We start from the raw sequence: 56,453 nt of genomic DNA on the forward strand, positions 1-56,453 counted from the left end.
CTGTCGAGCGATCCTTCAACCGCTTCAAGCACTGGCGAGGAATCGCCACCCGATACGACAAGTACGCCCTGAGCTACCTCGGAGGGGTAACCCTAGCCGCGATCATCATCAACCACCGCGTCCGCAATTGACAGACACCACCTAGCCGGATCGCCGGTCAGCCTGCGCCGCGGCCATGGCCCGCACCGAATCCGGCACCGGGACGGCCGGATCGCAGTCGGGGGCGGTCCGCGGCGGCCCGAACACGGTCGACATCGGCACCACACCCGCCCACACCCCGGCCACGACGTCCTCCTCCGGGTCCTCGGGCCAGCCGTCACTGACCTTCAGTGACCAGTTGTCCTCGCCGATGCGCAGCCGCAGCACCTGGGTGGCGGCCAACTCCCTACGGGTGCTCGCCCGCAGCTCGGCCACCCGGCCGGGGATGAAGGCGTCGGTCAGCGCGTCGAGGTAGTCGACCTTGCGGTCCGGTTCGACGGCGGCGAAGCCACCGAACAGCACGGCGCTGCGGTAGTGGAAGGAGGACTCGAACCCGCTGCGCGCCACCACCACACCGTCGAGGGTGGTGACGGCCACGGCCGCGGCGGCCCCGGACGCCAGCGCCCGTAGCCACGGTGAGCCGGTGGAACCGTGGATCACCACCTCGTCGCCGACACGCGCGAAGCCGGTCGGGAACAGCACGGGGTGGCCGTCGCGGATCAGCGCGATCGTGGCCAGCGGTGTGCTGTCGAGCAGCGCGTCCAGTTCGGCGCGCGCGGTGCGTTGTTTCTCGTGGAGGCGGGAGACCCGCGTCGAGGGCGGCGGCGTGGCGGTCGACATGGCGTTACTGTCGCATGTTTGCCCCGGCCCGGCGCATCAGCGTCCCGATTCGACCAGCCATGCCGCGGCGTCACTGGGCAGGTGCCGCTGCACGCCCGGCACCGACGCCAGCACCACCCGCATTCCCGCGGGCAGTTCGATCGCCTCGGGACCGGTGTTGACCCAGCACTGCGCGGTACCGCGGGAGAACGCCAGCACATCGGCCGGGGTGGCGAGCCACCGGACGTCGGTCGTGGTCGCCCACATCGCGGGCCGCAGCGCCAGCGCGCGCCGGTACACGTTCAGAATCGAGTCCGGTTCGCCGTCCTGAGCCTCGACGCTGTGCTCGCCCCAGTGCTCGGGCTGCGGCAGCCACGGAGATTTCACGGCCCCGGGTGGCGAGAATCCATAGGGCACCGGACCTTTGGTCCAGGGCAGGGGAACCCGACAGCCGTCGCGGCCCACATCGGTGTACCCGGACTGCGCCCAGGTGGGATCCTGACGGACATCGCCGGGCAGTTCCTCGACCTCCTCCAGACCGAGCTCCTCACCCTGATAGATGTAGGCCGTCCCCGGCAGCGCCAACTGCAGCAGCGCACCGGCGGCGGCCCGCAGCCGCCCGCGGGCGTGGTCGGCCTCCTCGTCGGCCCATCGGGAGCGCTCCCACTCGGATTCGACCAGCGAATCCGGCTGCGAACGCGAGTACCGGGTGACCGTGCGCGGAACGTCGTGGTTGGACAGCACCCAGGTCGGCGGCGCGCCGACCGTCGCCGCCGCCGTCATCGCGTCGTCGATGACGGCCCGCAGGCTGGCCGCCCGCCACGGCGCGCGCAGGAAGTCGAACTGGAAGGCGGTGTGCAGTTCGTCGGGGCGCAGGTAGCGGGCCAGGCGCTCGTTGGAGGACACCCACGCCTCGGCGATGAAGATCCGTCCCGGACGGTAGCGGTCGGCGACCGCCCGCCAGCCGCGGTAGATCTCGTGCACCTCGTCGCGGTCCCACGCCGGGTGGGGGCCCATGTACGGGGGACCGCCGGACGGCGCACCGCGGTCCGGCAGCCCCGGGGCCTTCATCAACCCGTGCGCGACGTCGATGCGGAAGCCGTCGACCCCGCGGTCGAACCAGAAGGCCAGCACCTTCTCGAACTCGGCACGGACCTCGGGGTTCTCCCAGTTCAGATCGGGCTGGCCCAGCGCGAACAGGTGCAGGTACCACGATCCGTCCGGCAGCCGGGTCCAGGCCGGGCCGCCGAACACGCTCTGCCAGTCGTTGGGCGGCTCCGACCCGTCGGGCCCCCGGCCGGCACGGAAGTGGTAGCGCTCACGGGCGCCGGGCTCGTCGCGCAGCGCGGCCTGAAACCACCGGTGCGCCTCGGAGGTGTGGTTCGGCACGATGTCGAGAACCACCTTGATACCCCGCTGATGCGCCTCGGCGACGAACTCCGCGGCGTCCTCGAGGGTGCCGTAGGTCGGCTCGATGTCGCAGTAGTCGGCGACGTCGTACCCGGCGTCGGCCATCGGCGAGGGATACCACGGGTTGATCCACACCGCGTCGATCCCGAGGCCGGACAGATAGGGCAGCCGGGCCCGCAGTCCGGCGATATCGCCGATGCCGTCGCCGTTTCCGTCGGCGAAGCTGCGGATGTACACCTGGTACACCACGGCGGTCTTCCACCACGTGGCCGAGTCCGTGGCTGAATCCAGGCCCGAATCGGCGCCCGGCTCGGCGCGGTCGGCCGGTTTGCCGGTCATCGCGTTCCTTCGGTTCGGTCGGGACGACGCCCGGAGTGGACGCCCACGCACAACAGCGTGCGGGCGAGTGCGGCGGATGTCAACCAGAAAGACGGGGCCCAAGCCCCAGGGTGCGACATCAGATATATTGTGCCACAGCCGCTTTCGAGCTACCCGAGTTCCCCGCACCCGCACCCGCGCCTCACCCCGCCCCCGGGTGGGTGTCCGGGGGGCAGGCCTCGCGAGCGAGCCGGGCAACCCCATCGTCGCGCGCCAGTTTGCCAGCCGGACACCGCGAGGCGGTGGCCACGGAGCCTGTGAACTATGACACACTTATCGCGACGCACAACAGTGGATCACAGTGATTCAGGAGCCTGACAACGGCGTGGGAGTTCTGATGAGGCGTATTCATCCCGGGCGCTCGGCGGCACGCAGACTCGCCGGCGCCGTCCTGTCGGCGGCCCTCGCCGCCACAGCGCTCTCCGGCTGCGGCGGCGCCGGCGGCGCCCCCGTACTCACCTGGTACGTCTTCCCCGACAACGGCGGCGCCGCCAGCCGGGCCCAGCAGTGCGCCGAGGCTTCCGGCGGCGCCTACCAGGTCAAGGTCGAGGTGTTGCCGTCGAGCGCGACCCAGCAGCGCGAGCAGCTGGTGCGGCGGCTGGCCGCCCACGATTCCTCGATCGACATCCTCAGCGTCGACGTCGTCTTCACCGCCGAGTTCGCCAACGCGGGCTTCCTGCGGCCCTACACCGACGCCGAGAAGGCCCGGCTCACCGCCGGCATGCTGCCCGCCCCGATCGAGACCGGAATGTGGGACGACACCCTGTACGCGGCCCCGTTCAAGTCCAACGCGCAGCTGCTCTGGTACCGCAAGTCGCTGGCCGCCGCGGCCGGCGTCGACCCCACCAGCCCGGCCTTCACCTGGGACGAGATGATCAAAGCCGCCCTCTCACAAGGCAAGAAGGTCGCCGAGCAGGGCTCCCGGTACGAGGGCTACATGGTGTGGATCAACGCACTGGTGCGTTCGGCCGGCGGCCAGGTCCTCACCGACGCCAGCGCGGGCAAGAACGCCACGCCGAGCCTGGCCAGCCCGGCCGGTGAGAAGGCCGCCGAGATCATCGGCAACCTGGCGCGTTCGGCCGCCGCCCCGGCCGACCTGTCCACCGCTACCGAGGAGCAGGCCCGCGCGAACTTCCAGTCCGACCAGGGCATGTTCATGCTGAACTGGCCCTACGTGCTGGCCGCGGCCCGCGGCGCCGCCGAGGACGGCACCCTGAGCCAGTCGGTCGTCGACGACATCGGCTGGGCCCGCTACCCCCGCGTCTACCCCGACCAGCCCAGCGCGCCGCCGCTGGGCGGTGCCAACCTGGGCGTCGGCGCCTACTCGAAGCATCCCGACCTGGCGGTGGCAGCCGTCGAGTGCATCAACGCCCTGCCCAAGGCCACCCAGTACATGCTCGACGAGGGCGAGCCGTCGCCCTACGCGGCGTCCTACAACGATCCCGAGGTCCGCGAGAACTACCCCAACGCCGACCTGATCCGCGAGTCGATCGCCGAGGCCGGCCCCCGGCCCCTGACACCGTTCTACGTCGACGTGGCGGGTTCGGTGATCCAGACCTGGCATCCACCGGACTCGGTCACCAGCGAAACACCGCGCAAGACAGATGAGTTCATGGCCGATGTACTGGCCGGAAGGCGGCTCCTGTGACCACACTCGAATCGCCGGTCCAGGCCGGCACCACCAGCGAGCGCACCCGCGGCGAACGGCGGCTGGGGCTGTATCTCACCCTGCCCTCCTATCTGGTGATGATCCTCGTCACCGCCTATCCGCTGGGCTACGCGCTGGTGTTGTCGCTGTACAACTATCGGCTCACCGACCCGGCGGGCCGCAGCTTCGTCGGCCTGGGCAACTACGGTGTGATCCTCACCGACCCGGTGTGGTGGAACGACTTCGTCACCACGCTGGCGATCACCGTCGTGACCGTGGCCGTCGAGCTCGTCGTCGGCTTCGCCTTCGCCTTCGTCATGCTGCGGATCGTGCGGGGCCGCGGACCGCTGCGCACCGCGATCCTGATCCCCTACGGCATCGTCACCGTCGTCTCGGCGTTCATCTGGCGCTACGCCTTCGCCATCGACTCCGGGTTCGTCAACAAGTGGCTGGCCCTGGGCGACTTCAACTGGTTCGGGGACCGGTGGTCGGCGATCTTCGTCATCTGCCTGTCCGAGATCTGGAAGACGACACCATTCATCTCCCTGCTGCTGCTGGCCGGCCTGGTTCAGGTCCCCGAGGACATGCAGGAGGCCGCCAAGGTCGACGGTGCCACCGCCTGGCAGCGGTTGTGGAAGGTGACGCTGCCGAACATGAAGGCCGCGATCATGGTGGCGTTGCTGTTCCGCACGCTCGACGCGTGGCGCATCTTCGACAACCCGTTCGTGATGACCGGGGGCGCCAACAACACCGAACCCATCTCGTTCTTGGCCTACAGACAGAACGTGACACTGGTCAATCTCGGTATGGGCTCGGCGGTCTCGGTTCTGCTGTTCCTGACGGTCGTGGTGATCGCCTGGATCTTCGTCAAGGGGTTCAGAACCGACCTGTCCCAGGTGAGGGGTGATCAGTGATGAGCGCCGCCAGGACCGGACGGTGGTGGACCGTCGCCGGCGTCGTCATCGTCCTCTACAGCTTCTTCCCGCTGCTGTGGATGATCAGCCTGGCGTTCAAACCCCCCTCGGACATCGTCTCGGGCAGTCCCCAGTTCTGGCCCACCAGTTGGACGTTGGACAACTTCGCGCAGATCTTCAGCCAGCCGCTGTTCACCCGGGCGCTGATCAACTCGGTGGGCATCGCCCTGATCGCCACCGCGCTGTCGGTCGTCATCGCGATGTTCGCCGCCTACGCCATCGCCCGGCTGGAGTTCCCGGGCAAGAAGGTGCTGCTGTCCCTGGCGCTGGCGATCGCGATGTTCCCGCAGGCCGCTCTGGTCGGGCCGCTGTTCGACATGTGGCGCGGCCTGGCGATCTACGACACCTGGATCGGGCTGATCATCCCCTACCTGACCTTCGCCCTGCCACTGTCGATCTGGACGCTCTCGGCGTTCTTCCGCCAGATCCCCTGGGAGATGGAACACGCCGCCCAGGTCGACGGCGCGACACCCTGGCAGGCGTTCCGCAAGGTGGTCGTGCCGCTGGCCGCGCCGGGGGTCTTCACCACCGCGATCCTGACATTCTTCTTCTGCTGGAACGACTTCCTGTTCGCCATCTCGCTGACCTCCACCAACAGCGCGCGCACCGTGCCCGCCGCCCTGGCCTTCTTCCAGGGTGCGTCGTACTTCGAGTCGCCGGTCCCCTACATCATGGCCGCGTCGGTGGTCGTCACCATTCCCGTCGTCATCTTGGTTCTCATCTTCCAGCGGCGCATCGTCGCCGGCCTGACCTCCGGAGCAGTGAAGGGATAACCCCATGGCTGAAATCACCATGCGCCACATCGTCAAGAAGTACGGCGACGGCTATCCCGCCGTCAACGACGTGAGCCTGGACATCGCCGACGGCGAGTTCATGATCCTCGTCGGGCCCTCGGGCTGCGGGAAGTCGACGCTGCTGCGCATGATCGTGGGCCTGGAGGACATCACCTCCGGCGACATGATCATCGGCGGCAAACGGGTCAACGACCTGGCCCCGCGCGACCGCAACCTGGCGATGGTGTTCCAGAACTACGCGCTGTACCCGCACCTGACGGTCTTCGAGAACATCGCCTTCCCGCTGCGGCTGTCCGGGAAGTTCAGCGACGACGAGATCCGCTCGCGGGTCGCCGAGGCCGCCAAGACACTGGAACTGGAGGAGCACCTGGACCGCAAGCCGGCCAACCTCTCCGGCGGCCAGCGCCAGCGGGTCGCGATGGGGCGCGCCATCGTCCGGCAGGCCGACGCCTTCCTGTTCGACGAGCCGCTGTCCAACCTCGACGCCAAGCTGCGCGGACAGATGCGCACCGAGATCCTGCGCCTGCAGCGGCGCCTCGGCGTGACCACCGTCTACGTCACCCACGACCAGACCGAGGCGATGACCCTCGGCGACCGGGTCGCGGTTCTCAAGAAGGGCGTGCTGCAGCAGGTGGCCAGCCCCCGCGAACTCTACGAGCAGCCGGTGAACCTGTTCGTGGCCGGGTTCATCGGCTCGCCGCCGATGAACTTCGTGCCCGCCTCGGTGCGCGGAGACCGTCTCGAACTTCCCTTCGTGTCGGTGCCGATGCGCGACGAATGGAAGGCGGTGACCACCGACGGCGGGGTGTACATCGCGGGCATCCGCCCCGGCAACTTCGAGGACGCGACGCTGGTCGACGACGAGAAGCGTTCCCGCGGAGCGGTCTTCGACGTCACCGTGGACGTGACCGAATGGCTGGGCAACGAGCAGTACGCCTTCGTCCCGTTCGAGGCGCCCGCCGAGATCGCCGGGCAGCTGGCCCAGCTGGCCAGCGAGCTGGACAGCGAGCAGTCCCGCACCCAGCTGTGCGTGTCGCTGGACCCCACCAGCCGGGTCCGCCACGGCGACAAGGCCACCCTGTGGCTCGACACCGCCAAGATCCACCTCTTCGACCCGGCCGGCGGCGACAACCTGACCAGGGTGGGCACCGCCAACACCTCGGCGAGCACCGCGGCGAGCACCTCGATGGGCTGAGCACATGCGCGCGCCGGAGCTGCGACTGCGGGCGCCGACACCGGGGCTGTTGGCACTCCCGTGGCAGCTTCCGTTGTCCCGGTGGACGGTTCCCGAGGTGGAGCTGCGGGACATCGCCGTCGGCCCGAGCCGGCACCTGGTGAAATTCGCCGAGTGCGACGGTCTGCTGTGGGCGCTCAAGGAGCTGCCGCCGCGCATCGCGACCAAGGAGTACGACGTCCTCAGCAGGCTCGAGGAGATGGCACTGCCCGCGGTTCGGCCCGCGGGACTGGTGGCACAGCCCGAGTTCGACACCGCCATCCTGGTCACCCGATATCTGCAGGGGTCCTGGCAGTATCGGCGGCTGTTCATGCGACTGCCACCCGACGAACCCAAGCACCGCGCCCGGCTGTTCGACGCGATGGCCACCCTGATGGTGGAGCTGCACCGCCACGGTGTGTTCTGGGGTGACTGTTCGCTGGCGAACACCCTGTTCAGCCGGGACGGCCAGGTGTTGCAGGCCTGGCTGGTCGACGCCGAGACCAGCGAGGTCCATCCGCGCCTGTCGAACGGCCAGCGCGAACTCGACATCGAGATCCTCGTGGAGAACGTGGCCGCCGGCCTCGACGACCTGGCCGCCCGCCTCGACCAGCCCCCCGAGCTGCGCGACACCCTCATGCGGGAGGCGATCGGGGTCCGCGACCGCTACACCGCGCTGTGGGAAACCCTCAATGCCGAACCGGTTTTCGGCTTCAACGACCGCTACCGCGTGGAGAGCGCCATCCGCAGGCTCAACGAGCTCGGCTTCGCCGTCGACGAGGTGACCCTGCACCCCACCGGGCAGCCCACCGACAGCGGGCCCGAACATCTGCGGTTGCACGTCGCCGTCGGCGATCGCCGCTACCACGCCGCACACCTGCAGCGGCTGACCGGGCTGGAGACCGGGGAGGGTCAGGCCCGCATCCTGCTCGGTGACCTGCACGCCTACCAGGTTCAACTGGCCCGCGAGGCGGGCCACGACGTCGACGAGACCACCGCGGCGCGGCTGTGGATGATGGAGGTGGCAACCCCGATGATGTACCGGGCCCACGCCGCCGTCCGGCACCAGGGCACCCCGACGCAGGCCTACTGCGATCTGCTGGAGACCCGCTGGCTGCTGTCCGAACGCGCGGGCCGCGACGTCGGCACCGAGCAGGCCCTGGCGGCGTTGCGCCGCAACACCGTTCCGGCTGACTCGGCAGCCAAGCTCGTCGTCGTGGAGACCCCGACCGAGCCGTTCTCGGTGCTCGACGACGAGCCGTGAGCCCTCAGCCCACCCGACGCAGCGCCTCGGGGGTCAGGTCGGCCAGCGTCGGGTAGCCGTCGACGGCCATGATGAGGTCGGCCTCGGCCAGCATCGACCGCAGCACGTGCACGATGCCGTCCACTCCGCCCAGCGCCAGACCGTAGGCGTAGGGCCGGCCGATCCCCACCGCGCTGGCGCCCAGCGCGAGGGCCTTGATCACGTCGGCGCCCGATCGCACCCCGGAGTCGAACAGCACGGGCAGGTCGCCGGCGGCCTCCACCACCGCCGGCAGGCAGTCGATGGCGGGCAGTCCGCCGTTGGCCTGGCGGCCGCCGTGGTTGCTGCAGTAGATGCCGTCGACGCCGTAATCCCTTGCCCGCCGGGCATCGTCGGGGTGGCAGATCCCCTTGAGGATCAGCGGAAGGCTGGTGAGCGACCGCAGCCAGGTCAGGTCGTCCCAGGTCAGTGATTTCCCGAAGATCCCCGCCCAGTGCATCACCGCCTCACGCGGATCGGCGCCCTCGGCCAGGCCCGCCGCGGCCCGGAAGACCGGGTCGCTGGTGTAGTTGGCCAGGCACTTGCCCCGCAGCTGAGGAAAGTTGGACATCGCCAGGTCGCGGGGACGCCAGCCCGGGATCCAGGTGTCCAGGGTGACGACGATCCCGGCGTAGCCGGCGGCCTCGGCGCGGTGCACCAGGCTCTCGGCCAGCTCCCGGTCGGTGGGACAGTACAGCTGGAAAAGCCCCGGCGTGTCACCGAATTCGGCGGCCACCCGCTCCATCGGATCCTCCATGAGCGTGGACCCGCACATCGGCACCCCGGTGCGGGCGGCCGCCCGGGCGGTGGCGAGATCACCGTGGCCGTCCTGGGCACACAGTGCGATCACGCCGATGGGCGCCATGAACACCGGCGCCGGCCAGCGCCGGCCCCACAGCTCCACCGACAGGTCACGCTCGGTGGCCCCGACCAGCATCCGGGGAATCAGCCCCCAGCCGCCGAACGCGGTGACGTTGCCGTCCTGGGTGCGCTCGTCGCCGGCGCCGCCGGCCACGTAGGACCACACCGACGGCGCCAGTACGTTGCGGGCGCGCTCCTCCCACCCGGCGTAGTCCATCGGCAGCGCGGGCAGCACCCCGGACAGGCCTGCGAAATAGATCTCGTACTGGTAGGCACCGAACGGGCTGCTCATGAGAAGTCCTTCACGACATCGGCGACCCGCCGCAGCTGGTCGAGATCGGAGCTGGTGGGAATCAGGTGGACCTCGTCGGTGCCGACCGCCTCGAAGGCCCGCAGGGTGGCCGCCAGCTGGTCGTCGCCGCCCGACCATCCCGTGGTCGGCGCGATCGCGTCGACATAGTCGGCGGGGATCCAGTTCATGTAGCGGCGCAGGTGTGCGCGGACCTGCTCGCGCGCGCTGTCGGCGGCCCCGAGGGCGAACCAGAACGAGGTCGCCAAGTGGGGCGGGGGGCGGCCCGCGTCGGCCCAGGACCGGCGCGCGATGTCGAACAACTCGTTCTGCTTGCCGACGTCGAGGTCGAGGGTGATGCCCGCCAGGCCGTCGGCCCAGCCGGCCGCGCTGCGCAGTGTCTTGGGCCCGATGGTGCCCACCAGCAGCCGGGGCCCGCCCGGCTGCACCGGCGCCGGGCCGACCGGCAGCACGGATTCGGTCAGCTTCTCCCCCGCCCACACCCGGCGCATGGTCTCGACGCGCTCGGCCATCCCGCGCATGGTCTGGCTCTTCGGGTCCGCGCCGACGGCGCGGTAGTCCTCATCGCGGCCACCGATGCCGATCCCGACCGTCAGCCGGCCCCCGCACAACAGGTCGCCGGTGGCCAGCGCCTTGGCGCACATCACCGGATCGTGCAGTTGCGGCACGATCACGGTGGTGATCAGCTCTACGCGCTCGGTCCAGGCCGCCAGCGCGCCCAGCAGGGTCAGGCTGTCGGGGTTGTCGAAGGCGATGCGTTCCCCCCAGCACAGCGAGGAGAACGGTCCCTCGTCGATGGTGCGGGCCCAGCGGCGCAACACCGCCGCGTCGAGATCGGGTTCCATCACCGGCATCGTCATCCCTACCCGCACGCCCGCGATTGTGACACGGACGCTCCGATCGCCTCACGGGATCAGCGCACGGGATCCTTGTGTGCCTTGATCGGGCCTCCGCCGGGCGGGGGGTTCAGCAGGTTTCCGCGCAGGCTGCCCCGGGCCGTGCGCACGAACACCAGCAGCCAGGTGAACAGCAGCCCGGCGTAGGCGACGACCGCGGCCACCCTGAAGGCGGGAAGTCCGGTGTGCACGGCCAGCTGGGTGGTGCCGGTGACGAACGTGCCGACCGGGAACGTCAGGCTCCACCAGGTCAGCGCGAACGGCATCCCCTTGTGCAGCGTGCGTACGGTCAGCGAGGTGGCCAGCGCGATCCACAACACCGCGAAACCCCACACCGGAACCCCGTAGAGGATGGCGAACGAGTTGAGCCCCTCGGCGATTCCGGCCGGCACCGCCAGCGCCGCATAGGTGCCCAGCAGCCCGGCCGCGGTGATCGACTGGCCCAACGGGCCCAGCACGATCCACAGCGTCGGCACCCGGGCGGTTCCCGAGGTGCCGAAGTGCGTCAGCCGACTCCAGATCATCGCGATGATCAGCAGCGAGGCCACCAGCGACAACCCGAACATCGCGTAGCAGGCGTAGAGCATCGTCTGCGCACCGCTGCCCGGGGCCATGAAGGGGATCATCACCGCGCCGGTGGCCGCCGAGACCATGGGCGGCACCACCGGCATCAGCCAGCCCCCGAACGCCGCGTCCGGTTCCACGTCGTACTGGGTGAACATCAGGAACGGGATGCTCACCGCGGTGAACAGCCCGCCCAGGGTGCCCGCGCTCCACAGCACCCAGGCCACGTCCACGGCCAGTCGCTGCCCGATCAGGTCCTGACCCACCAGCACCGCGCCCGCGCCCACGGTCATCAACGCCATCGGCGCCGCCCCGTAGAAGTGCGCCATCTGCGGGTTGCGGGCGTGGCTGCGCGCCACGGTGGGATGCCGCAGCCAGTGGCCGCCGACCACCACGATCAGCACCGCCAGCAGCGCGGCGGCCACCACCCACACCACCAGGGCGAAGCCGCGCAGTCCGGGCACGTGGAGGGGCAGGGTGGCGCCGGCATTGGCCACGATGCCGGTGCCCATCACCGAGGCGAACCAGTTGGGCCCGATGTTGCCGAGCACCTCGACGCGGGTCCGCGGCGCCGGTGTGTCGCCGGGATCCTGCGGTATCTCGGGGCTGTCGGGGCTGTCCGGTTCGGCGGGGGCCATAGTTGTCAGACCCTACTGGCGCCGGTGACGTCGAGTGACGGCTCACGGGACAAATGGGGGTTATCCTCCATCACGTCTGGGGAAAACACCGTGTTGTCCGCGAGCCGGAGTCCGTAGGTTCGAAGCCATGGTTGCCCTGACCGACGTCCCCGCGCCGACGGTTTCGTTGCCTTCCCGCGGACCGCACCTGGGTGTGGTTCCCACCGCCTCCCTGCTGACCGGGGCGGCCGTGGCCGTGGTCTGGTTCTGGATTCCGTTGGCCATCATGATCATCGGCATCTCCTCCATCCCGTCGGTGATCGGATTCCTCATCGCCACGGTGGTCTTCGTCTACACGATGCGGGGCGCGGACTGGATCGAGCGCGCCCGCAGCGAGGCGGTGTTCGGCCAGGGCATCGCGGTGCCCGCACGCGCACTGTCGCCCTACACCGGATTCCAGCGCTGGGCCCACCAGTTGTGGCTCGACATCAGCAGCGCCCGGTTCTGGAAGGGGTGCGCCCACCACTATCTGCGGATGATCTACGACGTGAGCGCGGTGGGGACCGCCTTCGCGCTCACCGCGTTCGCCTTCCTGGCTCCCGCGGCGGCAATCGCCGTGCGGCGCAGCGATCCCGGCGCCGGCCTGTCGTTCCTGCCGGTGCCGGTGGCGGTGCTGCTGGCGGTGGTGGCCCTGGCGGCCGCGGCGGCGATCCTGGTGTTTGCGCCGGCGCTGGACGCCCGCATCGACCGCTGGCTGCTGGCGCCGTCACCGACGGCGGCGCTGCGGCAGCGGGTCGATGCACTCAGCGACGCCCGGCGGGGCGCGGTGTCCTCGGCACAGACCGAGCGGCACCGCATCGAGCGCGATCTGCACGACAGCGTCCAGCCGCGGCTGGTGTCGCTGGCCATGACGATCGGACTGGCGCAGACCAAGATCGACACCGATCCGGCGGCGGCCCGCCAGCTCATCGGCGAGGCGCACGACGACGCCAAACAGGCGCTGGCCGAACTGCGCAACGTGGTGCGCGGGATCGCCCCGACCATCCTGGCCGACCGCGGGCTCGACGCCGCGCTGTCGGCGGTGGTGCAGCGCGCCGTGACCTCCGGTGTCCCGACCACGCTGGACGTGCACCTGCCGCACCGCCTGCCGGAGGAGATCGAGGCGGTGGCCTATTTCGTGGTCGCCGAGGCCCTGACCAACGTCGCCCGGCACGCCGGGGCCAGCCAGGCGGTGGTGACGGTTCGGCACGACGAGAGCACCGGACAGCTCCCCGGCCAGCTGTATGTGTCGGTGTTCGACAACGGCCGCGGCGGCGCCACCATCGCCGGGGACGGCACCGGGGACGGCACCGGCGAGGGCACCGGCCTGCGCGGCCTGGCCGAGCGGGTCCGCGCCGCCGGCGGCAGCTTCACGGTGACCAGCCCGCCCGCCGGACCCACGACCGTCAGCGCGGTGTTGCCATGCGCATCGTGATCGCCGAGGATTCCGCGTTGCTGCGGGCCGGGCTGGAGCGGATCCTCAGCGACGCCGGCCACGAGATCGTCGCCGGCGTCGCCGACGCCACCCAACTGCTGCGGGTGGTCAACGACACCACCCCGGACCTGGTCATCGTCGACGTCCGGATGCCGCCGACGTTCACCGACGAGGGCATCCGCGCCGCGGCGTTGCTGCGCAGCCAGAATCCCGACTCGGCGGTGCTGGTGCTCTCGCACTACGTCGAGGAACGCTATGCGGCGGACCTGATCGCCTCCAACACCCGCGGCTTCGGTTACCTGCTCAAGGACCGGGTGGCCGACGTCCCGGCGTTCCTGTCGGCGGTCGCGGGGGTCGGGTCCGGGGGCACCGCGCTCGATCCTGAGGTCGTCGCGCAGATCCTGGTGCGCTCGGCCCGGCGTCAGGCACTCGACCAGCTGACGCCGCGGGAGCGCGATGTGCTGCAGCTGATGGCCGAGGGAAAGACCAACTCGGCGATCGCCGCGGCGCTGTCGATCTCGACCGGATCGGCCGAAAAACACATCGCCTCGATCTTCGGCAAGTTCGACCTGTCCCCCGACGAGAGCGAGAACCGCCGCGTGCTGGCGGTTCTCCGCTACCTCGAATCCTGACCTGAATCCGACCTGAATCCCGACCCGAATCCCGACCCGAATCCTCAAGTGGAGAAGCCATGAGCACACACGTCGCGGCGCCGCCGAACCGGGGCCGCACCGGAATCCGGGTGACCCTGGTGGTCGCGGCCACGCTGCTGCTGCTCGGCACGCTGGGCGGGCTCACCGCCGCCGCGGTCGGGCTGGGCAGCACCCGGGTCACCGCCGACAGCCGCCCGCTGCCGTCCACCATGCGCTCGCTCACGGTCGACACCGCCGAGCTCCCGGTCACCCTGCGTCTGCGCAGTGACCCGCAGGCCGACCGGCCCCGGGTCGAGATGCGGTTGGTCAGCCCCGCCGGCGCGCGGCCGCAGCACCTGGAGATCGACGCCGGCCAGCCCGAGGTCCGGATCACCGTCCGCGGCGAGGAGTCGCGGTGGGTGGACTGGGCGCAGGCCGGGCAGCTGACCGTCGTACTGCCACCCGCGCTGGCCGCCGACCTCTCGGTGCAGACCACCCATCAGGCGGGGATCCTGCTCGTCGACACCGCGCTGCGCGCGCTGGTCACCCACACCACCCACGGGGCGGTGATCCTCAACGGGGCCGCCGGCTCCGTCGAGGTCCACACCGAGCACGGCATGGTCGCCACCCGGTCCCCGATCGCGGTGCGGGAGTCCTTCGTCGCCGACAGCGTCGACGGCGACATCAGGGTCGACATCGATGTCGATAACGCCGATGTCGATAACGCCCAGGCGCCGACGCGCATCGAGGCGGTCACGGGCAACGGCGACGTGCGAATCGGGCTGCCCCGGCGCGGCCCCTATGCGGTCACCGCCCAGGCCGGTTATCTCGGTGGCACGACGATCGCGGTGGAACAGACCCGGGACCCGGGCCGGGCGCTGGCCACCGTGGTCGCGCGGTCCTCCACCGGCTCGGTGACCGTCGACGAGCGGGACTGATGCGGTTTCACCACGCGCCGCAGCGGGCAGTCGTACCTCATGGAACGACCACCCACCGAACCCAGCGAGTCCGCGAAGAACGAAGCCAAGGAGATGGCCCGGGCCTACGAGGACCGGCCGACCGCGGTGCTGCCGGGCAGCGGGAACACCGTGACCGGCACCGCCGTCAACGACTGGCTCGACGATGACGGCAATCCCAAGTGGGGCACCGACAAGAGCAGTAACGAAAGCAGCCAGGAGTCCCCGACCGACGGCGGATGATGCCCGCGGCCCGTATCCTTGGGTGGGGAATCCTTGGGTACGGACATCATGAGTATCAGCTTGAACCACACCATCGTCGCGGCACGCGACAAGGGCGAGTCCGCGCGGTTTCTCACCGAGCTGTTCGGCCTGCCCGAACCGCGCCCGCTGGGCCGGTTCCTGGCAGTGGCCCTCGACCACGGGGTGAGCCTGGATTTCGCCGACACCGGGGCCGACGAGCAGATCCGGCCCCAGCACTACGCCTTCCTGGTCACCGAATCCGATTTCGACGCCATCCTCGGCAAGATCACCGCCCGGGGCCTGCCGCACTGGGCCGACCCGCGAGGTACCCGGCCCGGGGAGATCAACCACAACGACGGCGGCCGCGGGGTGTACTTCCGCGACCCCGCCGGGCATTTTCTGGAGATCCTCACCCGCCCCTACGGCTCGGGCGGCTGAGGCGCGACACCACCCGCCACCTCACCTGCCGCCTCACCCGCCATCTCACCCGCCCGAGTGCCCGCGTCGCTCCTCCTGGTCGCGGTAGTCGTCGGCGAGGGCGGCCACCGGTGCCGGCAGGTCACCGGTGGCGACGTCGGCGAGGCTGGTCTGCTCGAGCACCGCCCGCATGCTGGCCCGCAGCGCCCGCCACACGTCGGTGAGCGCCCGGGTGGGACCGGTGTAGGGCAGATCGCCCAGCCCGATGTCGCGGACGCTGGCCAGCGGTCCGTCGATGCAGCGCAGCACGTCGGCCACGCTGATCTCCGCGGCCGGCCGCCCCAACTCGTAGCCGCCCTCCCGGCCGCGGTGGCTGCGCACCAGCCGGTCGGCGCGCAGGTCCGACAGGATGTCGACCAGGAACTGCGCCGGGATGCCCTGGGCGCGCGCCAGGTCGTCGGTCTTGACCAGGGCGCCCTCGTCGGCCGTCGCCAGCTGGACCATGGCGCGCACGGCGTACTCCGCCTTGGCCGACATCCGCATCAACGGGATTCTGCCATCCGGGGCGGGCGGGTCCCCGCGGTCGGCGGATGCACAGCCATGGCCGGAACCGCCGCCTCAGTGTGCGGTGACGCCGAGGACCTTGTCGGCCAGTTCGGGCCGGCAGACGATGAGGTCGGGCAGCTTGGGGTCGGGCCGGTTGTATTCCAGCGGCGACCCGTCGATGCGGGAGGTGTACAGGCCCGCGGCGCGGGCCACCGCCACCGGGGCCGCCGAATCCCACTCGTACTGGCCGCCGGCGTGGACGTAGACATCGGCGCGGCCCTGCACGACGGCGGCCACTTTGGCTCCGGCCGAGCCCATCTCGACCAGCACGCCCTCCAGGGCATCGCGGACGTCGAGGGCCACCGCCGGGGGCCGGGTCCGCGAGACCACCACCCGTGGCGGGCCCGCCACCGCGGCCGGGAACGCCACGTCGGGGGTGGCCAGCGTCTGCGCCTGCGCGGGCAGCGCGACCGCGCCGGCGGCGAGCTGCCCGTCCTCCCACAGCGCCACGTGCACGGCCCAGTCGTCGCGGCCGAGTTCGGAGAATTCCCGGGTGCCGTCGAGCGGGTCGACGATCCACACCCGTCGCGCGGTCAACCGGGCCGGGTTGTCGGCCCCCTCCTCGGAGAGCACCACGTCGCCGGGCCGCTCCTCGCCCAGCCGTGACATCAGCAGATCGTGGGAGCGCTTGTCGCCGGCGGCCTTTCGGTCGGCGGCGGGGGCCTCGGCGAACTCCTCGCGCACCCTCAGCAGCAGCTCGCCGGCTTCCTCCGCCAGCCGCGCCGCCAGCACATGGTCGCTCATTCCAGACCCTCCACGAGATCGATGACCTGCTGGGCCAGTTCGTCGGGCGTGTGCTCCGGCGTCAACCGCAGGTCGGGGTTCTTGGGCCGCTGATAGGGACTGTCCACCCCGGTGAAGTGGGTGATCTCGCCCGAGCGCGCCTTGGCGTAGAGGCCCTTGGGATCCCGGCGCTCGCAGTCCTGCAGCGGGGTGTCGACGAAGATCTCCAGGAACGGCACGTTCTGGTCGGCGTGCACCCTGCGGGCCAGTTCGCGGTGCTCTTCGAGCGGGCTGATCGCCGGGACCAGCACCGTCAGGCCGGCGTCGGCCATCAGGGTGGCGACGTGGGCCAGGCGGCGCAGGTTCTCGCTGCGGTCGGCCATCGAGAAGCCCAGATCGGCGTTGAGTCCGTGGCGCAGGTTGTCGCCGTCGAGAATGTAGGCCGGACAGCCGTGTTCGAGCAGCTTCTGTTCGACGAGCACGGCCACCGAGGACTTGCCCGAACCGGACAGGCCGGTGAACCACAGGGTGCGCCCGCGGGTGAGCCGCTCCGTGGAGCCCACCAGCGATTCGTGACGCACCGTGTTCGGGGTGGCCGCCCGCGAGGCCGCCGGCACGGTGTCGCGCACCATGCCCGCCGCCACGGTGACGTTGGTGTCGGGGTCGATCAGGATGAACGACCCGGTGGTGGCGTTCTTGGAGTATTCGTCGAGCAGCAGCGGCACCTGGGTGCGCAGCGTGACCCTGCCCAGCTCGTTGAGCTTGAGCGCGGTCGCGCTCTTGTCGCGGTGCAGCGTGTTGACGTCGAGGCGGTAGTCCAGCGCGCCGACCCGGGCCCGGGTGGTGCGGGTGGTGTGCTTGACGATGTAGTCGCGGCCGGGTTCCAGGGTGGCGTCGTCGGCCATCCAGCACACCATGGCGTCGAACTCCCGGGTGGGAGTCGGCCGGTTCTGCGGCCGGGCGAACATGTCGCCGCGGGAGATGTCGATGTCGTCGGCCAGGCTGATCGACACCGCCATCGGCGGGAACGCCTCGGTCACCGGGCCGGCGGGACCGTCGATGGCGGTGACGCGGCTGGTCTTGCCGCCGGGCAGCACGACGATCTCGTCACCGGGACGCATGACGCCGCTGGCGACCGTGCCGGCGTAGCTGCGGTGGTCGGCGTGGTCGCGGGTCTGCGGCCGGATGACGTACTGCACCGGGAAGCGGACGTCGACCAGGTTGCGGTCGCCGCCGATGTACACCTCCTCCAGGTGGGTCAGCAGCGCGGGACCGTCGTACCAGGGTGAATTCTCCGACTTCGTGACGACGTTGTCGCCGTTGAGCGCCGAGATCGGGATGGTGGTGACGTCGTGGATGTCCAGGCGTGCCGCGAACGCGTGGAACTCGTCGCGGATCCACTCGAAACGCTCCTGGTCCCAGCCGATGAGGTCCATCTTGTTGACCGCGAGCACGATGTGCTGCACGCCCAGCAGCGACGCCAGGAAGGCGTGCCGGCGCGACTGTTCCAGCAGGCCGTGACGGGCATCGACGAGCACGATCACCAGCTGCGCGGTCGAGGCCCCGGTCACCATGTTGCGGGTGTACTGGATGTGGCCGGGGGTGTCGGCGATGATGAACTTGCGCTTGGGGGTGGCGAAGTAGCGGTAGGCGACGTCGATCGTGATGCCCTGTTCGCGTTCGGCGCGCAGGCCGTCGGTGACCAGGGCCAGATCGGTGTAGTCGTGACCGCGTTCCTTGGAGGTGCGTTCCACCGAGGCCAGCTGGTCCTCCATCACGGCCTTGGAGTCGAACAGCAACCGGCCGATCAGCGTCGACTTGCCGTCGTCGACCGAGCCCGCGGTGGCCAGGCGCAGCAGTGAGCCGGTGGGCAGCACCGCGGCGACCTGAGCACCGGCGTCACTCACGCTGGTCTGACTCAGGCTGGTCTCGCTCACGCTGGTCTCACTCATCAGAAGTAGCCCTCCCGCTTGCGGTCTTCCATCCCCGCCTCGGAGATCCGGTCGTCGGCGCGGGTGGCGCCCCGCTCGGTCAGCCGCGACACCGCGGTCTCGGCGATCACCTCCTCGACGGTGGCCGCCGTCGACTCCACGCAGCCGGTGCAGGTGACGTCGCCGACGGTGCGGAAGCGCACGGAGGTCTCGAAGACCTCCTCGCCGGTGTCGGGCTGCATGAACTCGTGGACCGCCAGCAGCATCCCGTCGCGCTGGAAGACCGGCCGCTGGTGGGCGTAGTAGATGGCTGGCAGCGTGATCTCCTCGGCCCCGATGTAGGCCCAGATGTCGTACTCGGTCCAGTTCGACAGGGGAAAGACCCGGATGTGCTCGCCCTTGCGGTGTCGCCCGTTGTAGAGGTTCCACAGTTCGGGCCGCTGCGCCTTGGGATCCCACTGGCCGAACTCGTCGCGGAAGCTGAACACCCGCTCCTTGGCGCGGGCCTTCTCCTCGTCGCGCCGCGCCCCGCCGAAGGCGGCGTCGAACCTGTTCTCCCGGATGGCGCGCAACAGCGTCACCGTCTGCAGCGGGTTGCGCGACGGGCCGTTGTCCACCACCCGCCCGGCGTCGATGTCGTCCTGCACGCTGGCCACCACCAGGCGCAGCCCGTACCGCTCGACGAGGGCGTCGCGGGTGGAGACGACCTCGTCGAAGTTGTGTCCGGTGTCGACGTGCATGACCGGGAAGGGCAGCCGTCCCGGGGCGAAGGCCTTGATCGCCAGGTGCAGCATCACGATCGAGTCCTTGCCGCCGGAGAACAGCAGCACCGGGCGCTCGAATTCGGCGGCGACCTCGCGGATGATGTGGATCGCCTCGGCCTCCAGAGCCCGCAGATGGCTGAGCTCGTAGGTGCCCGCGGCGGGTTGCGCGGTGGCGGTCATCGATACCTCAAAAGTTGGTTGGATTGACCAGAATTGTCGATTTAACCAATATAGAAGCAAGCGGTTCCCGGGCTGTCAACCGCCCGGCGCCGGCCTGCCCCCGGCGCGGGCATCCAGCCTGTCGTTGCCGCGGGCTCCACTCGGGCAAACCCGCGGCAACGACAGCCTGGACGGGACGACCGCGCCCCCGAAAGGCCGCCGGCCGGCGGTCCGGGCCCCCGCTCAGAGCGTGACCTCGGTGAGCCGGCCGGTCGCGACGTCGAAGACGAACCCCCGCAACGATTCGTGCAGGGTGACGAACGGGCTGGCCCGGATGCGCCGCATCGACTGGCGCACGTCCTCCTCGACGTCGGAGAACGACTCCGGGGCCCACTCGGGCCGCAGCCCGGTCTCCTCCTCGATCGCGCGCTTGAAGTCGTCGTCGGTGAACGTCAGCATCCCGCAGTCGGTGTGGTGGATCAGGATGATCTCGCGGGTGCCCAGCAGGCGCTGGCTGATCGCCAGGGACCGGATCTCGTCGGCGGTGACCACTCCACCGGCGTTGCGGATCACGTGCGCCTCGCCCTCGGCGAGGCCCAACGCCCGGTAGACGTCGAGCCGGGCGTCCATGCAGGCCACCACCGCCACGTGCTTGCTCGGCGGCATCGGCAGCGGGCCGGAGAAGTCGCGGGCGTATTCGGCGTTGTTGGCCAGGTAGTCATCGGTGACGGTCATGGTGGGCTCCTGTACTTCTGCTGACGGTGACAGACATGAGAATCGCAGCCGGTGGCCGTTGATTCCCGCAGGGCGCGCGGACGCCGTTGGGTGCCGACCCCGCCCACATCTCCTACCCTCTAGCCCATGGATGACCGCGGACCGCGCCGTTGACGCGATTCCTGGCCCGGCGGCTGCTCAACTACATCGTGCTGCTCGCGCTGGCCTCGTTCCTGACGTTCGGGCTGACCTCGTTGGCGTTCTCTCCCCTGGACAGCCTGCTGCAACGCAATCCGCGGCCCCCGCAGGCCGTCATCGACGCCAAGGCCGCCGAACTCGATCTCGACAAGCCGATCCCGCTGCGCTACGTCCACTGGGTCTCCGGCGCGGTGCGCGGCGACTTCGGCACGACGGTCACCGGGCAACCGGTGTCCGACGAGCTGTGGCGCCGCGTCGGCGTCAGCCTGCGACTGCTGGTGATCGGATCGGTGTTCGGGACGGTGATCGGCGTCGTGGTGGGCGCCTGGAGCGCCATCCGCCAGTACCGGCTCTCCGACCGCGTCATCACGGCGCTGTCGCTGCTGATCATCAGCGCCCCCACCTTCATCATCGCCAATCTGCTGATCCTGGCGGCGCTGCGGGTCAACACCGTGCTCGGTGTGCAGCTGTTCGAATACACCGGTGAGACCTCGCCGACCGCGGTGGGCGGATGGTGGAACCAGTTCGTGGACCGGGTCCAGCACCTGGTGCTGCCGACGGCCACCCTGGCGCTCAGCGCCATCGCCGGGTACAGCCGCTACCAGCGCAACGCCATGCTCGATGTGCTCAGTCAGGACTTCATCCGCACCGCCCGCGCCAAGGGCCTGACCCGGCGCGCGGCGCTGTTCAAACACGGCCTGCGCACCGCCCTGATCCCGATGGCCACCCTGTTCGCCTACGGGGTGGGCACGCTGGTGACCGGCGCGGTGTTCGTCGAGAAGATCTTCGGCTGGCACGGCATGGGCGAGTGGGCGGTGCAGGGCATCGCCACCCAGGACACCAACATCACCGTGGCCATCACGGTGTTCTCCGGGGTGGCCATCCTGTTCGCCGGCCTGCTCTCCGACGTCATCTACGCGTTGCTGGACCCCCGGGTGCGGGTCGCATGAGCGGGACCACCGGGACCACCAGGCGCGGCGGGACCGGTCAGTTCACCTCCCGCCGCACGCTGGTGCTGCGGCGCTTCCTGCGCAACAGGGCGGCCGTCGTCTCGCTGGCCGTGCTCGTGGTGTTGTTCGTCGGGTGTTTCGCGCTGCCGCCGCTGCTGCCGTGGTCCTACCTCGACCTGGACTATTTCGCGTTGCAGCAGCCGCCCAGCCCGCAGCACTGGTTCGGCACCAACGCGCTGGGTCAGGATCTGCTGGCGATGACCCTGCGGGGCATGCAGAAATCACTGCTGATCGGCGTCTGCGTGGCGCTGATCTCCACGGTGATCGCCGCCACCGTGGGCGCCGTGGCCGGGTACTTCGGCGGCTGGCGGGACCGGGCGCTGATGTGGGTGGTGGATCTGCTGCTGGTGGTGCCCAGCTTCATCCTGATCGCGATCGTCACCCCGCGGGTCAAACAGACCGGCAGCGTGGTGATGCTCATCGTGCTGCTGTCGGTGTTCAGCTGGATGATCAGCTCCCGGATGGTGCGCGGCCTGACGATGAGCCTGCGCGAACGCGAATTCGTCCAGGCCGCCCGCTACATGGGGGTGCCCAGCCGGCAGATCATCGTCCGCCACATCGTGCCCAACGTGGCCTCGATCCTGATCATCGACACCGCACTCAACGTGGGCCTGGCGATCCTGGCCGAGACCGGGCTGAGCTATCTGGGCTTCGGTGTCCAGCCCCCGGACGTGTCGCTGGGCACCCTGATCGCCGACGGCACCAAGTCGGTCACCACGTTCCCGTGGGTGTTCCTGTTCCCCGCCGGGGTGCTGGTGACCATCGTGCTGTGCGCGAACCTGATCGGCGACGGACTGCGCGACGCGTTCGATCCCGGGTCGGGCAACCTGCGGCGGCGGCGCGCGAAGAACGGAAACCGCCGGTGAGCACGACCCCGCTGCTGGAGGTCAGGGACCTCGCCGTGGCCTTCCCCACCGACGACGGGGAGGTGCGTGCCGTGCGGGGCCTGGACCTGACCGTGCAGTCCCGCGAGGTGCTCGCCGTCGTCGGCGAATCCGGCTCGGGCAAATCGGCCACCGCCATGGGCATCATCGGCCTGCTGCCCGAGTACGCCGAGGTCTCGGGCTCGGTGCGGCTGCACGGTCAGGAACTGCTGGGCCGCGGCGATCGGGAACTGTCACGGATCCGCGGCAAACGGATCGGCACCGTCTTCCAGGACCCCATGTCGGCGTTGACCCCGGTCTACACCGTGGGCGACCAGATCGCCGAGGCGATCAGGATCCACCAACCCGGCACCGGGCGGGCCGCGGCGGCACGGCGCGCCGTCGAGCTGCTGGAACTGGTCGGGATCAACCAGCCGGACCGGCGCGCCGGGGCCTTTCCCCACGAGCTCTCCGGCGGCGAGCGCCAGCGGGTGGTCATCGCCATCGCCATCGCCAACGACCCGGACCTGCTGATCTGCGACGAACCGACCACCGCGCTCGACGTCACCGTGCAGGCGCAGATCCTCGACGTACTCAAGACGGCCCGCGACGTCACCGGGGCGGGCGTGCTCATCATTACCCACGACCTCGGCGTCGTCGCGCAGTTCGCCGACCGGGCGGTGGTCATGTACGCCGGCCGGGCGGTCGAGGCCGCCACCGTGCCGACGCTCTACCGCGACCGGCGAATGCCCTACACCGCCGGCCTGCTGGGCTCGGTGCCCCGCCTCGACGCGGTGCAGGGCAGCAGGCTGGTACCGATCCCCGGTGCCCCGCCCTCGCTGGCCGACCTGCCCCCGGGATGTCCGTTCGCCCCCCGCTGCCCGCTGGCGATCGACGACTGCCGCACCGCCGAGCCCGCCCTGCGACCCGTGGGTGCAGCCCTGGACAGCGATGGCACCGGTGGGGCCGATCACCGGGCGGCCTGCATCCGCACCGACGAGGTGGCCGGGCGCGGTGCCGCCGACATCTACGGCGTCTCCACCGCCGCGCCGACGGCTCCGGCCGCGGGTCCCGGAGAGGTTGTGGTCTCGGTGCGCGACCTGGTCAGGTCGTTCCGGTTAACCAAGGGTGTGCTGTTCCGCCGCGCGGTCGGCGAGGTCCGCGCCGTCGACGGGATCAGCTTCGAGCTGCGCCGCGGTCAGACCCTCGCGATCGTCGGTGAGTCCGGGTCGGGGAAATCCACCACCCTGCACGAGGTGCTGGAACTGGCCGCGCCGCAGTCGGGTTCGATCGAAGTGCTCGGTGCCGACGTCGCCACCCTGAACCGCGCGCGCCGGCGCGAGCTGCGCCGCAACCTGCAGGTGGTGTTCCAGGACCCGGTGGCCTCCCTGGATCCCCGGCTCCCGGTCTTCGACGTGCTCGCCGAGCCGCTGCAGGCCAACGGGTTCGACGGGGAGCAGACCCGGGAGCGGGTGGCCGAGCTGTTGGATCTGGTGGGCCTGGAGCACGGCACCGCGGCACGCTTCCCCGCCGAGTTCTCCGGCGGTCAGAAGCAACGGATCGGCATCGCGCGGGCGTTGGCCCTGCAGCCCGACATCATCGCCCTCGACGAACCGGTCTCCGCGCTGGACGTGTCGATCCAGGCGGGGATCCTGAACCTGCTGCTGGACCTGCAGGACCGGTTCGGCCTGTCCTACCTGTTCGTGTCCCACGACCTGTCGGTGGTCAAGCACCTGGCCCACCGGGTGGCGGTGATGTTCAAGGGCACCATCGTCGAGGAGGGCGACGCTGCGGAGGTGTTCGCCCGGCCCCGCCACGAGTACACCCGGAAACTGCTGGCCGCGGTCCCGAGGCCGGACCCGGCACGGCCCTCCCGCTGACGCACCGATCCCCTGACACGCGGATCCCCCTGGCCGCACCGAGCGTGCGTCCAGGACGCCGCCGCGCGCGGTGAGACGTCCTGGGCGCACACTCGATGCGCAGAGGCCGGCTCGTCCCTCGCTGCGCATCGTCGCGCCGGTCGGCACACTGCGCCACTCCTCCTCACAGCTCGTCCCTCGCTGCGCATCGTCGCGCCGCTAGCATCGGAGCCCATGACGCTCTGGCACCGACGCGGGTTCGCCGCGATCCTGGTCCTTGGACTCGCCCTGGCCGGCTGTTCCGGCGGCAACAACGAGGTGCCGTCGGCCGGCGGAAACGCCGAGGTCGGCGTCTCCAGCGACATGAATCCGCAGGACCGCTCCGCGCTGCGGGAGGGCGGCGATCTGCGGCTGGCGTTGACGTCGTTCCCGTCGAACTTCAACACGCTGCACATCGACGGCAACCAGGCCGACAGCGCCAACATGCTCAAGGCCACGATGCCGCGCGCATTCCGGATCGGCCCCGACGGTGCGGCCACGGTGAACACCGACTACTTCACCAGCGTCGAGCTGACCAGCACCGATCCCCAGGTCGTCACCTACACCATCAACCCCGAGGCGGTGTGGACCGACGGGACGCCCATCACCTGGGAGGACATCGCCGCCCAGATCAACGCCACCAGCGGCAAGAACCCCGAATTCGCGATCGCCAGCCCCAGCGGCAGCGACCGGGTGGCCTCGGTGACCCGCGGGGTCGACGACCGCCAGGCCGTGATGACCTTCGCCAAGCCCTATTCGGAGTGGAAGGGCATGTTCGCCGGCAACGGGATGCTGCTGCCCAAGAGCATGACCGAGAACCCGGAGGTGTTCAACAAGGGCCAGCTCGACGGTCCGGGACCGTCGGCGGGGCCGTTCATGGTGTCCGGAATCGACCGGACCGCACAGCGGATCACCTTGACGCGCAACCCGAAATGGTGGGGCACCCCGCCGCTGCTGGACTCCATCACCTATCTGGTCCTCGACGACGCCGCCCGGCTGCCGGCACTGCAGAACAAGACCATCGACGCCACCGGTCTGACGTCGCTGGACGAGCTGACCATCGCGCGCAACACGCCGGACGTCGACATCCGCCGCGCACCCGGCCTGAGTTGGTACCACCTGACCTTCAACGGTGCGCCCGGCTCCATCCTGTCGGACCCGGCGCTGCGGCAGGCGATCGCCAAGGGCATCGACCGCCAGACCGTCGCCGACGTCTCCCAGCGCGGCCTCGTCGACGAGCCCAAGCCGCTCAACAACCACATCTTCGTGGCCGGCCAGCAGGGCTATCGGGACAACAGCGAGGTGGTGGCCTTCGACCCCGAGCAGGCCAAGCAGGAGCTCGATGCCCTGGGCTGGCGGATGAACGGCGAGTTCCGCGAGAAGGACGGCCGCCAGCTGGTGATCCGCGACGTCTTCTACGACGCGCAGAGCACCCGGCAGGTCGCCCAGGTGGTGCAGAACAGCCTGGCGCAGATCGGGGTGAAGCTCGACCTGGACGCCAAGGGCGGCAGCGGCTTCTTCAGCAACTACATCAACGTCGGCGACTTCGACCTCGCGCAGTTCAGCTGGGTCGGCGATGCGTTCCCCCTGTCCGGGCTGAACCAGATCTACGCCTCCGGCGGCGAGAGCAACTTCGGCAAGATCGGCTCGCCGGAGATCGACGCCAAGATCGAGGAGACCCTCGACGAACTCGACGCCGCCGAGGCGCGCGACCTGGCCAACGAGGTCGACAAGCTGCTCTGGGCGGAGGGCTTCAGCCTGCCGCTGTTCCAGTCCGCCGGCAACGTGGCGGTGCGCGCCGGTCTGGCCAACTTCGGCGCCCCGGGCCTCGGGGACACCGACTACACCGCGATCGGCTTCATGAAGTCATGACGGGCGGGGCCGGGGACGGCTCCGTGGCAGGGGCAGGGCCCCCTCCACGGCCGCGGCCACGGACATCGCGGCCACCAGCAGTCGCAGAATGCGGTTGCCCGGCACGGCATCCAGTTCGCCGCCGCGCCCGGCCAACGCGGCCGTCTCGCCCCGCACGACGGCGCTGATGATCGTCAGCGCCGCACGCTCGCGGGTGTCGAGCACGCTGTGCGCGGCCGTGGGCAACCGGACCAGCACCGCCCCCGGAATCAGCTCGGCGACCCGTTCGGCGACCCGCGGCGGCGTCACCAGGTCGCGGCCACCGGAGAGCACCACGGTCGGCCAGTCGAAGCGGGGCATCTCCGCGACCAGGTCGTAGGGCTCGGACTCGAAAGCCGGTGTCGGGCCGGGTAACCGACGGGCCAGCTCCAGCATCACCACGGCGGGATCCAGCGGCAGACCGTCGGGCTCGCCGATGTAGTCCAGTTCCCGGAAGGCGATGCGCCCCACGAGATCCATCTCGTGGCGGTAGGGCGCATGGCGCATCGACAGTCCGCCGAACCGGGTGACGGCCCGCCACACCAGCGAACGGCCCGCCAGCAGCAGGTCGAGCTGGCGGCGCAGCAGCTCGACTCCGCCGAGCCCGTAGACGATGGAGGCGACCTCTCCCGCGGCGGGGGTCATCACGCCGCGTTCCACGAGAGTGCGCACCTTCGGGGCCAGCACCTCGGCGCCCGGCCCGGCGCCGTCGAGCAACAGCGCCCGGGTGGCCCGGCGCACCGCCTCGTTGTCGTGGGCGGAGAGCACCGGCGAATCGAGGATCAGCGCGCCGACCCTGTCCGGGTGACGCACCCCGACACCGGCGGCGACGTAGCTGCCGTAGGAGGTGCCGTCGATGACGGCCTTGTCGACGCCCGCGTCATCGAGAACGGCGGCGACGTCGTCGACCACCTGGTCGACGCTGATCGCCTCCGGGGGCAGATCGGCGCCGGCGTCGTCGCGCCGCGACATCCCCACGCCCCGATGCTCCACCATGATGACGTCCAGCCCCAGCGCCGCGGCGTGCCGGCGCAGTCCCCGGTAGAACGCCACCGAGGCCACCCCCGGGCCCCCGGGGATCACGACGACCGGGCACGGACCCGGTGGGCCCGTGCGGACGTAGAACAGGTCGAAGTGCGCGTCGGCGCCCGGCGTCACCGGCCGGCGCACCCGGCGCACCCCGGGCAGCGCGGCGAGCCTGTCGTGGACCCTCCGACGCCTGGCGTTCGGCATCATCGCGTCCATTCTGCCCCGGCGCGCCGGCCGCCGCGGTAGCCATTCGACTAGTGTGGCGGGGTGAGTTCCGTCGAGCAGGGCGGTGAGGTCGGGTCGGCCCGCCACAGCGCGGCACGCACCCGGGTGCTCGACGCCGCGCTGGAGCTCTTCGCCGAGCACGGCGTGAGCGCAACGTCGCTGCAGATGATCGCCAACTCCGTGGGCATCACCAAAGCGGCCGTCTACCACCAGTTCCGGACCAAGGACCAGATCGTCATCGCGGTCACCGAACGTGAGCTCGGACGACTCGTCCCCGCCCTGGATGAGGCCGAGGCGCACACCGACGGACACCGGGGTCGCGACGCGCTGCTGGTGCGGGTCATCGACATGGCCGTCAGCGACCGGCGTCTGGTCCGGACCCTGCAGTTCGATCCCGTGGTGATCCGCCTGCTCGCCGAGCACGTCCCGTTCCAGCAGTTCATGGCGCGGCTCTACGGGGTGCTGCTCGGCGGCCAGGACGAGGACGCCCGCATCCAGGGCGCGATGCTCTCCGGCGCGATCAGCAGCGCGGTGATGAACCCGCTGGTCGCCGACATCGACGATGCGACGCTGCGGGAGAAGCTCACCGAGATGACCCGCCGCCTGCTCGACGCGGGCACGCGGCCCGTCGCCCGCGGCTAGCGCCGGGCCAGAAAGACCACCCCGCGGTGGCTCTCGCTGCCCCACAGCAACATCCGGTCCAGGTCGGCCAGCCTGATGGGAAGATCGTGGCCGTCGACCCACGTTTCTCCGCCGGGCCCGTCGATCCACGGGTCCTGCACGATCACCAACGACCGACCGTCGGAGGCGTGGGCGACGATCCAGTGCGGTTCGTCGTGGCCGTGCATCGGTGCCTGGGTGATGAGCAGAAGCGCGATGTCGGCGCCCGCGGTCCGCCGCGCGATCTCGCCGACATCGACGCGATCGCCGCGGACCGCGATCCGAAGATCGGCGGCGTGCTGACGGGAATCGTCCTGCAGCTCCGCACGGAACTCACGGTCGAATCCCTCGAATTCGTCGAGAAGTACCGGGGTGTCGGGATGCAGAGCCACCTCCACCCGCCGTTCGTCGGCCAGGTGGCCGCGCACGGCGACCGCCAGCCCGACGGGCTCGCAGGCCGGGAAATTGCTTGCCCGCCGCCAGAAGTCGATCTCAAGGCGACGATCACCGTGGTCTCCGGTGAAACCGGGCTGGCCCGCGAGTTCGGTGGCGAGCAGGGCCGCCACCGCGCCGCAGGTGAACTCGGTGCTCTGCGCGTAGTACCTGGGTTCGTCGTGGCCGATCGGCACGAGCCACAGCGCGAAGCCGCGAACCGCGTCGCCACAACCCCGTTGTCCGTTCGGCTGCATCGGCACGAACCCGCGCGACCGGGCCGCCGCCGGCAGGTCCGCGCCGTCATGCAGTTCCCACTTGACGACGACGGCCTGCTGCCGCCGGGCCGCCGCGACGACCCTGTCGAGCATCCCCGCGACGCCGTCGGCGGATCGGGCGGGCTCGGCCTCGCGCCACCACAGGTCGACGATCTTCAGCGCCGCGGTCGCGGGACGACTGCTCAGCAGGGCGGCGACGGTGATGCCGTCCTCGTCGGCCGACAGCAGCACCCGCGGACGGTAGTGCTCACGCCGAATCCGCCAGCGCGCAGCCATCTCCGGCCCCAGGAGGTCTGCCAGACCGCCCGCGAGCAGGTCGGCGATGGCGTCGGCGCCCTCGACCACGGACTGGTCCAGCACGGTCATGTCATCCCTCTTCATCGATGGGCGTCCCGGACGGCCGTCTCGGCCCCGGCCGTGACCAGGTTCTCGCGCTCGGCCGCGGCGACGAGCATCCGGGTGTACTCATGGCTCGGGGCGGTCAGAACCCGCTCGCAACGGCCCTGTTCGACCACCCGGCCGTCGCACAGCACGACGACGTCGTCGGCGATCATCCGCACCACCGCGAGGTCGTGGGAGATGAACAACAGGGCCAGGCCGAGCTCACTGCGTAGCCGCTGGAGCAGGTCGAGGATCTGCGCCTGCACCGAAACGTCGAGCGCGGAAACGGACTCGTCGCAGATCAGCAACCGCGGGCGCGGCGCGAGCGCGCGGGCGATGGCGATGCGCTGCCGCTGTCCGCCGGACAGCTCGGCCGGCCGGCGGCGCATGAACTCCGCCGGGAGTCCGACGGTGCCGAGCAGGTCCGGGACCTGATCGGCCGGGCGGCCGGCGACCCGCAGCGCTTCGCGCAGGATGGCGCCCACCGACATCATCGGGTTCAGCGACGAGTAGGGATCCTGGAACACGATCTGCATCTGATCCGGTGTCCGCGACCCGCGTCCCGGCGCCAGGGCCACCCCGTCGAACTCGACCGCGCCGGAGTCCTGGCGCTCCAGGCCCGCGACGCAGCGGGCCAGTGTCGATTTCCCCGAGCCCGACTCGCCGACCACACCGAGGATTCGGCCGGCGGCCAGGTCGGTGGACACCTCATCGAGGACCCGCCGCCGCCCGAACCGCTTGCCGAGCCCGGACACCCGGAGCAGGGGCACGCCCGGTTCGTGCCGCGGGGAGGCGCACGCGGGCGTCTTCGAATTGGGATCGGCGTCGATGAGCGCCCGGGTGTAGGGGTGCTGCGGTGCGCCCAGAACCGTTCGGGTGGCGCCCCGTTCGACCACGGCGCCGTTGCGCATCACCAGCACCTCGTCGGTCCGGCCGCGAATGAGCCCCAGATCGTGGGAGATGAGGATCACCGAGAGCCGGCGCGACAGCTGGATCGACCGGATGAGGTCGAGGATGTCGGCCTGGTTGCTCGCGTCGAGCGCGGTGGTGGGTTCGTCGGCGATCAACAGCTGGGGTGCGGCGGCCAGGGCGGCCGCGATCGCGACGCGCTGCCGCATGCCCCCGGAGAGCTGGTGCGGGTAGGAACGGGCCACCTCGGGCGGCAGTTTCACCTCGGCCAGCAGTGCGGCGACCTCGGCGTCGCGGCGGCGAGGGCTCGAGCGGCCCGAGGAGCGCCGCAGGGTCCAGGCGATCTGGTCGCCGCACCGGTGCACCGGTGAGAGGCTGGTGAACGGATCCTGCAGCAGCAGTGCGACGGTCGCGCCGCGCACCGCCCGCCAGGTGCGTGCCGAACCGTCCAGGGCGACGGCCCTGTCGCCGAACCGTACGGTCCCCTCGGCGCGGAACCCGCGGGGAAGCAGCCCGACAAGGCTCTTGGCCGTCAAGGTCTTGCCGGATCCCGACTCCCCGATGATGGCCAGTGTGCTGCCCGGCGGGATGTGCGCGTCCAGCGGTTCGACCACGGTGCCGGCGGGACCGAGGACCGTCAGGTTCTCGATGCGGATGTCGGTCATGCCCGGCTTCCGTTCTGCGCCAGTCGCTGTCCCAGCCAGTCACCGACGAGGTTGACCGCGCACGCGACGAGGATGATCAGGGCAGCCGGCGCCACGACCGCCGCGGGGTTGTCGAAGACGATCTGGCGGTTGGTGGCCAACTGCGCACCCCAATCGGCGGTGTCGGGCGAGACGCCCACTCCGAGAAAGGACAGCGACGAGAACGCGACGAGCGCGAAGGCCACGTTCAGCATCACGTTGGTGACCACGAGCGTCGACACGTTCGGCAGGATGTGGACGAACATCACCCGCCGGCGCGGCAGGCACAGCATCTGCGCCGCTTCGATGTAGGGGCGTGCGGACTGCTCCAGCACACCCGCGCGCACGATCCGGATGTCGGACGGGGAGAACAGGATCGTCAGCAGCACGACGGTCACCCAGTATCCGCCACCGAGAACGCCGCCGACGACGATCGCGGCCAGCAGCAGCGGCAGCGCCAGCAACAGGTCGGTCCACCGGCTGACCAGGAAATCGATCGGTCCGCGCTGGTAGCCGGCCAGCGTGCCCAGCAGGATCCCGATCAGCATCGACCCGACGGCCACGCACAGCGGCCCCAGCAGGGCCGATCCCGTGCCGGCGACGGTCATGGCCAGCACGTCGCGTCCCAGTTCGTCGGTACCCAGCGGGTGACCCGGCGAGTTCGGCCCGAGCAGGCCGGTCAGGATGTCCTGACGCATCGCATCGGGGTACAGGAGACGGCCGAACACCGCCGCCAGGCCGACCGCGGCGAGAAAGACCAGGCAGACGATCACCGAGACCGGCGGGCGGCGGCGCCGGGCACGCGGTGCTGAGCCGAGGGCGACCTCGGTGACGTCACTCACCGCGCGCCCCGCGCCGTGTGACGCACCCGCGGGTCCAGCAGCAGGTAGGCCGAGTCGGCGAGCAGCGAGATGACCATGATCGCGCAGGCCACCAGCAGCGTCAGAGACTGCACGACGGCGATGTCCTTGAACAGCACCGAATCCTGCAGCAGGGTGCCCAGGCCCGGGAGCGCGAAGGTGGTCTCGGCCAGCACGGTCCCCCCGACCAGGAAGGTCAGCAGCAGCCCGGCCCCGGTGGTGATGGGGATGGCGGCGTTGCGCAGCGCGATGCGCAGGACGGTGGCCTCCGACAACCCCCGCGCCCTGGCCGCCGTCACGTAGTCGGCCTCCAGCTCGCGCAGCACCGCGGTGCGGGTCAGTTTCACCACGATCGCCCCGAGCCCCAAGGCGAGCGAGATCGCGGGCAGCGCCAGATGCCGTACGGTGTCGAGTCCACCGTCGCCGACGCCGTAGACCGGCAGCACCGGGACGACGTAGGCGAACACGATCAGCAGCAGCAGACCGATGGCGAACGTCGGCGCGCTCAGCCCGACCACCGCCACACCGCTTGCGCTGCGGTCGATCCAACCGCCGGCCCGCACGGCGCTGAGCACGCCCAGCGGCACCGCCACGGCGATCGACAGCAGGAACGCCAGCGCGCACAGCAGGGCGGTCAGACCGAGCCGCTGCGAGATCGCCTGAGTCACCGGAACCTGCAGGCGCACCGACTCTCCGAGATCACCGCGCAGGAACCCGCCGAGCCACCGCAGGTACTGCCGCACCGCGGATTCGTCGAGGTGGTAGTGCGCGCGGATGGCGGCGACCGCCTCCGGGGAGGACGGCCGGTTGCCCAGCAGGTTCTTCACGATGTCCCCGGGCGCCAGGTACAGCAGCGCGAAGATCAGCACCGACAGCACCAGCAACACCGCGAGCGCGCCGAGGGCGCGCACGGCCAGCAGCCGCACCACCGGCCACGGCGTCACTGCGGTTGCGCCCGGTAGAGCTGGGTCGGCCACGACGAGACGAAGGTATAGGGGCTGTTGCTGCGGATGCCCAGGTTGTCCGCGAACGCCGTCGCCGACTGTCCCCACCACAGCGGGACGTTGATGGCGTCGCGCGCCTGCAGCGTCTCCGCCTGGAGCAGCAGGTCGATGCGCGCCGTGGGATCGGATTCCGCGTTGGCCCGGTCCAGCAGGTCGGTGATCGCCGGATTGGCGTAGCCGGAGGGGTTTCCCGCGCCCAGCAGATAGTTCGGCAACTCGGCGGGGTCACCCGAGGTGGAGAAGTACCACATCAACCCGACGCCGTGATCCGAGCTGGCGTCGAGGCTGGCCAGCCACTCCTCGATCGGCACCTCGCGCACGTTGAGCGTGATGCCGAGATCGCCGAGCTGTTGGGCCAGCGCCTGCGCGGCCTTGCCGAGCTGGGGGCCGGTGTTGGGGGTGAGGATCTCGGTCTCGAACCCGTTGGGGTGGCTGGAGGCCGCCAGTGCCGCCCTGGCGGCCTTGGTGTCGAAGTCCCACTGCGGGACGGTGGCGAGCTCTTCGCGGGCCTGGTCTGCGGGCAACGTGCTGACCAGCGACTCCGGTGTCATGATGGCCGTCGCCACCTCGCCGTGGCCACGCAACAGTTTGTCCACGAAGGCACTGCGGTCCAGCGCGTGGGCGAACGTCTCACGAACCTTGGGATCGTCGAACGGTGCGATGTTGGGGTTGAAATACAGCCCCACATAGGACAGGTCGCTGACGTAGTCGACCCGCATCGTCTTCAGCTTCTCCCACTGGGTGGCCTGCGCGAGCGGCACGTTGAACGCCATGTCCAGGTCGCCGGACTGCGCGGCGACCAGCCGTGTCGATTCATCCGGGATGAAGTTGACCCGGATGTTCTGCACCGCCGGTGCCGGGCCCCGCCAGGTGTCGGCCCGCTCGAAGCTCACATGCGAATCGGGGACGAATTCGGTGACCTTGTAGGGGCCGGTGCCCAGCAGCAGCGCGCTCGGGGTGCCCACCTTGCCCTGGTTCTTCTCCCAGAACGCCTTCGAGGTGATGAACGCTGTTCCCGCGGTGCTCATGTTCTTGGTGAACGCGGCGTCCGGCTTGGCCAGCCGGATGGTGACTTCCTCGTCGCCGGTCTGTTCGATGGTGTCGACGCCGGCCAGCAGACCGGTGAAGCCGGGTGAGGCGGTCTCGTCGCGCGCCTGCTCCAGGCTGAACACGACGTCCTCCGGCGTCAGCGGCGTGCCGTCCTGGAACTTCACGTCATTGCGCAGCTCGAACACGTAGGTGGTGTCGTCGGGCTGTTCCCACTTCTCGGCGAGGCCGGGCTGCACGCGGCCGGTGTCGTCGAGGGAGACCAGCCCCTCCTGCGCGATCGAGGCCACGTAGTAGTTGAGGATCCCGGATTCCTGGCCGACGTAGAGGTTGGACAGCGAGCCCGGCAGGGCCACGGTGATGGTGGGGATCTGTTCGCCGGTGTCGGCGCCCACCGACTTCGGGGTGTCCGGACTCGAACACGCGGACAACACCAGTGCGCCGGCGACGGCGGCCGCGGCGGCGCGACCCGCGCGGCCGGAGGTCAGTGATGGCATGGGGGCACTCTCTTCATCTGGTTGGGCAGCGTCTGGTTGGGGGAATCGGGGTGGAGCCGAGATCGGGAACCGTGCGCGGTGGCTGTCGCTTCGACGCCGCGCGGTGAGCAGTTCGTCGAGTTCGACGGGCGCCGGCCGGTGCGACACCAGTCCCCGCAGGGCGATGCCGATGGTGGGGCTGGCCGCGGCGTCGGCCAGGGTGACCGCGCTGGCTCGCCGGGTCATGGGTGGTTCGAGCGCCAGGGTGCGCACGCCGGCGGGCAGATCGACACCGTGCAGGGAGCTCTCGGCAACGAACGCCGTGCCGCGCGCGCAGGCGGCCAGCGCCAGCGCGGCGTCGGTGCGCGTGACGGTGGAGTCACGGTCGCCGACGGGTCGGGTGACCGCGGCGGCCACCGCGTCGCTGCAGGTCCCGGTCCCGACGATCCAGGGCTGGTCGGTCAGCGCGCCGGGGCTGACCCGGTCGCCGTCGGCGTCGACCTCCGCGGTGGTGACGGCCACGATCTCCTCGGCGAACAGGAACGTCGACCGCGTGCCCGCGGGCCGGTGGAAGCGGCGGTGCCCGCCCGGGTCGATGACGTCGAAGACGATCGCGAGGTCGGCGCGACCGCCCTGCACCGCGGCCACCGCCCGCTCGGAGTCGAGGGCCTCGGTGACCGTGACCTCCAGGCTGGGGAAATGGGTGTCCAGCCAGAACGACACCGGCGCCAGGATCACGCCGATCGCCTCGGGCGGGCCCACCAGGCGCACGGTGCCGGCGCGGCGCCCGAGCAGCCGGGAGAGCTCGGTCGCGGCGGCGGTCAGGCTGGCGTCGATGCGCGGGGCGTGTTCGGCCAGCAGCGCCCCGGCCGGGGTCAGGCGGGCCGAGCGCGCCGCCCGAACGACCAGGGCGGTGCCCAGGCGCGATTCCAGGCGCTGCACATGCTGGGTGATGGTCGGCTGTGAGTAGCCGAGCGTGCGGGCCGCGCCGCTGATCGAACCCGCCCGGTCGATGGCGACCAGGATCCGCAGCGAGTGCAGATCGAGGGCGCGGGTGAGCGCCTCGATCTCGGTCTGCACATCGTCCATGGTCGGAAGTCTGACACATCTATAGTCAAGTGCAATCGTTATACGTAAAAGCATTGTTAACAGCGATATGCCCTGCCGGGACGCTGCCATACTCACCACATGAGCCACCGCGATCCGCTGACCACCGTCGACGCGGAGGTGCAGCGCCGTCGCCGCGATCTCCTCGAGTTGTCGCACTCGCTTCACGCCGAACCCGAACTCGCCTTCGACGAGCACCGCAGCTGCGCCAAGACGCAGGCGTTGGCGGCCGAGCAGGGGTTCGAGATCACGCCGGCGCCGGGCGGGGTCCCGACCGCGTTCCGCGCCGTCTACGGCAGCGGCTCGCTGGTGCTCGGCGTCTGCGCGGAGTACGACGCACTGCCCGAGATCGGGCACGCCTGTGGGCACAACATCATCGCCGCGGCCGGGGTGGGCGCCGCCCTGGCCCTGGCCGAGGTCGCCGACACCCTCGACCTGACCGTCGTCCTGCTCGGCACGCCGGCGGAGGAGGCCGGCGGGGGCAAGGTGCTGCTGCTGGAGGCCGGGGCATTCGACGACATTGCCGCCGCCGCGATGATCCATCCGGGGCCGCGCGACATCGCCTGCCCCCGCTCCCTGGCGCTGTCCGATGTCGCGGTCGACTTCACCGGCCGGGAGGCCCACGCGGCGGTGGCCCCCTACGCCGGGCGCAATGCCGCCGACGCGGCCACGGTCGCCCAGGTCGCGATCGGACTGTTGCGTCAGCACCTGGCCCCGGGCCAGATGGTGCACGGCATCGTCACCGAGGGCGGTCAGGCCCCGAATGTGATCCCCGCCCACGCGGCGATGCGCTACATCATGCGCGCCGACACCACGCCGTCGCTCGACGAGCTGCGCGACAGGGTGACCGATTGTCTGCGGGCCGGTGCGCTGGCCGCCGGCTGCGAGTTCTCGACCCTCGACACCGAACCGCGCTATCTGGAGCTGACACCCGATGCGTGGCTGTCCGGCATCGTCGCCGACGAGATGCTGCGGCAGGGCCGGGTCCCGGTCAGTCCGCAGGTCGCGGCGAGCTCCCCGTTCGGGTCGACCGACATGGGCAATGTCAGCCAGGCGATGCCGGCCATCCACCCGATCGTGGGCATCGACGCCCACGGCGCCTCGATCCACCAGACCGCCTTCGCCCGCGCCGCCGCCGGGCCCAGCGGCGACGCCGCCGTGCTCGACGGCGCGGTGATGCTGGCGCGCACGCTGGTCAGGCTCGCGCAGTCGGGGGCCGAGCGGGACCGCCTCGGCGATCTGCGGGCGGCCCGCCCGGCCGGGGCACGTCCGTCGCGATGACGCCGGCCGGGGCCGGCCGTCAGGACCGGATCAGCTCGGCGGCCCGCTCCCCGATGACCACGCTCGGTGCGTGGGTGTGGCCACGGATGATGGTCGGCATCACCGAGGCGTCGGCGACCCGCAGACCCTCTATGCCGCGCACGCGCAGCTCAGGATCCACGACGCTGTGCTCGTCGGTGCCCATCCGGCAGGTGCCCACCGGGTGATAGAGCGTGTGCGAGCACTCCTGCAGCGCGCGCTGCAGCGCGGCGTCGTCGAGGGTGTCGGTGTCGCGCGGGCGGGCGATCCCGGTGATGAGCCGCTTCATGGCCGCGGTCTCGGCGATGCGGGCACACGCCTGCAGGCCGGCCATCATCGCGGCGCGGTCCCGGCCCTCGGGGTCGCTGAGGTAGCGCGGGTCGATGACGGGCTTGGCGAGCGGGTCGGCCGAGCGTAACCCGACCCGGCCGCGGCTGTGCGGCTTGACCAGGATGGGACCGAACACCACCGCGTGGGCGGTCGGGGTGCCCAGGCCCTCGTCGAAGAACGGCGCCGGGGCGAAGATGAGCTCCAGGTCGGGCAGCTCCAGGTCGGGGCGGCTGCGGATGAAGCCGTAGGCCTCACCGATGTTCGAGGTGAGCATGCCGCGGCGGCGCAACAGGTAGGCCGCCAGCTGCCGCGGCCTCTCGGCGTCGAACAGTGAGTCGCCGGCGACCTCGAAGCCGAGCGGGACGACCAGGTGGTCCTGCAGGTTGCGACCGACCTCGGGGGTGTGGCGCACCACCGGCACACCGTGGTCGTCGAGGTGGTCGCGGTCCCCGATGCCGGAGAGCAGCAACAGTTTCGGTGTGTTGACGGCCCCGGCCGAGAGGATGACCTCGCGGCGGGCCCGCACCACGCGGCGCCGGCCGCGCTGGTCGATCTCCACCCCGACCGCGCGCCCGTCGTCCACCAGCACCCGGGTGGCCGCCGCCCCGGTGAGCACGGTGAGGTTGTCCCGCTGCAACGCGGGCCGCAGGTAGCCGTCGGCACTGCTCCACCGGGCACCGCGCCGTTGGCACACCGCGGTCTGGGCGAAGCCGCCGGGAGTGTCCCGGTTCGGCAGTTCGACGGGGTATCCCGCCTGTTGAACGGCGGTGAGCCACTGGGTGGTCGAACGCCGCGGGCTGCGCTGCGCCTCGATGTGCAGCGCTCCCCCCTCGATCCGGTCGAAAAGCTTCGCGACCGCGGCGAAGGACCATGCGTCCCCGGCGTGTGCGGCCCACTCGTCGTAGTCGGCGGCGAACCCACGCACCCACATCATGGCGTTCATCGAGGAGCTTCCGCCGAGCATCTTGCCGCGGGGCCAGTAGAAACGCCGGTCGCCGACCTGCGGCTGCGCCTCGGTCAGGTAGTCCCAGTCCAGCGGGGACCGGAACAGTTTGGCGAACGCCGCCGGGATGCGCACGAACCGGTCCGCGTCGGCCGGCCCGGCCTCCAGCGCCACCACCGACACGGCGGGGTCCGCGCTGAGGCGGTGGGCCAGCACCGCCCCCGCCGAGCCGGTGCCGACGATGACGTAGTCGGCGATCTGATCCATGTGCGGCCTCCGGGCTCTGCGCTCGACTTCGATGCGCTCTGGTTCTATGCGCTCTGCTTCGAAGCGCTCACTTCGATGTGGTGGGCCCCCTCAACGCCACGGTAACGGTCCGGCAGGCAGGTCAACACGATGACCTGGCCGTGCGCACCCGCGACGTCGAGCACCCGGCCCATTTTGGTCAACCGATCGGCATCGGTGAACCCCAGGGCGTCGTCGATCATCACCGGCACCGCGTCCTGTTTGTCGACCAGCGCCGCAACCGCCAGGCGCGCGATCACCCCGAGCTGTTCGCGCGCACCACCGGACAGCGAGTCGAACGGGACCGTCCGGCCGTCGAGGGTTCGGCTGCAGATCCGCAGATCACTGTCGACGTCGACCTCGAAGGTGGGACCGAACACGGTGCACCCGAGTCGCTGGATCTCGGTGCGGAACGGTTCGACGTAGCGCAGCCGGGCGGTGTCGCGGTGGCGGCTCATCACCGACCGCAACAGCTGCACCGCCTGCGCGCGGTGCCGGACACGGGCGTGCGCGGTAGCCGCGTGCTCCAGCGCGATCAGCGCGGCGTCCAGCTTCCCGGTGCGCCCCTCGGCGCCGAACACCGCCAGTTCGACCCCGAGGTCGTGCAGCTCGGCGGCCGACGACTCGTACCGGCAGTTCAGTTCCTCGTCGTCGGCCCGGGCCGTGGCCAGCTCCGCCTGCACCTCCCCCGGACCCGCGGCGGCCAGCCGCTGGGACAGCGCCGTCACCAGCTCGCCGGCCCGCTCGGCCGCACCGGCGGCGGCCAGCGAGCGTTCGGTCAGCTGCTCGTCGGTCACCCGGTCGCGCTCGCCGGCCAGGCGGGTGCACACCACCTCGAGCTCCGCTGCCGCCGACGCGACACGGTCCCTGGAAACCGTTGCGCGGGTGGACCGCTCGGAGAGCTGGGCGATCGCGGCGTCGAGCACCTTGCGCCGAGTGGCGCACTCGGCACCGGTCCGCCGCAGCAGCTCCCGGGCGTCCTGCAGCTCCGCGCGCGCGGAGGCCAGATCGGTGACGGCACCGGCCGGGGCGGCCTCCCCGGCCTCGCGTGCCCGCAGTTCGGCCAGGCGGTCGCGCAGGGCGTCGACGTCGTCGTCGCCGCGCAGCCCCGCCGCGGTGGCGGCCAGGCGGTCCCGGGCGGCGAGCAGGTCGCGGCGCCGGCGATCCAGCTCGCGGGCCCCGGCGACGTCGGGCACCCCGACCGCGGCCAGCAGATCATCCAGCTTCCGTTGTGCGGCAACCGCTTTAGCGTGCATGTCCGCGGCCGTGGCACCGGGTTCGACCTTCGTGGTCAGCACTGCGGGCAGCCGGATCACCGTCGCGTCGGCCACGGTGGCCGACCAGGACTGACCGGCCGTCAGGGTGACCGTCCGGTCCCCGACGGTGAATTCCAGATCCTGCTCGGCGGTGAAGGTCAGCGACGCCGACACCTGCTCGGCCCGTGCCCGGGCCACCTCGGCCGCCGTCGCCGCGTTCTCGATGTCGCCGATCGCCGTGTCCGTGAGAGTGATGGCCACCAGCCGGTCGGCAACCCGGTCGATCTCGTGCCCGGTCTCCTCGATGCGCTCGAGCCGGGCCGTCAGGCGCTCGCGCTCGGCGCGGGCGGCCAGCCCGTCGACCTGCCGCGCGGCGGTCTCGGCGCGGCGCTCGGCCCGCTGCTGCGCCTCGGCCGCGGCGGCCACCGCCTCCTCGGCGGCCACCACCACCTGTTTCCCGGTGGCCTCGGCCTCCGCCGCTTCGACCGCCGCGACCTCGGCGCCGGCCAGTGCGGCCCGACGGGACTCGACCTCCGCGCACAGCCTGAGCCGGTCCTGGTGGGCGTCGGCCGCGGCGGTCGCGGCGGCCTCCGCGGCGGTGTGCGCGGCACGGGCCGCCTCGACCTCCCCCGCCAGCGCGTCGACGGCCTCCGCCGCGAGCTCGGCGGCCTCCCGGCGGGAGCGAACGGTGCTCCGGCGCTGATCGAGACCGCCGAGTTCGGCGCTCAGGGCGGCGTGCCGGTCCGCCCGCTCCTCGACCTCGGCCACGGCCGCCCGGCATCGCTGCACGTCGGCCTCGGCGGCCCGCAGCGCGCCGTTGGCCGCGGCCCACTCACCGGTGGGCCGGCCCGTGGCGGTGAAGTACCGCGCGTACTCCGCGTCGATGCGCTCGATGAGCAGCGGTTCGGCACCCGACGGCGTGGACTCGGTCTCGCCCGCGGCGACATCCAGTGCGCGTGCCAGCGCATCGCATCCGGACAGGTCGACGGCCGTGGTGGCGGCCGACTGCAGCACCCGCTGCGCCTGCCACAGGCCGGTGTCGACGGTCTCGGCGAACATCGTCAGCACCCGCTCGTGCGCCTCGTCACCGGTGAGCTGGGCGCGCCGCGGAGCCAGGACGGTCAGTTCGGTCTCGCACTTCTTGTGGAAGCGTTTGCGATAGACGAATCGATACGGGCCGGTGCTCATCTCCGCGCACACCTCGGCGCCGACGTCGGCGTGGGTGGGCTTGACCGCCTTGACGTCCTTCCTGGTGGAGCGGTCCTTGGAGTGCAGCAGCAGATCCAGCGCCTCGATCATCGAGGACTTGCCCGCCTCGTTGGCCCCCGACACCACGGTCACGCCCTGTTCGGGGAACTCGATGTCGCGGTGGTCGATTCCGCGGTAGTTGGTCAGTGTCAGCCGGTGCAGTCTCATGCGGCACCGCTTCTCGGGCCGGCCAACCGCAGCAGCAACGCCAGCGCCGCCTGGGCGTCCTGGGCTCCGGCGTCGTCCTCCGAGCGCGCCGAGGCCATCAGCTCGTCGACCGCCGAGGCCGCGAACCCGCCGATGCCCAGGTCGGCGAACTCACCGTCGGCGGGCACCACCGCCAGGTCGCAGTGGCGCTCCCAGAGACCCACCCAGGCGAACAGGCGGGAGTACTTGTCCAGGCAGGCGTCCAGGGCCGCCCGGTCCGTGACCGTCAGCGTGCCGGTCAGCATCAACCGCACCACCGTGCGGTCCTTGTCGGCCAGCAGGTCGAGGTTCATGTCCAGATCGGCGATGTCGCGGCTGCTGTCCACGTCGAACCGCAGGGTCAGGAAGCGCCACCGACCGACGCGGTGGGGGGTCACCGACACCGGCCGCCCGGGGTCGGTCTCGTCGACGTCGACCACCAGCACGTGGCCGGGATCGGCCTCGATGTCGTCGTAGTTGGTCACCTCGGGCGAACCCGAGTACCAGATCCGGCCGGTGTCACCGACCTCGGTGCGGGAGTGCTTGTCCCCCAGCGCCACGTAGTGCACGACGCCGTCGCGCAGGGCGTCGGCGAGCCCGCCCAGCCGGATCAGCGACGGCCGGGTGGGATCCGGGTCGAGGACGTCGACCCCGCCGTGGGCGACCAGGATGCGGGTGGCGCCGCCGGCGGGCAGCCCCGCCAGCGCCTCGGCGGCCAGGTCGGTGGTCGGGCGTTTGGAGCGCCACGGGGCGGCCACGATCTCGACGCCCGGGCGCACCTCGTGCACCCCGGCGCGGTCGAGCACCGTCACGTTGTCCGGGCGTTCGGTGGTGAACAGGGCACTGGTGTAGACCGAGCAGGCGTCGAGGGGATCGTGGTTGCCCGGCAGCAGGAACACCGGGACGCCCACGCCGCGCATGGCCTCCAGGGACTGGCTGACGACGCGCGGGTCGAGCTGGTTGTCCTCGAAGACATCGCCGGCCACCACCACGAACTCGGCACCGGTGTCGGCGGCCAGCCGGCCCAGGCCCGCCACCGCGTCCCGCCGGGCCGCCGAGTAGCGCGGCTGGGCCTCACCCTCCAGGAAGTGCCGGGTCATCCCGAGCTGCCAATCGGCGGTGTGCACGAATCGCATTACGGTGCCGCCCCTTCCCGTGCTGTGTCCATCGAGGCCCCATCTGGTGTGCCCCGTACCGGCATCGCGAGTTTAGGACCGGGCCCCGACAGATCAGGGCAACCGCGGCGCGCGTCGGCCCCCGGGCCCGGAATACGCGCGGGGGGCTGCGCACCACCACGCCGGCTCGTACGGTGGGGCGCGTGAGTGAGGAACCACGGACGCTGATCCTGCTCCGGCACGCGAAGTCGGACTATCCCGACGGGGTGGCCGACCACGACCGGCCGCTGGCGGCACGCGGCCGGCGCGAGGCCGGGCTGGCCGGCGACTGGCTGCGCGCGGAGGCACCCCTCGGCCGTCCGGTCCAGGCGGTGCTGTGCTCGACGGCCACCCGGACCCGCGAGACCCTGGACCGCACCGGCGTCGAGGCGCCGGTGCGGTTCGTGGAGCGCCTCTACGGCGCCACCCCGGGCGGGCTCATCGAGGTGATCAACTCCGCGGCCGGCGACTTCGACTTCGATGTGCGCACGCTGCTGGTCATCGGGCATGAGCCCGCGATCTCGCAGGTCGCGCTCGGGCTCGCCGGGGCGCCCGGCAGCAACGAGACCGCCGCCGAGCGCATCTCGACGAAGTACCCCACCTCGGCGATGGCGGTGTTGCGGGTGCCGGGCCCGTGGGGCGACCTGGGGCTCGGCGGCGCCGTGCTGGAGACGTTCTTCGTTCCGCGCTAGGTGGCCGCGACGGGCCGTGATCAGCCGCCGACGAACGGCGACATGTCGAAGTACTCGCGCCAGGCGGTGATGCGGCCGTCGGCGACCTCGAACACCGCGGCCACGGGTGTCTCGATCTCCTGACCGTCGAGGGTGAACCGGTCGGTCCGCTCGTGCATGACGACCGTGCCGTCCGACACCGTGTGGCGGACGTCGACACGAATGCCCGCCGCCCCGGCGATCCACTCCACCATCGCCTCGCGCAGCGCCGCGGTCCCCTCCACCGGCTTCAGCGGCCCCGGCTGCCACACCGCGTCGGCGGCGAAGAATGCCAGCAACTCCTCGACGTCACCGCGTTTCCACGCCGCGAGGAAATCCGCGACGATGCGCTCGGCCCCGGTCCCGGTCCCGGCCATGGGTCTGCCCACCTCTCCCGCATGTCCGGATTCCGGTCCTGCATGTCCGGATCCCGGCCGGCACCGGAGACCCCCGCTCCCCGACGATGCGGGCCGTTAGGAGTTGGTGGCCAGGGTCAATTCCATCAGTTTGATCGCCTGGCCGCAGGCATCGATGCCGGCGGTCTGCGGGTTGACCCACCAACCGACCACGCCGGCGGCGTCGCTGGCCACCCCGCACCCGCCGTTGGGTCCGCCGGAGCGCATCACGATGGAGGAGACCCCGGCGATCCGGCGGTCTTCGACCTGGTAGTTCAGCGCCTGGGCCACCTTGCGCTCGTTGTCGAGGCTGCCCTCCTCGAACCAGAACCGGGTGATGTCGATGAGCCCGGCCGGGTTGGCCGCCTGCCAGCGGCAGACCGCGCCGACGAACGTGCTCTGGATGTCCAGCGGGTCGGCGCCGACCGTCTTGGCCAGGATGTCCTCGGTGAGCACGTCGCACTCCTTGAGCAGATTGGGGTAGGTCTGCTGGGAGTCGTTGTTGCGGGGCACCCCGGCGGCGCCCTCCTTCATCGCGGTGCCCTCGACCGATCTGGCGCACCCGGTGAGCAGGGTCAGCGCCGCGACGCTCACTGCCGCGGCGACCTTCAGCCGGTGGGAGGAAATCCGGTTCATTTCGCGTTCCGAATCGATTGCGCGGTCAGTTCCTGGGCGACGTCGCAGGGATCGGGGAAGGGCTGCGAGGCGAAGCTCACCGACCACTCGATGAAGTCGTCGTTGAACTGGATGCCGATCTCGCACAGATTGTCCCCGAGCGTCGGGTCGGTGCCGATCGCGACGAACCCGTCGTGGCCCTCCACCGAGATGTCCTCGACGCTGGTCCGCGACAGTTCCTCGGTCTTGCGTTCCCGGCCGATGGGGCTGCCGCGGAACCAGGTGAACGAGAAGTGCGGGCCGACGATGCCGCCGTTGACCAGCCACTGACACCCCACGGAGTTCTTGGCGGTGTTGACCAGCCCGGGCACCTTGGTCAGCTGCTGCACGGTCTGGTCGCTGACCCCGCCGCACTCCGGGAACGTGGGGCCGTGCACGGCCTGCGCCGGCGCGACCGGCGCATCGGAGCCGGGCTGGGGCTGGTTGGGGTTGTCGGGGTTGTCGCCGGAGCAGCCCGCGAGCACGGGAAGCGTCGCGACGGCCGCCACCGCCAGCGCCCTGATCTTGCGCCTCACCGGTCCGCGTACCTCCTGATCGTCACAGCATGCACTGTAGCGGCCACACCTCCGGGCCAATACCGACACGCGCGTTGACCTGCAGGTTCACTGTGTCGGACCGGGGAGCTCCCCGACGCGCTCGCGGGCGGAGCGTCCCAGGCCCACCTGCAGTGCGGTGTGCGACAGTAGCCAGATGCTGCTGGCCCTACTGCGACAGTACGTGCGGCCGTACCGGCGGCTGGTCGCGGCGGTGATGACGCTGCAGCTGATCAGCACGCTGGCGTCGCTGTACCTGCCGACGGTCAACGCCACGATCATCGACGACGGCGTCGCCAAGGGCGACACGGCGACCATCGTGCGCCTCGGCGCGGTGATGCTGGCGGTGACCGCCCTGCAGGTGGTGTGCGCGGTCGGGGCGGTGTACTTCGGCGCCCGCACCGGGACCAGCTTCGGCCGGGATCTGCGCACGGCGATGTTCCACCACGTCACGAGCTTCTCGGCGCACGAGACCGCCCGCTTCGGCGCGCCCTCGCTGCTGACCCGCACCACCAACGACGTCCAGCAGATCCAGACGCTGGTGCAGATGACGTTCACGATGCTGGTCACCGCGCCGATCATGTCCGTGGGCGGCGTGCTGATGGCGATCCACCAGGACGCCGGGCTGTCGTGGCTGTTGCTGGTCAGCGTTCCGGTGCTGGGACTGGCCAACTACTGGATCATCAGCCACCTGCTGCCCGTGTTCCGCAACATGCAGCAGCTGATCGACGGCATCAACCGGGTGATGCGCGAGCAGCTCGCGGGGATCCGGGTGATCCGCGCCTTCGCGCGGGAACCGTTCGAGCGGCAGCGCTTCGCCCGGGCCAACACCGCGCTGTCGGACACCGCCCTGGAGGCCGGCCGCTGGCAGGCGCTGATGCTGCCGGTGACGACCCTGACGATCAACCTGTCCTCGGTGGCCCTGATCTGGTTCGGCGGGATGCGCATCGACGCCGGGCACATGCAGGTCGGGTCGCTGATCGCCTTCCTGTCCTATTTCATGCAGATCCTGATGGCGGTCCTGATGGCCACGATGTTCATGGCCATCTGGCCGCGCGCCGCGGCCTGCGCCGAACGCGTCACCGCGGTGCTCTCGACCACCCCGGCCATCGCCGACCCGGTACACCCGCGGGAGCCCGAGGGCGCCGGCGGCGGCCTCGTCCGCCTGCACGACGTCGGCTTCAGCTACCCGGGCGCGGATCGACCCGTGCTGTCGGGGGTCTCGTTCACCGCCGTCCCCGGGACCACCACGGCCGTGGTGGGCAGCACCGGGTCGGGTAAGTCGACCCTGGTGTCGCTGATCTGCCGGCTCCACGACGTCACCACCGGTTCGGTGCGCATCGACGGTGTCGACGTGCGCGACTACCGCACCGAACGGCTGTGGTCGACGATCGGGCTGGTGCCCCAGCGCGGGTACCTGTTCTCCGGCACGGTCGCCGACAATCTGCGCTACGGCCGGGCCGAGGCCACCGAGGAACAGATGTGGGCCGCGCTGCGCGTCGCCGCCGCCGACGACTTCGTCGCCGCCCACCCGGACGGGCTGGCGCGCCGGGTGGCTCAGGGCGGGGCGAACTTCTCCGGCGGCCAGCGCCAGCGGCTGGCGATCGCGCGTGCGGTGATCCGCGCACCGGCGATCTATCTGTTCGACGACGCGTTCTCGGCGCTGGACGTGCACACCGACGCCCTGGTGCGCGAGCGGCTGCGCGACACCGCCGCCGGGGCCACGGTCATCATCGTCGCGCAACGCATCTCCACGGTGATCGAAGCCGACCACGTCATCGTCGTCGACGGTGGCCGGGTCGTGGGCGCCGGAACCCACGAGACCCTGTTGCGGACGTGCCCGGCCTATACCGAGTTCGCCGATTCCCAGGCGCTCGGCGCGGGCGCCGGGGGGCCGTCATGAGTGGGCCGTCATGAGTGGGCCGTCATGAGTGGGCCGATGCGGGGGGCGCTGCGCATGCAGCAGGCCCCCGCCGACCGGTCGCGGAACTTCTCCGGAACCGTGTCGCGGCTGCTGCGCCGGCTCACCCCGCAACGGGGGCTGACCGTCGCGGTGCTCGTGCTCTCGATGCTGGGCATCGGCATCGGCGTGGTCGGCCCGCGGATCCTGGGCCACGCCACCGACCTGCTGTTCAACGGGGTGATCGGCCGTCAGCTTCCGGCCGGGCTGACCAAACAGCAGGCGATCGAGGCGGCCCGCGCACGCGGCGACACGACCTTCGCCGACCTGATCTCGGGCATGAACGTCGTACCCGGTCAGGGCATCGACTTCGCGGCGGTGGGCCGCACGCTGCTGCTCGCGCTCGGTTTGTATCTCGTTGCCGCGCTGCTGGTCTGGATTCAGGCCCGGCTGCTCAACGTCGCCGTGCAGCGCACCATGGTCGCCCTGCGCTCCGACGTCGAGGACAAGGTGCACCGGCTGCCCTTGTCGCACTTCGACTCCCGTCAGCGTGGCGAACTGCTGAGCCGGGTGACCAACGACGTCGACAACATCCAGACCTCGGTGTCGATGACGATCAGCCAGCTGCTGAGCTCGGTGCTGACCGTGGTCGCCGTCCTGGCGATGATGCTGACCATCTCGCCGCTGCTGGCGTTGATCACCGTGGCGACGGTTCCGTTGTCGCTGTGGATCACCCGGACGGTGACCCGCCGTTCGCAGAAGCTGTTCCTGGCGCAGTGGCGCAACACCGGTCGGCTCAACGCCCACATCGAGGAGACCTACAGCGGTTTCACCATCGTCAAGACGTTCGGGCACCGCGCGGGGGCGCGGGCCCAGTTCCGCGAGTACAACGACGACGTCTTCCACGCGTCGTTCGGGGCGCAGTTCTTCTCCGGCCTGATCTCGCCGGCGACGATGTTCGTCGGCAACCTCAGTTACGTCGCCGTCGCGGTCATCGGCGGCCTGCAGGTGGCCACCGGGCAGATCACGTTGGGCAGCATCCAGGCGTTCATCCAGTACGTCCGTCAGTTCAACCAGCCGCTGACCCAGGTGGCGGGCATGTACAACACCCTGCAGTCCGGGGTGGCCAGCGCCGAACGCGTCTTCGAGTTCCTCGACGAGACCGAACTCCCCGCCGAGCGCCCGGAGTCACCGCCGGTGCCGGCCGGACCGCCGCGCGTGGAGTTCCGCCATGTCGACTTCGGCTACCAGCCAGACACGCCGGTGATCGAGGACCTCTCGCTGGTGGCCGAGCCGGGCGCGACGGTGGCCATCGTCGGCCCGACCGGCGCCGGCAAGACCACGCTGGTCAACCTGCTGATGCGGTTCTACGACGTCGACTCCGGGCAGATTCTGCTCGACGGGGTCGACACCTCGGCGGTGGACCGGCGCTGGCTGCGCTCCCAGATCGGGATGGTGCTGCAGGACACCTGGTTGTTCGGCGCGACCATCGCCGAGAACATCGCCTACGGTCGCCCGGACGCCACCGAGGAACAGGTCGTCGCCGCGGCGCGGGCGGCCTACGTGGACCGGTTCGTGCAGACGCTGCCGGACGGCTACCAGACCCGCCTCGGCGACGACGGCGGCAACATCAGCGCCGGGGAGAAGCAGCTGATCACCATCGCACGCGCGGTGCTGGCGCGGCCGCGGCTGCTGATCCTCGACGAGGCGACCAGCTCGGTGGACACCCGCACCGAGTTGTTGATCCAGCAGGCGATGGCCGAGTTGCGCCGGGACCGAACCAGTTTCATCATCGCCCACCGGCTCTCGACGATCCGCGACGCCGACCTGATCCTGGTGATGGACGCCGGCCGCATCGTCGAGCAGGGCACCCACGCGCAGCTGGTGGCCCGCCAGGGTGCCTACTGGGCGATGACCCAGGCCTGACCCCTGCGCCGAAACTGCAGATTCTGCCGGGCCGTCTCGGGTTTTGCGTGCAGGAGTTGCAGTCTCGGCGGCTACAGCTCGGGGCCCTGCGCGCGCAGCTGTTCGACCTCGGTCATCGCGGTGCGCAGCCGGGTCAGCCACTCCTCGGCGTGCTCGCCGACCAGGCGCACCGACCAGGCCAGCGCATCCGAGCGGGACCGCGCCACCCCGGCGTCGACCAGGGTGTCCAGCACGCGCCGCTCGGGCTGTCTGAGGCGGGTCATCACCGGCACCGCCAGATGCGTGAACAGGACGGGGGCGGCGTCCTCGGCACCGACCCGCACCCCCCAGGAGACCTTGCGCCCGTAGCGGTCCTCGGCCTCGTCGGCGATCTGCATCCGTTCGGTGCGGGTGTCCTCGCGGAAGCGGGCGATCCGGCCCGAGGCCCGCGCGGGTGTCTCGTCGGCCGTCTCCTCGTCAGCGACGGAGGGCAGTCGCCCGATCACGGTGATCTCCTCGCGGTCGACGACCACGGTGGGGTCACCGCCGAACCAGTGCTCGGGTAGGCGCCCGGCGAACCAGTCGGCGGCATTGACCGCCTCGCTGGCGGGATCGGCGACCCGCCCGGAGGTGTGACGACTCTTCATGAATTACATAATTACACCGTTACACCGCAGCGCACGGGACGTTCACCCACGGCGAAACCCCGCCCGGGTCCTCAGCGCTTGAGCAGCAGCGCGGCGCCGCCGCTTCAGCAGCACCGCGGCGCCGCCGCCGAGCAGCACCGCGATCAGCAGCACCGCGGCCCAGCCCGCACCGAACACCCACCACACCACCCCGAGGGCGACGATCACCGGCGACGCGGCGAACAACGCCATCCCGGGGTGCGCTTTGACGACCTCGACCGCACTGCGCGCCCGCGCCCGGTCCATCTCCTTGCCCGACATGTGACCAGAATGCCAGTCGCGGACTACTCGCTGCACCGCCTCCACCGCTGATTCCTGTCCGTCAGCCGCCCGGTGGTGGCGCGGCGGGCTTTGTGGCTCTTCGAATTTGGCCGACCTGGCCTAGGGTGGGGACGGGCTGGGATCCGCCCCGCCCGGTCCACCGCGAGGAGCACCCAGTGACAGGCCAATGGCAGCCCGATCCCGAAGGCCGCTACGACTACCGGTGGTGGGACGGGCGCGTCTGGACCGACCAGGTCTCCCACCAGGGCCAGCTGCTGCGGGCCCCGCTCGGCGGCGCGCCCGCCGCGCAACCCGCCGCGCCGACCGGCCCGCCGTCCCCGCCCGCCCGACCGGCCGCCGCGCCGGTCGCACCGAGCGGGTTCGCCGGCATCACCGGCGACCTCGTCGACGGCCGATTCGGCGAGAAGAACGCCCAGCCCATCGCCAACCAGAACACCAAGATGCTGCGGGTACGCCTGGGTGAACCCTTCATGGCCCGGCAGGGTTCGATGGTCGCCTACCAGGGCGACGTCGATTTCGCCTTCGAGGGCAGCGGCGCCGCCAAGTTCCTCAAGAAGGCGCTGACCGGTGAGGGGTTGCCGCTCATGCGGTGTCAGGGCCGCGGCGACGTGTTCCTGGCCGAACGCGCCTGCGACGTCCACCTGCTGAACCTGACCGACAGCGGGCTGTCCATCAGCGGAGCGAACCTGCTGGCGTTCTCGGCGAGCCTGAACTGGAACGTCGAACGGGTCAAGGGCGCCAGCATCGCCACCGGCGGGCTGTTCAACACCACGGTGCGCGGATCCGGGTGGGTGGCGCTGACCACCGACGGACCGCCGGTTGTGCTCGACGCCGCCGAGGCGCCCACCTTCGCCGACACCCACGCCGTGGTGGCCTGGTCGGCCGACCTGCAGACCGAGCTGAAGTCGAGCTTCAAGGCCGGGGCGCTGATCGGCCGCGGGTCCGGCGAGGCCCTGCAGGTGGCCTTCCGGGGCAACGGCTTCGTCATCGTGCAGCCCTCCGAGGGCACGCCCCACCCGCCGCAGTGATCACCTGGCGCGGGCGTTCAGTCGCCCTCGCGCCGGGCCCGGAACAGTTTGGTCTCCCCCGGCACCCCCTTGAGATGCCGGGCGCCGGCGAAGGACCACCGGAAACCCTCGACCTCACCGATCTCCTCGCGCGCGGACTCGGCCAGTAGCAGCGAGCCCGGCCGCGCGATGCCGGTCACGCGGCTGGCCTGGTTGACCGGACTGCCGAACCAGTCGCCGGCACGGCTGACCGCCTCGCCGAAGGCCATCCCGGCCCGCACCCCGGGCAGGCTCTCGTCGGCCGAGGTCGCCTCCACCAGATCCAGCATGGCCTCGAGCAACGGCACCGGATCGGCAGACACCAGCATCACCGCGTCCCCGATCGTCTTGACCAGGCGCACCGGGGGTTTGGCGACGTCCCGGGCCAGCTCGGCGAGGTGGGTCGCCAGCCGCTCGAGCTCCTCGGGTTGGGTCTGTTCGCCGAGCCGGGTGAACCCGACGAGGTCGGCGAAACCGACGGCGATGCGCCGGGCCCCGGGCATGGGCACTCCCTCGGCCCGCTCGGTGGCGTTGACCGCCTCGGTCTCCATCGCGTGCCGAAGTTGCAGGAACAGCAGATCCTCGACCATCGGCCCGACCAGTGGTGCGGCCTCGGCGACCAGCTGCCGGGTGTCGCGGGCGATGTCGAGTTCGGTTGCGCCCGGCCGCAGCACGGTGGCCAGCGCCGCGTACCGCATGGTCTCGGCGGCCCGCGACAGGCCGTCGGCCAGCGATCGGGTGACCTGCAGCAGGTGTTCGGCGTCGAAGCCGAGCGAGACGAACCGGGCGATGTGGCCGAGCGCCTCCCCGTCGGCCCGCAGATAGGCGGCGCTGTCCGGATCGTCGACGGCCGGAAGCCCCATCGCCCGCTGCAGCCGCTGCACCAGCTCCAGATCCATCCCGGTCTTCGCGGCGATGTCGCGGGTGGACACGTAGGTGCCGTCGTCGCCGATGAGCCGGCGCGCGGCCAGCAGCATCGGTGAGAACGACGCGCGGATCTGCTCGACGGCAACGCCGCGTTCCACCAGCCACCCGATGAGCTCGGAACGCTCGGCACGGGCCGACCCCTCCAGCCCCTCCAGCAGTCCGGTCGCCTCGATCTCTGGGTCGGCCATCACCCGCTCAACGTAGCGTGCGCAACGCGCGCACGGCGGGCGCGGTGGACGCCGACAGCAGCGTCGCAGGGTCGGCGGGGCCGCGGAGTTCGACCACCGTGCCGTCCGGGAACCGGTAGGGCCGACCGGTGACCAGCCCCGGCAGCTGCTTGCGCAACCGGGACATCTCGGCGCGCACCGTCACCACGCGCGAGCTGTCCCCGTAGAGGTCGGCGGCCAGCTCCGGCGCCGAACGTCCCGCCCGGAAGGTGGCCAGGACCAGCAGGATCTCCGCATGCCGCAGGGTGATGTCGTGGCTCCAGCTGCCGACCTGCCCGTGCATCCGCAGCGACGCCGAGGCCGGGTCGCTGAGATCCAGCACCACCCGGGCCACCGCGGGGACATCGTCGTCGCCGGCGGCCGGACGCACCAACCACCCGCCCGGGAGCAGCTCGACCTCGCACAACCCCAGGGCGGGTATCCAACTGCGGCCGGGCGCGACGTCCTCGGGCAACAGGATGCGGTTGTGCAGCGGCAGCGAGTCCACCGCCGCCACCCACCCGTCGCTGTCGACCGCCAGGGCGGGACGCCCGATCCGGGCGAGGATCGGGGCCGCCACGGTGCGCAGGCGGTTCAGGGTGCGGTCGTGTTGTTCACGCAGATGCGACTCGGCCAGCCGGGCCACCGCGTCGACGAGTGCCACGGTGGTCGGGTGCACGGTGGGCGCGGGCCCGGAGACGTCGACGACGCCGATCACCTGCCCGGTACGTGGGTCCTTGATCGGCGCGCCGGCGCAGGTCCAGGAGTGGTGGCTGCGCAGAAAGTGCTCGGCGGAGAAGACCTGCACCGCGCGGTTGGACACCAGCGCGGTACCGATGGCGTTGGTGCCCACCGCGCCCTCGCCCCAGTGCGCGCCCTCCACGAACCCCAGCCGGTCGGCGTTGGCCAGCACCGCCGGCGACCCCGAGCGCCACAGCACCCGGCCCCGCGCGTCCGCGACGACCAGGATGTTGTCGCCCTCGGCGACCAGGGACTCCAGCCCGCGGGACACCTCGTCGAGCACGTCGACCAATCCGGAGGCGCGGCGCAGCATGTCGACCGCGGCGGTCTCGACCACCGGGGGTGCGTGCGTGTCGGGATCGATGCCGCTGGCCATCAGGCGCTGCCAGGAGTCGCCGATCACCGTGCGTGGGCGCGCCGGGGCCCGGTGCCCGGCCATCGTCGCGTCGTAGACCGCCGACATCAGCCGCGCATAGCTGCGCGGATCCTCTCCGACGGCGACCGCCGGTTCAGGCACCACCGAACCTCGCATCACCGCCGATTGTGCTCCGGATCACACCGGCTGCCAAGTCCGCCCCATCCTCCCGGCCAGGTGCACCGCCATCAGCGGTACACCAGCCCGCCGTCGATCAGGCCGGCCTGCCCGGTCATGTACGCCGCGTCGGGCCCGGCCAGATAGGACACGAAACCCGCCACGTCGTCGGGCGTCTCGGCGCGCCCCAGGGCGATTCCGCCGACGAACTTCTCGTAGGTCTCACCCTCGGCGGCCCCGGTCAGTTCGGCGAACCGCTTGTCGATCTCGACCCACATGTCGGTGCCGACCACCCCCGGGCAGTACGCGTTGACGGTGACGCCGTCGGCCGCATGCTCCTTGGCCGCGGCCTGGGTCAGCGCCCGCACCGCGAACTTGCTGGCGCTGTACACGCCGAGCATGGCGAAGCCGTCATGACCGGCGATGGACGAGGCGTTGATGATCCGGCTGATCTTCCCGCTCCGGTTGTTGCCGAGTTCGGCGAACTTCGCCACGGCCGCCTGGATACCCCACAACACCCCGTCGACGTTGATCGACCAGACCCGCCGGATCTCGGCCGGGGTGACGTCGGCGATGGGGCCGACCAGCGCGACCCCGGCGTTGTTGACCATGATGTCGAACCCGTCCAGCGCGGCCGCGGCGTGATCCACGGCGGCGAACACCTGCTCGCGCTCGCTCACGTCGGCGACGAACGTCGTTGCCTTGCTGCCGATCTCGGCCACCTCGTCGGCGACTGCGTTGACCGGTTCGGCGTCGACGTCCACGAGCGCCACGTCGGCGCCGTCGCGGGCCAGGCGCAGGGCGATCCCCCGGCCGATGCCGCGCCCCGCGCCGGTGACCAACGCGACCTTGCCGTGCAGTGAACTCATCTGCGATCTCCTCTCGGTGTCTCCGCCATGCCTGTCTCCCTAGACGGCCGGATCGACCAGGACCTTCATCTTGGTGCCCGCGTGCAGCTCCTCGAACCCCTCGTCGATGACGTCCTCGATCGGGATCCGGGTGACCCAGCCGGTGGTGTCGTAGGCGCCCCGGGCCATCAGCGCGATGACCGCCTCGAAGTCGGCGCCGGTGTAGCACAGCGAGCCCTGGATCCGGGATTCGTTCATCACCAAATTGAGCAGCGGTGTCTCCAGGGGCTTCTCGTAGATGGCCACGCTGACCATCGGTTTGCGCGACCCGACACACGCCAGCGCGGTGGACACCGCGGGGGCCACCCCCGCCGCGTCGAACACGGCGTCGGCGCCGTCGCCGCGGGTGTGGTCGGCGATGAAGGCGGGCACGTCGAGAGCCGCCGGGTCCAGGGTGCGCGCACCCAGCGCCTCGATGGCGGCGCGCCGGGTGGGCGAGGGCTCCACGACGAGCACGTCGTCGAGTCCCTTGCCGCGCAGCGCGAACCACAGGCCGATGCCGATCGGGCCGGCGCCGAACACCATGGCGGTGTCGCCGGCGGCGACGTCGCCGAGGGTGGCCGCGTGGTAGGCCACCGACATCGGCTCGACCAGGGCGCCCAGTTCCAGCGAGACGCCGTCGGGCAGGCGGTGCAGCATGTCGGTGGGCACGATGGTGAACTCGGCCATTCCCCCGTCGGACATCAGCCCGTGGAAGGCGATCTGCTGGCACACGTTATAGTTGCCCGCGCGACACGGCGCGCAGTGGCCGCACTTGTAGACGGGTTCTACGGCGACCCGGTCGCCCTCCTGCCAGTCGGTGACGCCCCCGCCGACGGCCACCACCGTGCCGGAGAACTCGTGGCCGATGGTCAGCGGCAGCTGCTGGTGGGTCAGCGGATGCGGCTCGGTCGGCACGAAGATCGGTCCGGCGTAGTACTCGTGCAGGTCGGTGCCGCAGATGCCGTTGAGTCCCACCTTCAGCTTGACCGTGCCCGGCCGGGGATCCGGTTCGGCGACGTCGTCGACTTCGATCTTGTTCGGCCCGTAGTACACAGCTGCTCTCATGCGCCCAGTTCTATGTGACCGCGGCCACAGCCGGAAAGAGTTGCAGGGGGTTGCAGCCCGCCGGGCCCGATGCGCGGCCACGCCCGCGGCGTGCAACCTCGTGCAACTCTTGTGGCCGCCGGCCCGGCGGGTGTGCCCTGGGTCACATGACACAAACTCTGGAACCGCAGACCGGCACCCGCTCGCCGCAGGAACGCGTCGACACCTGGCTGGCCGGCTTCGAGACGGCGCTGGCCGCCCGCGACGTCGACGGCGTCACCGCCATGTTCGCCACCGACGGCTTCTGGCGTGACCTGGTCGCGTTCACCTGGAACATCAAGACCGTCGAGGGACGCGACGAGATCGCCGGGATGCTGCGCGCGCGGCTGGCCGACACCGACGCCCGCGGTTTCCGGACCCGTGAGGAACCCACCGAGGACGGCGGCGTGGTCGCGGCGTTCATCGAGTTCGAGACGGCCGCCGGCCGCGGGGTGGGACACCTGCGCCTGCGGGCCGACGAGGACGGAACCGGCACCGACCTGGCCTGGACGCTGCTGACCACGCTGCAGGAACTCAAGGGCCACGAGGAACCCAAGGGGGCCACCCGGGTGCTGGGCGCGGTGCACGGCAGCGACCCCGACCCCCGCTCCTGGGCCGAGAAACGCGCCGAGGAGGAGGCGAACCTCGGGCGCACCGCGCAGCCCTACGCGCTGGTCGTCGGGGGCGGGCAGGGCGGCATCGCCCTGGGCGCGCGGCTGCGCCAGCTCGGGGTGCCCGCGATCGTCGTCGACCGCCACGAGCGCCCCGGCGACCAGTGGCGCAAGCGCTACAAGTCGCTGTGCCTGCACGACCCGGTCTGGTACGACCACCTGCCGTATCTGCCGTTCCCGGCGAACTGGCCGGTGTTCGCACCCAAGGACAAGATCGGCGACTGGCTGGAGTTCTACACCCGGGTGATGGAGGTGCCCTACTGGCCGAAGACCACCTGCGAGTCGGCCTCCTTCGACGAGGAGACCAAGACCTGGACGGTGGTGGTGGACCGCGACGGCGAGCGGCTGACCCTGCACCCGACGCAGCTGGTGCTGGCCACCGGCATGTCGGGCAAGCCCAGTGTGCCGAGCCTGCCCGGCCAGGACGTCTTCGCCGGCGAGCAGCACCACTCCAGCGCGCACCCGGGCCCGGACGCCTACGTCGGCAAGAAGGTGGTGGTGATCGGCTCCAACAACTCCGCCCACGACATCTGCAAGGCGCTCTACGAGAACGGCGTCGACGTGACGATGGTGCAGCGGTCCTCGACCCACATCGTCAAGTCCGACTCACTGATGGACATCGGCCTGGGCGACCTGTACTCGGAGCGGGCGCTGGCCGCCGGGACGACGACCGAGAAGGCCGACCTGACCTTCGCCTCGCTGCCCTACCGGATCATGCACGAGTTCCAGATCCCGCTGTATGACCGGATGCGCGAACGCGACAGGGACTTCTACGACCGGCTGACCGCCGCCGGCTTCGAACTGGACTGGGGCGACGACGGCTCCGGGCTGTTCATGAAGTACCTGCGGCGCGGCTCGGGCTACTACATCGACGTCGGCGCCAGCGACCTGGTGGCCGACGGCAAGATCAAGCTGGCGCACGGACAGGTCGACCATCTCACCGAGAACGCCGTGGTGCTCGCCGACGGCACCGAACTGCCCGCCGACGTGGTGGTCTATGCGACCGGCTACGGCTCGATGAACGGCTGGGCCGCCGACCTGATCGGCCAGGACGTGGCCGACAAGGTCGGCAAGGTGTGGGGGCTGGGCTCGGACACCACCAAGGACCCCGGTCCCTGGGAGGGCGAGCAGCGCAACATGTGGAAGCCCACCCAGCAGGAGAACCTCTGGTTCCACGGCGGCAACCTGCACCAGTCGCGGCACTACTCGCTGTACCTGGCGCTGCAGCTCAAGGCGCGCTACGAGGGCATCCCCAC

49 protein-coding genes (1 of these 49 running past the window's edge) are annotated in these 56,453 nt (G+C 70.9%); 21 read left to right on the forward strand and 28 right to left on the reverse strand.

The genetic code is table 11. The features are described 5' to 3' along the window. Positions 1-141: 141 nt before the first annotated feature. Together CSR00_RS10040 and CSR00_RS10045 are read right to left on the reverse strand one after the other, a co-directional pair. A complete protein-coding gene (locus tag CSR00_RS10040; RefSeq protein WP_099022256.1) occupies positions 142-819 on the reverse strand; it encodes a pyridoxamine 5'-phosphate oxidase family protein in 678 nt (225 codons plus the stop codon). Positions 820-855: 36 nt separating this feature from the next. Then, on the reverse strand, positions 856-2,547 hold the full coding sequence (locus CSR00_RS10045; protein ID WP_099022257.1) for a glycoside hydrolase family 13 protein: 1,692 nt from the start codon (positions 2,545-2,547) through the stop codon (positions 856-858). Between the two features lie 376 nt (positions 2,548-2,923). On the opposite strand from CSR00_RS10045, the gene CSR00_RS10050 reads away from it, so the two are divergent. Genes CSR00_RS10050 through CSR00_RS10070 form a run of 5 tightly spaced genes read left to right on the forward strand, consistent with a single transcriptional unit; the run spans position 2,924 to position 8,479 of the window. After that, entirely contained in the window at positions 2,924-4,234 is a 1,311-nt protein-coding gene (locus CSR00_RS10050) for an extracellular solute-binding protein (RefSeq protein WP_099022258.1), read from the forward strand. Next, complete coding sequence (locus CSR00_RS10055) at positions 4,231-5,148, forward strand: carbohydrate ABC transporter permease (RefSeq protein ID WP_099022259.1); 918 nt, start codon at positions 4,231-4,233, stop codon at positions 5,146-5,148. Before CSR00_RS10050 ends, CSR00_RS10055 begins: the two co-directional genes overlap by 4 nt. Continuing rightward, the gene (locus CSR00_RS10060; RefSeq protein WP_099022260.1) at positions 5,148-5,981 is read left to right on the forward strand and encodes a carbohydrate ABC transporter permease; all 834 of its coding nucleotides are present in this window, start codon (positions 5,148-5,150) and stop codon (positions 5,979-5,981) included. Before CSR00_RS10055 ends, CSR00_RS10060 begins: the two co-directional genes overlap by 1 nt. Positions 5,982-5,985: 4 nt before the next feature. After that, complete coding sequence (locus tag CSR00_RS10065; protein ID WP_099022261.1) at positions 5,986-7,197, forward strand: ABC transporter ATP-binding protein; 1,212 nt, start codon at positions 5,986-5,988, stop codon at positions 7,195-7,197. A gap of 4 nt (positions 7,198-7,201) precedes the next feature. Beyond that, positions 7,202-8,479 carry a DUF4032 domain-containing protein gene (locus CSR00_RS10070; protein ID WP_099022262.1) on the forward strand — a complete coding sequence of 426 codons (1,278 nt, stop codon included), beginning with the start codon at positions 7,202-7,204 and terminating at the stop codon, positions 8,477-8,479. A 4-nt stretch (positions 8,480-8,483) separates the two neighbouring features. On the opposite strand, the gene CSR00_RS10075 is transcribed toward CSR00_RS10070, so the two are convergent. The 3 genes from CSR00_RS10075 to CSR00_RS10085 are packed head-to-tail and all read right to left on the reverse strand — an operon-like array spanning position 8,484 to position 11,766. Next, positions 8,484-9,650 carry an alpha-hydroxy-acid oxidizing protein gene (locus CSR00_RS10075; RefSeq protein ID WP_099022263.1) on the reverse strand — a complete coding sequence of 389 codons (1,167 nt, stop codon included), beginning with the start codon at positions 9,648-9,650 and terminating at the stop codon, positions 8,484-8,486. Further along, complete coding sequence (locus CSR00_RS10080) at positions 9,647-10,528, reverse strand: LLM class flavin-dependent oxidoreductase (RefSeq protein ID WP_099022264.1); 882 nt, start codon at positions 10,526-10,528, stop codon at positions 9,647-9,649. Before CSR00_RS10080 ends, CSR00_RS10075 begins: the two co-directional genes overlap by 4 nt. Before the next feature lie 53 nt (positions 10,529-10,581). After that, complete coding sequence (locus tag CSR00_RS10085) at positions 10,582-11,766, reverse strand: TDT family transporter (protein ID WP_099022265.1); 1,185 nt, start codon at positions 11,764-11,766, stop codon at positions 10,582-10,584. A 127-nt stretch (positions 11,767-11,893) separates the two neighbouring features. Here CSR00_RS10085 and CSR00_RS10090 point away from each other — a divergent pair, with 127 nt between their 5' ends. The 5 genes from CSR00_RS10090 to CSR00_RS10110 are packed head-to-tail and all read left to right on the forward strand — an operon-like array spanning position 11,894 to position 15,488. Continuing rightward, positions 11,894-13,219 carry a sensor histidine kinase gene (locus CSR00_RS10090; protein ID WP_176561991.1) on the forward strand — a complete coding sequence of 442 codons (1,326 nt, stop codon included), beginning with the start codon at positions 11,894-11,896 and terminating at the stop codon, positions 13,217-13,219. Further along, the gene (locus tag CSR00_RS10095) at positions 13,207-13,851 is read left to right on the forward strand and encodes a response regulator transcription factor (RefSeq protein ID WP_099022266.1); all 645 of its coding nucleotides are present in this window, start codon (positions 13,207-13,209) and stop codon (positions 13,849-13,851) included. Before CSR00_RS10090 ends, CSR00_RS10095 begins: the two co-directional genes overlap by 13 nt. Positions 13,852-13,910: 59 nt before the next feature. Then, the gene (locus CSR00_RS10100; protein WP_099022267.1) at positions 13,911-14,789 is read left to right on the forward strand and encodes a DUF4097 family beta strand repeat-containing protein; all 879 of its coding nucleotides are present in this window, start codon (positions 13,911-13,913) and stop codon (positions 14,787-14,789) included. Between the two features lie 39 nt (positions 14,790-14,828). Next, on the forward strand, positions 14,829-15,050 hold the full coding sequence (locus tag CSR00_RS10105) for a hypothetical protein (RefSeq protein ID WP_099022268.1): 222 nt from the start codon (positions 14,829-14,831) through the stop codon (positions 15,048-15,050). Positions 15,051-15,098: 48 nt separating this feature from the next. Further along, positions 15,099-15,488, forward strand: coding sequence for a VOC family protein (locus tag CSR00_RS10110; RefSeq protein WP_099022269.1), 390 nt, complete (start codon positions 15,099-15,101; stop codon positions 15,486-15,488). A gap of 45 nt (positions 15,489-15,533) precedes the next feature. Here CSR00_RS10110 and CSR00_RS10115 read toward each other — a convergent pair whose 3' ends face one another. From CSR00_RS10115 to CSR00_RS10135, 5 genes are all read right to left on the reverse strand, one after another. Then, positions 15,534-16,010: an Rrf2 family transcriptional regulator gene (locus CSR00_RS10115; protein ID WP_099022270.1), complete on the reverse strand. Its 477-nt coding sequence runs from the start codon at positions 16,008-16,010 to the stop codon at positions 15,534-15,536. 75 nt (positions 16,011-16,085) lie between these two features. Beyond that, positions 16,086-16,817 (reverse strand): 3'(2'),5'-bisphosphate nucleotidase CysQ, encoded by a 732-nt coding sequence (locus tag CSR00_RS10120; RefSeq protein ID WP_099022271.1) that lies wholly within the window; start codon positions 16,815-16,817, stop codon positions 16,086-16,088. Then, positions 16,814-18,748, reverse strand: coding sequence for a sulfate adenylyltransferase subunit CysN (gene cysC / locus CSR00_RS10125; protein ID WP_099022272.1), 1,935 nt, complete (start codon positions 18,746-18,748; stop codon positions 16,814-16,816). The genes CSR00_RS10120 and cysC overlap by 4 nt, the downstream gene beginning before the upstream one ends. Continuing rightward, the gene (gene cysD, locus CSR00_RS10130; RefSeq protein ID WP_099022273.1) at positions 18,748-19,671 is read right to left on the reverse strand and encodes a sulfate adenylyltransferase subunit CysD; all 924 of its coding nucleotides are present in this window, start codon (positions 19,669-19,671) and stop codon (positions 18,748-18,750) included. The genes cysC and cysD overlap by 1 nt, the downstream gene beginning before the upstream one ends. Positions 19,672-19,893: 222 nt before the next feature. Then, positions 19,894-20,385, reverse strand: a complete 492-nt coding sequence (locus tag CSR00_RS10135; protein ID WP_099022274.1) for a beta-class carbonic anhydrase — start codon at positions 20,383-20,385, stop codon at positions 19,894-19,896. A gap of 149 nt (positions 20,386-20,534) precedes the next feature. Between CSR00_RS10135 and CSR00_RS10140 the strand changes: the two genes are divergently transcribed. From CSR00_RS10140 to CSR00_RS10155, 4 genes are all read left to right on the forward strand, one after another. Beyond that, positions 20,535-21,512, forward strand: a complete 978-nt coding sequence (locus tag CSR00_RS10140) for an oligopeptide ABC transporter permease OppB (protein ID WP_099022275.1) — start codon at positions 20,535-20,537, stop codon at positions 21,510-21,512. Beyond that, positions 21,509-22,438 (forward strand): oligopeptide ABC transporter permease OppC, encoded by a 930-nt coding sequence (locus CSR00_RS10145; protein WP_099022276.1) that lies wholly within the window; start codon positions 21,509-21,511, stop codon positions 22,436-22,438. The genes CSR00_RS10140 and CSR00_RS10145 overlap by 4 nt, the downstream gene beginning before the upstream one ends. Continuing rightward, positions 22,435-24,315, forward strand: coding sequence for an oligopeptide ABC transporter ATP-binding protein OppD (locus tag CSR00_RS10150; protein WP_099022277.1), 1,881 nt, complete (start codon positions 22,435-22,437; stop codon positions 24,313-24,315). Before CSR00_RS10145 ends, CSR00_RS10150 begins: the two co-directional genes overlap by 4 nt. Positions 24,316-24,528: 213 nt before the next feature. Then, positions 24,529-26,205, forward strand: coding sequence for an oligopeptide ABC transporter substrate-binding protein OppA (locus CSR00_RS10155; protein WP_099022278.1), 1,677 nt, complete (start codon positions 24,529-24,531; stop codon positions 26,203-26,205). On the opposite strand, the gene CSR00_RS10160 is transcribed toward CSR00_RS10155, so the two are convergent. Next, entirely contained in the window at positions 26,200-27,459 is a 1,260-nt protein-coding gene (locus CSR00_RS10160; protein WP_099022321.1) for an alpha/beta fold hydrolase, read from the reverse strand. The two genes, CSR00_RS10155 and CSR00_RS10160, sit on opposite strands and share 6 nt — an antisense overlap. 60 nt (positions 27,460-27,519) lie before the next feature. On the opposite strand from CSR00_RS10160, the gene CSR00_RS10165 reads away from it, so the two are divergent. After that, positions 27,520-28,119, forward strand: a complete 600-nt coding sequence (locus tag CSR00_RS10165) for a TetR/AcrR family transcriptional regulator (protein ID WP_281259697.1) — start codon at positions 27,520-27,522, stop codon at positions 28,117-28,119. Here the strand turns inward: CSR00_RS10165 and CSR00_RS10170 are convergent. From CSR00_RS10170 to CSR00_RS10190, 5 genes are read right to left on the reverse strand one after another with little or no spacing between them, the layout of a single operon-like run. Then, a complete protein-coding gene (locus tag CSR00_RS10170; protein ID WP_099022279.1) occupies positions 28,116-29,228 on the reverse strand; it encodes a peptidase C39 family protein in 1,113 nt (370 codons plus the stop codon). The two genes, CSR00_RS10165 and CSR00_RS10170, sit on opposite strands and share 4 nt — an antisense overlap. Next, positions 29,225-30,802, reverse strand: coding sequence for a dipeptide ABC transporter ATP-binding protein (locus CSR00_RS10175; RefSeq protein ID WP_099022280.1), 1,578 nt, complete (start codon positions 30,800-30,802; stop codon positions 29,225-29,227). The genes CSR00_RS10170 and CSR00_RS10175 overlap by 4 nt, the downstream gene beginning before the upstream one ends. Then, the gene (locus CSR00_RS10180; RefSeq protein ID WP_099022281.1) at positions 30,799-31,662 is read right to left on the reverse strand and encodes an ABC transporter permease; all 864 of its coding nucleotides are present in this window, start codon (positions 31,660-31,662) and stop codon (positions 30,799-30,801) included. The genes CSR00_RS10175 and CSR00_RS10180 overlap by 4 nt, the downstream gene beginning before the upstream one ends. Beyond that, on the reverse strand, positions 31,659-32,657 hold the full coding sequence (locus CSR00_RS10185) for an ABC transporter permease (RefSeq protein ID WP_218014466.1): 999 nt from the start codon (positions 32,655-32,657) through the stop codon (positions 31,659-31,661). The genes CSR00_RS10180 and CSR00_RS10185 overlap by 4 nt, the downstream gene beginning before the upstream one ends. Beyond that, positions 32,621-35,296, reverse strand: coding sequence for an ABC transporter substrate-binding protein (locus CSR00_RS10190; protein WP_099022282.1), 2,676 nt, complete (start codon positions 35,294-35,296; stop codon positions 32,621-32,623). Before CSR00_RS10190 ends, CSR00_RS10185 begins: the two co-directional genes overlap by 37 nt. 99 nt (positions 35,297-35,395) lie before the next feature. On the opposite strand from CSR00_RS10190, the gene CSR00_RS10195 reads away from it, so the two are divergent. Beyond that, positions 35,396-36,595: a M20 family metallopeptidase gene (locus tag CSR00_RS10195; protein WP_099022283.1), complete on the forward strand. Its 1,200-nt coding sequence runs from the start codon at positions 35,396-35,398 to the stop codon at positions 36,593-36,595. 19 nt (positions 36,596-36,614) lie between these two features. Here CSR00_RS10195 and CSR00_RS10200 read toward each other — a convergent pair whose 3' ends face one another. Genes CSR00_RS10200 through CSR00_RS10210 form a run of 3 tightly spaced genes read right to left on the reverse strand, consistent with a single transcriptional unit; the run spans position 36,615 to position 41,997 of the window. After that, complete coding sequence (locus CSR00_RS10200) at positions 36,615-38,153, reverse strand: GMC family oxidoreductase (protein WP_099022284.1); 1,539 nt, start codon at positions 38,151-38,153, stop codon at positions 36,615-36,617. A 44-nt stretch (positions 38,154-38,197) separates the two neighbouring features. Further along, positions 38,198-40,843 carry an ATP-binding protein gene (locus CSR00_RS10205; protein WP_099022285.1) on the reverse strand — a complete coding sequence of 882 codons (2,646 nt, stop codon included), beginning with the start codon at positions 40,841-40,843 and terminating at the stop codon, positions 38,198-38,200. Then, positions 40,840-41,997, reverse strand: coding sequence for a metallophosphoesterase family protein (locus tag CSR00_RS10210; RefSeq protein ID WP_099022286.1), 1,158 nt, complete (start codon positions 41,995-41,997; stop codon positions 40,840-40,842). Before CSR00_RS10210 ends, CSR00_RS10205 begins: the two co-directional genes overlap by 4 nt. A 182-nt stretch (positions 41,998-42,179) precedes the next feature. Between CSR00_RS10210 and CSR00_RS10215 the strand changes: the two genes are divergently transcribed. After that, positions 42,180-42,707, forward strand: a complete 528-nt coding sequence (locus CSR00_RS10215; RefSeq protein WP_099022287.1) for a SixA phosphatase family protein — start codon at positions 42,180-42,182, stop codon at positions 42,705-42,707. 20 nt (positions 42,708-42,727) lie between these two features. On the opposite strand, the gene CSR00_RS10220 is transcribed toward CSR00_RS10215, so the two are convergent. The 3 genes from CSR00_RS10220 to CSR00_RS10230 all read right to left on the reverse strand — a co-directional run bounded on the left by CSR00_RS10220 (position 42,728) and on the right by CSR00_RS10230 (position 44,310). Then, the gene (locus CSR00_RS10220) at positions 42,728-43,102 is read right to left on the reverse strand and encodes an SgcJ/EcaC family oxidoreductase (RefSeq protein WP_099022288.1); all 375 of its coding nucleotides are present in this window, start codon (positions 43,100-43,102) and stop codon (positions 42,728-42,730) included. 96 nt (positions 43,103-43,198) lie between these two features. Continuing rightward, positions 43,199-43,756, reverse strand: coding sequence for a DUF3558 domain-containing protein (locus CSR00_RS10225; protein WP_099022289.1), 558 nt, complete (start codon positions 43,754-43,756; stop codon positions 43,199-43,201). Next, a complete protein-coding gene (locus CSR00_RS10230; protein ID WP_099022290.1) occupies positions 43,753-44,310 on the reverse strand; it encodes a DUF3558 domain-containing protein in 558 nt (185 codons plus the stop codon). Before CSR00_RS10230 ends, CSR00_RS10225 begins: the two co-directional genes overlap by 4 nt. Before the next feature lie 175 nt (positions 44,311-44,485). On the opposite strand from CSR00_RS10230, the gene CSR00_RS10235 reads away from it, so the two are divergent. Together CSR00_RS10235 and CSR00_RS10240 are read left to right on the forward strand one after the other, a co-directional pair. Beyond that, entirely contained in the window at positions 44,486-46,231 is a 1,746-nt protein-coding gene (locus CSR00_RS10235) for an ABC transporter ATP-binding protein (protein ID WP_099022291.1), read from the forward strand. A 24-nt stretch (positions 46,232-46,255) separates the two neighbouring features. Next, positions 46,256-48,154, forward strand: a complete 1,899-nt coding sequence (locus CSR00_RS10240; protein ID WP_099022292.1) for an ABC transporter ATP-binding protein — start codon at positions 46,256-46,258, stop codon at positions 48,152-48,154. Between the two features lie 71 nt (positions 48,155-48,225). On the opposite strand, the gene CSR00_RS10245 is transcribed toward CSR00_RS10240, so the two are convergent. Both CSR00_RS10245 and CSR00_RS10250 read right to left on the reverse strand, forming a co-directional pair. After that, positions 48,226-48,780: an ATP-binding transcription factor AbmR gene (locus CSR00_RS10245; protein WP_099022293.1), complete on the reverse strand. Its 555-nt coding sequence runs from the start codon at positions 48,778-48,780 to the stop codon at positions 48,226-48,228. 42 nt (positions 48,781-48,822) lie between these two features. Continuing rightward, complete coding sequence (locus tag CSR00_RS10250; RefSeq protein WP_099022294.1) at positions 48,823-49,080, reverse strand: hypothetical protein; 258 nt, start codon at positions 49,078-49,080, stop codon at positions 48,823-48,825. Between the two features lie 176 nt (positions 49,081-49,256). Between CSR00_RS10250 and CSR00_RS10255 the strand changes: the two genes are divergently transcribed. Next, the gene (locus CSR00_RS10255; protein WP_099022295.1) at positions 49,257-50,129 is read left to right on the forward strand and encodes an AIM24 family protein; all 873 of its coding nucleotides are present in this window, start codon (positions 49,257-49,259) and stop codon (positions 50,127-50,129) included. A 17-nt stretch (positions 50,130-50,146) separates the two neighbouring features. On the opposite strand, the gene CSR00_RS10260 is transcribed toward CSR00_RS10255, so the two are convergent. The 4 genes from CSR00_RS10260 to CSR00_RS10275 form a co-directional block, all read right to left on the reverse strand. Continuing rightward, positions 50,147-51,262, reverse strand: a complete 1,116-nt coding sequence (locus tag CSR00_RS10260) for an adenylate/guanylate cyclase domain-containing protein (RefSeq protein ID WP_099022296.1) — start codon at positions 51,260-51,262, stop codon at positions 50,147-50,149. 7 nt (positions 51,263-51,269) lie between these two features. Then, a complete protein-coding gene (locus tag CSR00_RS10265; protein WP_099022297.1) occupies positions 51,270-52,553 on the reverse strand; it encodes a GAF domain-containing protein in 1,284 nt (427 codons plus the stop codon). Between the two features lie 71 nt (positions 52,554-52,624). Continuing rightward, positions 52,625-53,422 (reverse strand): acetoin reductase, encoded by a 798-nt coding sequence (locus CSR00_RS10270; RefSeq protein ID WP_099022298.1) that lies wholly within the window; start codon positions 53,420-53,422, stop codon positions 52,625-52,627. Positions 53,423-53,461: 39 nt separating this feature from the next. After that, positions 53,462-54,508, reverse strand: a complete 1,047-nt coding sequence (locus tag CSR00_RS10275; RefSeq protein WP_099022299.1) for a 2,3-butanediol dehydrogenase — start codon at positions 54,506-54,508, stop codon at positions 53,462-53,464. A 146-nt stretch (positions 54,509-54,654) separates the two neighbouring features. Here CSR00_RS10275 and CSR00_RS10280 point away from each other — a divergent pair, with 146 nt between their 5' ends. Beyond that, positions 54,655-56,453 carry the 5' portion of an NAD(P)/FAD-dependent oxidoreductase gene (locus tag CSR00_RS10280; RefSeq protein WP_099022300.1) on the forward strand. The gene runs 40 nt beyond the window's last position, so only the first 1,799 of its 1,839 coding nucleotides appear in the window; the start codon lies at positions 54,655-54,657; the stop codon falls past the right edge of the window.

This window comes from Mycolicibacterium palauense, assembly GCF_002592005.1.
Lineage (GTDB): Bacteria > Actinomycetota > Actinomycetes > Mycobacteriales > Mycobacteriaceae > Mycobacterium > Mycobacterium palauense.

Excerpts from the sequence above, each read along its gene's own strand:
- CSR00_RS10095 (WP_099022266.1), top strand. The coding sequence starts at position 13,207 with ATGCGCATCGTGATCGCCGAGGATTCCGCGTTGCTGCGGGCCGGGCTG.
- CSR00_RS10175 (WP_099022280.1), bottom strand. The coding sequence starts at position 30,802 with ATGACCGACATCCGCATCGAGAACCTGACGGTCCTCGGTCCCGCCGGC.
- CSR00_RS10120 (WP_099022271.1), bottom strand. The coding sequence starts at position 16,817 with ATGAGCGACCATGTGCTGGCGGCGCGGCTGGCGGAGGAAGCCGGCGAG.
- CSR00_RS10065 (WP_099022261.1), top strand. The coding sequence starts at position 5,986 with ATGGCTGAAATCACCATGCGCCACATCGTCAAGAAGTACGGCGACGGC.
- CSR00_RS10090 (WP_176561991.1), top strand. The coding sequence starts at position 11,894 with ATGGTTGCCCTGACCGACGTCCCCGCGCCGACGGTTTCGTTGCCTTCC.
- CSR00_RS10085 (WP_099022265.1), bottom strand. The coding sequence starts at position 11,766 with ATGGCCCCCGCCGAACCGGACAGCCCCGACAGCCCCGAGATACCGCAG.
- cysC (WP_099022272.1), bottom strand. The coding sequence starts at position 18,748 with ATGAGTGAGACCAGCGTGAGCGAGACCAGCCTGAGTCAGACCAGCGTG.
- CSR00_RS10105 (WP_099022268.1), top strand. The coding sequence starts at position 14,829 with ATGGAACGACCACCCACCGAACCCAGCGAGTCCGCGAAGAACGAAGCC.
- CSR00_RS10075 (WP_099022263.1), bottom strand. The coding sequence starts at position 9,650 with ATGAGCAGCCCGTTCGGTGCCTACCAGTACGAGATCTATTTCGCAGGC.
- CSR00_RS10225 (WP_099022289.1), bottom strand. The coding sequence starts at position 43,756 with ATGAACCGGATTTCCTCCCACCGGCTGAAGGTCGCCGCGGCAGTGAGC.
- CSR00_RS10260 (WP_099022296.1), bottom strand. The coding sequence starts at position 51,262 with ATGGCCGACCCAGAGATCGAGGCGACCGGACTGCTGGAGGGGCTGGAG.
- CSR00_RS10080 (WP_099022264.1), bottom strand. The coding sequence starts at position 10,528 with ATGACGATGCCGGTGATGGAACCCGATCTCGACGCGGCGGTGTTGCGC.
- CSR00_RS10270 (WP_099022298.1), bottom strand. The coding sequence starts at position 53,422 with ATGAGTTCACTGCACGGCAAGGTCGCGTTGGTCACCGGCGCGGGGCGC.
- CSR00_RS10235 (WP_099022291.1), top strand. The coding sequence starts at position 44,486 with ATGCTGCTGGCCCTACTGCGACAGTACGTGCGGCCGTACCGGCGGCTG.
- CSR00_RS10265 (WP_099022297.1), bottom strand. The coding sequence starts at position 52,553 with ATGCGAGGTTCGGTGGTGCCTGAACCGGCGGTCGCCGTCGGAGAGGAT.
- cysD (WP_099022273.1), bottom strand. The coding sequence starts at position 19,671 with ATGACCGCCACCGCGCAACCCGCCGCGGGCACCTACGAGCTCAGCCAT.
- CSR00_RS10205 (WP_099022285.1), bottom strand. The coding sequence starts at position 40,843 with ATGAGACTGCACCGGCTGACACTGACCAACTACCGCGGAATCGACCAC.
- CSR00_RS10145 (WP_099022276.1), top strand. The coding sequence starts at position 21,509 with ATGAGCGGGACCACCGGGACCACCAGGCGCGGCGGGACCGGTCAGTTC.
- CSR00_RS10070 (WP_099022262.1), top strand. The coding sequence starts at position 7,202 with ATGCGCGCGCCGGAGCTGCGACTGCGGGCGCCGACACCGGGGCTGTTG.
- CSR00_RS10245 (WP_099022293.1), bottom strand. The coding sequence starts at position 48,780 with ATGAAGAGTCGTCACACCTCCGGGCGGGTCGCCGATCCCGCCAGCGAG.
- CSR00_RS10160 (WP_099022321.1), bottom strand. The coding sequence starts at position 27,459 with ATGATGCCGAACGCCAGGCGTCGGAGGGTCCACGACAGGCTCGCCGCG.
- CSR00_RS10045 (WP_099022257.1), bottom strand. The coding sequence starts at position 2,547 with ATGACCGGCAAACCGGCCGACCGCGCCGAGCCGGGCGCCGATTCGGGC.
- CSR00_RS10200 (WP_099022284.1), bottom strand. The coding sequence starts at position 38,153 with ATGGATCAGATCGCCGACTACGTCATCGTCGGCACCGGCTCGGCGGGG.
- CSR00_RS10050 (WP_099022258.1), top strand. The coding sequence starts at position 2,924 with ATGAGGCGTATTCATCCCGGGCGCTCGGCGGCACGCAGACTCGCCGGC.
- CSR00_RS10115 (WP_099022270.1), bottom strand. The coding sequence starts at position 16,010 with ATGCGGATGTCGGCCAAGGCGGAGTACGCCGTGCGCGCCATGGTCCAG.
- CSR00_RS10220 (WP_099022288.1), bottom strand. The coding sequence starts at position 43,102 with ATGGCCGGGACCGGGACCGGGGCCGAGCGCATCGTCGCGGATTTCCTC.
- CSR00_RS10275 (WP_099022299.1), bottom strand. The coding sequence starts at position 54,508 with ATGAGAGCAGCTGTGTACTACGGGCCGAACAAGATCGAAGTCGACGAC.
- CSR00_RS10170 (WP_099022279.1), bottom strand. The coding sequence starts at position 29,228 with ATGAAGAGGGATGACATGACCGTGCTGGACCAGTCCGTGGTCGAGGGC.
- CSR00_RS10100 (WP_099022267.1), top strand. The coding sequence starts at position 13,911 with ATGAGCACACACGTCGCGGCGCCGCCGAACCGGGGCCGCACCGGAATC.
- CSR00_RS10240 (WP_099022292.1), top strand. The coding sequence starts at position 46,256 with ATGAGTGGGCCGATGCGGGGGGCGCTGCGCATGCAGCAGGCCCCCGCC.
- CSR00_RS10155 (WP_099022278.1), top strand. The coding sequence starts at position 24,529 with ATGACGCTCTGGCACCGACGCGGGTTCGCCGCGATCCTGGTCCTTGGA.
- CSR00_RS10110 (WP_099022269.1), top strand. The coding sequence starts at position 15,099 with ATGAGTATCAGCTTGAACCACACCATCGTCGCGGCACGCGACAAGGGC.
- CSR00_RS10250 (WP_099022294.1), bottom strand. The coding sequence starts at position 49,080 with ATGTCGGGCAAGGAGATGGACCGGGCGCGGGCGCGCAGTGCGGTCGAG.
- CSR00_RS10135 (WP_099022274.1), bottom strand. The coding sequence starts at position 20,385 with ATGACCGTCACCGATGACTACCTGGCCAACAACGCCGAATACGCCCGC.
- CSR00_RS10060 (WP_099022260.1), top strand. The coding sequence starts at position 5,148 with ATGAGCGCCGCCAGGACCGGACGGTGGTGGACCGTCGCCGGCGTCGTC.
- CSR00_RS10210 (WP_099022286.1), bottom strand. The coding sequence starts at position 41,997 with ATGCGATTCGTGCACACCGCCGATTGGCAGCTCGGGATGACCCGGCAC.
- CSR00_RS10190 (WP_099022282.1), bottom strand. The coding sequence starts at position 35,296 with ATGGACGATGTGCAGACCGAGATCGAGGCGCTCACCCGCGCCCTCGAT.
- CSR00_RS10195 (WP_099022283.1), top strand. The coding sequence starts at position 35,396 with ATGAGCCACCGCGATCCGCTGACCACCGTCGACGCGGAGGTGCAGCGC.
- CSR00_RS10040 (WP_099022256.1), bottom strand. The coding sequence starts at position 819 with ATGTCGACCGCCACGCCGCCGCCCTCGACGCGGGTCTCCCGCCTCCAC.